Source organism: Microcoleus sp. S13_B4 (assembly GCF_036700885.1).
GTDB lineage: Bacteria > Cyanobacteriota > Cyanobacteriia > Cyanobacteriales > Microcoleaceae > Microcoleus.
The window spans coordinates 1-55,610 of record NZ_JAUBPU010000016.1; the positions used below are offsets into that span (position 1 = coordinate 1).

At 46.9% G+C, this 55,610-nt stretch carries 63 protein-coding genes, 1 tRNA gene and 1 pseudogene; 17 read left to right on the top strand and 48 right to left on the bottom strand.

The genetic code is table 11. The annotated features are described in order from the left end of the window. Positions 1-60 precede the first annotated feature (60 nt). On the bottom strand, positions 61-318 hold the full coding sequence (locus tag QT994_RS11715; protein WP_333045776.1) for a helix-turn-helix transcriptional regulator: 258 nt from the start codon (positions 316-318) through the stop codon (positions 61-63). A 51-nt stretch (positions 319-369) separates the two neighbouring features. Then, complete coding sequence (locus tag QT994_RS11720) at positions 370-735, bottom strand: helix-turn-helix domain-containing protein (RefSeq protein ID WP_006634971.1); 366 nt, start codon at positions 733-735, stop codon at positions 370-372. Between the two features lie 227 nt (positions 736-962). Between QT994_RS11720 and QT994_RS11725 the strand changes: the two genes are divergently transcribed. Beyond that, on the top strand, positions 963-1,400 hold the full coding sequence (locus tag QT994_RS11725; RefSeq protein WP_333174638.1) for a hypothetical protein: 438 nt from the start codon (positions 963-965) through the stop codon (positions 1,398-1,400). A gap of 15 nt (positions 1,401-1,415) precedes the next feature. Here the strand turns inward: QT994_RS11725 and prfA are convergent, their stop codons facing one another. The 31 genes from prfA to rplC all read right to left on the bottom strand — a co-directional run bounded on the left by prfA (position 1,416) and on the right by rplC (position 20,798). Continuing rightward, positions 1,416-2,510 carry a peptide chain release factor 1 gene (gene prfA / locus QT994_RS11730; protein ID WP_333174641.1) on the bottom strand — a complete coding sequence of 365 codons (1,095 nt, stop codon included), beginning with the start codon at positions 2,508-2,510 and terminating at the stop codon, positions 1,416-1,418. Between the two features lie 345 nt (positions 2,511-2,855). Further along, entirely contained in the window at positions 2,856-3,164 is a 309-nt protein-coding gene (gene rpmE, locus QT994_RS11735; protein ID WP_333045769.1) for a 50S ribosomal protein L31, read from the bottom strand. 229 nt (positions 3,165-3,393) lie between these two features. Further along, complete coding sequence (gene rpsI, locus QT994_RS11740; protein ID WP_194067224.1) at positions 3,394-3,807, bottom strand: 30S ribosomal protein S9; 414 nt, start codon at positions 3,805-3,807, stop codon at positions 3,394-3,396. Continuing rightward, entirely contained in the window at positions 3,807-4,262 is a 456-nt protein-coding gene (gene rplM / locus QT994_RS11745) for a 50S ribosomal protein L13 (protein WP_015178725.1), read from the bottom strand. Before rplM ends, rpsI begins: the two co-directional genes overlap by 1 nt. A gap of 153 nt (positions 4,263-4,415) precedes the next feature. Then, complete coding sequence (gene truA, locus QT994_RS11750; protein WP_333174643.1) at positions 4,416-5,258, bottom strand: tRNA pseudouridine(38-40) synthase TruA; 843 nt, start codon at positions 5,256-5,258, stop codon at positions 4,416-4,418. Positions 5,259-5,287: 29 nt separating this feature from the next. Beyond that, a complete protein-coding gene (rplQ, locus tag QT994_RS11755; protein WP_333174645.1) occupies positions 5,288-5,638 on the bottom strand; it encodes a 50S ribosomal protein L17 in 351 nt (116 codons plus the stop codon). A gap of 125 nt (positions 5,639-5,763) precedes the next feature. Then, positions 5,764-6,708 (bottom strand): DNA-directed RNA polymerase subunit alpha, encoded by a 945-nt coding sequence (locus QT994_RS11760; RefSeq protein ID WP_332958426.1) that lies wholly within the window; start codon positions 6,706-6,708, stop codon positions 5,764-5,766. Positions 6,709-6,882: 174 nt separating this feature from the next. Beyond that, positions 6,883-7,281, bottom strand: coding sequence for a 30S ribosomal protein S11 (rpsK, locus tag QT994_RS11765; protein ID WP_332978136.1), 399 nt, complete (start codon positions 7,279-7,281; stop codon positions 6,883-6,885). Positions 7,282-7,365: 84 nt separating this feature from the next. Beyond that, positions 7,366-7,749 (bottom strand): 30S ribosomal protein S13, encoded by a 384-nt coding sequence (rpsM, locus tag QT994_RS11770; RefSeq protein WP_006634981.1) that lies wholly within the window; start codon positions 7,747-7,749, stop codon positions 7,366-7,368. 83 nt (positions 7,750-7,832) lie between these two features. Next, the gene (rpmJ, locus tag QT994_RS11775; protein ID WP_015178722.1) at positions 7,833-7,946 is read right to left on the bottom strand and encodes a 50S ribosomal protein L36; all 114 of its coding nucleotides are present in this window, start codon (positions 7,944-7,946) and stop codon (positions 7,833-7,835) included. A gap of 368 nt (positions 7,947-8,314) precedes the next feature. Then, positions 8,315-8,539 (bottom strand): translation initiation factor IF-1, encoded by a 225-nt coding sequence (gene infA, locus QT994_RS11780; protein ID WP_006276978.1) that lies wholly within the window; start codon positions 8,537-8,539, stop codon positions 8,315-8,317. Positions 8,540-8,830: 291 nt separating this feature from the next. Further along, positions 8,831-9,412 (bottom strand): adenylate kinase, encoded by a 582-nt coding sequence (locus tag QT994_RS11785; protein ID WP_333174648.1) that lies wholly within the window; start codon positions 9,410-9,412, stop codon positions 8,831-8,833. 5 nt (positions 9,413-9,417) lie between these two features. Next, complete coding sequence (secY, locus tag QT994_RS11790; RefSeq protein ID WP_333174650.1) at positions 9,418-10,722, bottom strand: preprotein translocase subunit SecY; 1,305 nt, start codon at positions 10,720-10,722, stop codon at positions 9,418-9,420. 102 nt (positions 10,723-10,824) lie between these two features. Further along, positions 10,825-11,271 carry a 50S ribosomal protein L15 gene (gene rplO / locus QT994_RS11795; RefSeq protein ID WP_333174652.1) on the bottom strand — a complete coding sequence of 149 codons (447 nt, stop codon included), beginning with the start codon at positions 11,269-11,271 and terminating at the stop codon, positions 10,825-10,827. A gap of 138 nt (positions 11,272-11,409) precedes the next feature. Further along, positions 11,410-11,955: a 30S ribosomal protein S5 gene (gene rpsE, locus QT994_RS11800; RefSeq protein WP_006634985.1), complete on the bottom strand. Its 546-nt coding sequence runs from the start codon at positions 11,953-11,955 to the stop codon at positions 11,410-11,412. 162 nt (positions 11,956-12,117) lie between these two features. After that, positions 12,118-12,480, bottom strand: coding sequence for a 50S ribosomal protein L18 (gene rplR, locus QT994_RS11805; RefSeq protein ID WP_333039624.1), 363 nt, complete (start codon positions 12,478-12,480; stop codon positions 12,118-12,120). A 2-nt stretch (positions 12,481-12,482) separates the two neighbouring features. After that, complete coding sequence (rplF, locus tag QT994_RS11810) at positions 12,483-13,031, bottom strand: 50S ribosomal protein L6 (RefSeq protein WP_190737229.1); 549 nt, start codon at positions 13,029-13,031, stop codon at positions 12,483-12,485. Between the two features lie 122 nt (positions 13,032-13,153). After that, entirely contained in the window at positions 13,154-13,558 is a 405-nt protein-coding gene (rpsH, locus tag QT994_RS11815; protein WP_006634988.1) for a 30S ribosomal protein S8, read from the bottom strand. A 22-nt stretch (positions 13,559-13,580) separates the two neighbouring features. After that, positions 13,581-14,126, bottom strand: coding sequence for a 50S ribosomal protein L5 (gene rplE / locus QT994_RS11820; protein WP_006634989.1), 546 nt, complete (start codon positions 14,124-14,126; stop codon positions 13,581-13,583). A gap of 114 nt (positions 14,127-14,240) precedes the next feature. Further along, positions 14,241-14,603, bottom strand: a complete 363-nt coding sequence (gene rplX / locus QT994_RS11825) for a 50S ribosomal protein L24 (RefSeq protein WP_333045759.1) — start codon at positions 14,601-14,603, stop codon at positions 14,241-14,243. 1 nt (position 14,604) lies between these two features. After that, a complete protein-coding gene (rplN, locus tag QT994_RS11830) occupies positions 14,605-14,973 on the bottom strand; it encodes a 50S ribosomal protein L14 (protein ID WP_006634991.1) in 369 nt (122 codons plus the stop codon). Positions 14,974-15,081: 108 nt separating this feature from the next. Continuing rightward, positions 15,082-15,330 carry a 30S ribosomal protein S17 gene (gene rpsQ / locus QT994_RS11835; RefSeq protein WP_006634992.1) on the bottom strand — a complete coding sequence of 83 codons (249 nt, stop codon included), beginning with the start codon at positions 15,328-15,330 and terminating at the stop codon, positions 15,082-15,084. A gap of 38 nt (positions 15,331-15,368) precedes the next feature. After that, a complete protein-coding gene (rpmC, locus tag QT994_RS11840) occupies positions 15,369-15,659 on the bottom strand; it encodes a 50S ribosomal protein L29 (RefSeq protein ID WP_333045758.1) in 291 nt (96 codons plus the stop codon). Positions 15,660-15,818: 159 nt separating this feature from the next. Next, the gene (gene rplP / locus QT994_RS11845) at positions 15,819-16,238 is read right to left on the bottom strand and encodes a 50S ribosomal protein L16 (protein ID WP_333045757.1); all 420 of its coding nucleotides are present in this window, start codon (positions 16,236-16,238) and stop codon (positions 15,819-15,821) included. Between the two features lie 114 nt (positions 16,239-16,352). Then, positions 16,353-17,081, bottom strand: coding sequence for a 30S ribosomal protein S3 (gene rpsC / locus QT994_RS11850; RefSeq protein WP_006634995.1), 729 nt, complete (start codon positions 17,079-17,081; stop codon positions 16,353-16,355). A gap of 114 nt (positions 17,082-17,195) precedes the next feature. Beyond that, positions 17,196-17,555: a 50S ribosomal protein L22 gene (gene rplV, locus QT994_RS11855; protein ID WP_190657986.1), complete on the bottom strand. Its 360-nt coding sequence runs from the start codon at positions 17,553-17,555 to the stop codon at positions 17,196-17,198. A 97-nt stretch (positions 17,556-17,652) separates the two neighbouring features. Continuing rightward, on the bottom strand, positions 17,653-17,937 hold the full coding sequence (rpsS, locus tag QT994_RS11860; protein WP_333045755.1) for a 30S ribosomal protein S19: 285 nt from the start codon (positions 17,935-17,937) through the stop codon (positions 17,653-17,655). Positions 17,938-18,016: 79 nt separating this feature from the next. Continuing rightward, a complete protein-coding gene (gene rplB, locus QT994_RS11865) occupies positions 18,017-18,880 on the bottom strand; it encodes a 50S ribosomal protein L2 (RefSeq protein ID WP_333045754.1) in 864 nt (287 codons plus the stop codon). A gap of 158 nt (positions 18,881-19,038) precedes the next feature. Then, positions 19,039-19,347 carry a 50S ribosomal protein L23 gene (locus QT994_RS11870; RefSeq protein ID WP_006634999.1) on the bottom strand — a complete coding sequence of 103 codons (309 nt, stop codon included), beginning with the start codon at positions 19,345-19,347 and terminating at the stop codon, positions 19,039-19,041. After that, entirely contained in the window at positions 19,340-19,972 is a 633-nt protein-coding gene (gene rplD / locus QT994_RS11875) for a 50S ribosomal protein L4 (RefSeq protein WP_190657994.1), read from the bottom strand. Before rplD ends, QT994_RS11870 begins: the two co-directional genes overlap by 8 nt. A 190-nt stretch (positions 19,973-20,162) precedes the next feature. Continuing rightward, positions 20,163-20,798, bottom strand: a complete 636-nt coding sequence (rplC, locus tag QT994_RS11880) for a 50S ribosomal protein L3 (RefSeq protein WP_333174656.1) — start codon at positions 20,796-20,798, stop codon at positions 20,163-20,165. Between the two features lie 431 nt (positions 20,799-21,229). Between rplC and QT994_RS11885 the strand changes: the two genes are divergently transcribed. The 3 genes from QT994_RS11885 to QT994_RS11895 all read left to right on the top strand — a co-directional run bounded on the left by QT994_RS11885 (position 21,230) and on the right by QT994_RS11895 (position 22,991). Continuing rightward, a complete protein-coding gene (locus QT994_RS11885; protein WP_242719691.1) occupies positions 21,230-21,706 on the top strand; it encodes an NAD(P)H-quinone oxidoreductase subunit N in 477 nt (158 codons plus the stop codon). Positions 21,707-21,824: 118 nt separating this feature from the next. Further along, positions 21,825-22,430, top strand: coding sequence for a VWA domain-containing protein (locus QT994_RS11890; protein WP_333174659.1), 606 nt, complete (start codon positions 21,825-21,827; stop codon positions 22,428-22,430). Between the two features lie 75 nt (positions 22,431-22,505). After that, positions 22,506-22,991: a salt stress protein, Slr1339 family gene (locus QT994_RS11895; RefSeq protein ID WP_333174662.1), complete on the top strand. Its 486-nt coding sequence runs from the start codon at positions 22,506-22,508 to the stop codon at positions 22,989-22,991. Positions 22,992-23,231: 240 nt separating this feature from the next. Here the strand turns inward: QT994_RS11895 and QT994_RS11900 are convergent, their stop codons facing one another. The 5 genes from QT994_RS11900 to QT994_RS11920 form a co-directional block, all read right to left on the bottom strand. Continuing rightward, a complete protein-coding gene (locus tag QT994_RS11900) occupies positions 23,232-23,771 on the bottom strand; it encodes a dCMP deaminase family protein (protein WP_333174663.1) in 540 nt (179 codons plus the stop codon). Continuing rightward, complete coding sequence (locus tag QT994_RS11905) at positions 23,768-25,297, bottom strand: thymidylate synthase (RefSeq protein ID WP_333174665.1); 1,530 nt, start codon at positions 25,295-25,297, stop codon at positions 23,768-23,770. The genes QT994_RS11900 and QT994_RS11905 overlap by 4 nt, the downstream gene beginning before the upstream one ends. Before the next feature lie 93 nt (positions 25,298-25,390). Further along, on the bottom strand, positions 25,391-26,722 hold the full coding sequence (locus QT994_RS11910) for a response regulator (RefSeq protein ID WP_333174668.1): 1,332 nt from the start codon (positions 26,720-26,722) through the stop codon (positions 25,391-25,393). Then, a complete protein-coding gene (locus tag QT994_RS11915) occupies positions 26,715-29,483 on the bottom strand; it encodes an ATP-binding protein (RefSeq protein ID WP_333174670.1) in 2,769 nt (922 codons plus the stop codon). The genes QT994_RS11910 and QT994_RS11915 overlap by 8 nt, the downstream gene beginning before the upstream one ends. Before the next feature lie 628 nt (positions 29,484-30,111). Then, entirely contained in the window at positions 30,112-30,735 is a 624-nt protein-coding gene (locus QT994_RS11920) for a Uma2 family endonuclease (protein WP_333174672.1), read from the bottom strand. A gap of 145 nt (positions 30,736-30,880) precedes the next feature. On the opposite strand from QT994_RS11920, the gene QT994_RS11925 reads away from it, so the two are divergent. The 3 genes from QT994_RS11925 to QT994_RS11935 all read left to right on the top strand — a co-directional run bounded on the left by QT994_RS11925 (position 30,881) and on the right by QT994_RS11935 (position 33,387). After that, a complete protein-coding gene (locus QT994_RS11925) occupies positions 30,881-31,450 on the top strand; it encodes an HD domain-containing protein (RefSeq protein ID WP_333174786.1) in 570 nt (189 codons plus the stop codon). A gap of 50 nt (positions 31,451-31,500) precedes the next feature. Beyond that, complete coding sequence (locus tag QT994_RS11930) at positions 31,501-32,634, top strand: ABC transporter ATP-binding protein (RefSeq protein WP_333174674.1); 1,134 nt, start codon at positions 31,501-31,503, stop codon at positions 32,632-32,634. 348 nt (positions 32,635-32,982) lie between these two features. Then, positions 32,983-33,387: a hypothetical protein gene (locus QT994_RS11935; protein ID WP_333174677.1), complete on the top strand. Its 405-nt coding sequence runs from the start codon at positions 32,983-32,985 to the stop codon at positions 33,385-33,387. 74 nt (positions 33,388-33,461) lie between these two features. Here QT994_RS11935 and QT994_RS11940 read toward each other — a convergent pair whose 3' ends face one another. From QT994_RS11940 to rbfA, 3 genes are all read right to left on the bottom strand, one after another. Continuing rightward, positions 33,462-33,692 (bottom strand): DUF4327 family protein, encoded by a 231-nt coding sequence (locus QT994_RS11940; protein WP_242719673.1) that lies wholly within the window; start codon positions 33,690-33,692, stop codon positions 33,462-33,464. Between the two features lie 362 nt (positions 33,693-34,054). After that, on the bottom strand, positions 34,055-35,698 hold the full coding sequence (locus tag QT994_RS11945; protein WP_333174680.1) for a glycoside hydrolase family 3 N-terminal domain-containing protein: 1,644 nt from the start codon (positions 35,696-35,698) through the stop codon (positions 34,055-34,057). Between the two features lie 75 nt (positions 35,699-35,773). After that, a complete protein-coding gene (gene rbfA, locus QT994_RS11950; RefSeq protein WP_333174683.1) occupies positions 35,774-36,232 on the bottom strand; it encodes a 30S ribosome-binding factor RbfA in 459 nt (152 codons plus the stop codon). 542 nt (positions 36,233-36,774) lie between these two features. On the opposite strand from rbfA, the gene sipA reads away from it, so the two are divergent. Further along, positions 36,775-36,996 (top strand): regulatory protein SipA, encoded by a 222-nt coding sequence (gene sipA / locus QT994_RS11955; protein ID WP_333045729.1) that lies wholly within the window; start codon positions 36,775-36,777, stop codon positions 36,994-36,996. A gap of 134 nt (positions 36,997-37,130) precedes the next feature. On the opposite strand, the gene QT994_RS11960 is transcribed toward sipA, so the two are convergent. Beyond that, positions 37,131-40,496, bottom strand: coding sequence for an EAL domain-containing protein (locus QT994_RS11960; protein WP_333174685.1), 3,366 nt, complete (start codon positions 40,494-40,496; stop codon positions 37,131-37,133). 530 nt (positions 40,497-41,026) lie between these two features. Here QT994_RS11960 and QT994_RS11965 point away from each other — a divergent pair. After that, positions 41,027-41,467, top strand: a complete 441-nt coding sequence (locus tag QT994_RS11965; protein ID WP_333174688.1) for a pentapeptide repeat-containing protein — start codon at positions 41,027-41,029, stop codon at positions 41,465-41,467. A gap of 152 nt (positions 41,468-41,619) precedes the next feature. Here the strand turns inward: QT994_RS11965 and crtH are convergent, their stop codons facing one another. Next, on the bottom strand, positions 41,620-43,164 hold the full coding sequence (crtH, locus tag QT994_RS11970; protein WP_333174691.1) for a carotenoid isomerase: 1,545 nt from the start codon (positions 43,162-43,164) through the stop codon (positions 41,620-41,622). Between crtH and QT994_RS11975 the strand changes: the two genes are divergently transcribed. The 4 genes from QT994_RS11975 to QT994_RS11990 all read left to right on the top strand — a co-directional run bounded on the left by QT994_RS11975 (position 43,088) and on the right by QT994_RS11990 (position 45,378). Beyond that, complete coding sequence (locus QT994_RS11975; protein WP_333174789.1) at positions 43,088-43,435, top strand: hypothetical protein; 348 nt, start codon at positions 43,088-43,090, stop codon at positions 43,433-43,435. The two genes, crtH and QT994_RS11975, sit on opposite strands and share 77 nt — an antisense overlap. A gap of 244 nt (positions 43,436-43,679) precedes the next feature. After that, positions 43,680-44,330: a uracil phosphoribosyltransferase gene (gene upp / locus QT994_RS11980; RefSeq protein ID WP_006635025.1), complete on the top strand. Its 651-nt coding sequence runs from the start codon at positions 43,680-43,682 to the stop codon at positions 44,328-44,330. Between the two features lie 225 nt (positions 44,331-44,555). Beyond that, entirely contained in the window at positions 44,556-45,023 is a 468-nt protein-coding gene (locus tag QT994_RS11985) for a TMEM165/GDT1 family protein (protein WP_333174693.1), read from the top strand. 61 nt (positions 45,024-45,084) lie between these two features. Next, positions 45,085-45,378, top strand: a complete 294-nt coding sequence (locus QT994_RS11990; RefSeq protein ID WP_006635027.1) for a TMEM165/GDT1 family protein — start codon at positions 45,085-45,087, stop codon at positions 45,376-45,378. Between the two features lie 436 nt (positions 45,379-45,814). Here QT994_RS11990 and QT994_RS11995 read toward each other — a convergent pair whose 3' ends face one another. Beyond that, positions 45,815-46,321 (bottom strand): hypothetical protein, encoded by a 507-nt coding sequence (locus QT994_RS11995; protein WP_333174696.1) that lies wholly within the window; start codon positions 46,319-46,321, stop codon positions 45,815-45,817. A gap of 322 nt (positions 46,322-46,643) precedes the next feature. On the opposite strand from QT994_RS11995, the gene QT994_RS12000 reads away from it, so the two are divergent. Continuing rightward, complete coding sequence (locus QT994_RS12000; RefSeq protein WP_333174698.1) at positions 46,644-47,894, top strand: MFS transporter; 1,251 nt, start codon at positions 46,644-46,646, stop codon at positions 47,892-47,894. A 228-nt stretch (positions 47,895-48,122) separates the two neighbouring features. Next, complete coding sequence (locus tag QT994_RS12005; protein ID WP_333174700.1) at positions 48,123-50,243, top strand: iron uptake porin; 2,121 nt, start codon at positions 48,123-48,125, stop codon at positions 50,241-50,243. A gap of 221 nt (positions 50,244-50,464) precedes the next feature. Here QT994_RS12005 and hisIE read toward each other — a convergent pair whose 3' ends face one another. Beyond that, positions 50,465-51,115: a bifunctional phosphoribosyl-AMP cyclohydrolase/phosphoribosyl-ATP diphosphatase HisIE gene (gene hisIE / locus QT994_RS12010; protein ID WP_333174703.1), complete on the bottom strand. Its 651-nt coding sequence runs from the start codon at positions 51,113-51,115 to the stop codon at positions 50,465-50,467. A gap of 351 nt (positions 51,116-51,466) precedes the next feature. Here hisIE and hemL point away from each other — a divergent pair, with 351 nt between their 5' ends. Beyond that, positions 51,467-52,765 (top strand): glutamate-1-semialdehyde 2,1-aminomutase, encoded by a 1,299-nt coding sequence (hemL, locus tag QT994_RS12015; protein ID WP_333174706.1) that lies wholly within the window; start codon positions 51,467-51,469, stop codon positions 52,763-52,765. Positions 52,766-53,047: 282 nt separating this feature from the next. Here hemL and QT994_RS27810 read toward each other — a convergent pair. Beyond that, positions 53,048-53,739, bottom strand: a pseudogene (locus QT994_RS27810) (IS1 family transposase). Positions 53,740-53,813: 74 nt separating this feature from the next. Continuing rightward, positions 53,814-54,191, bottom strand: a complete 378-nt coding sequence (locus QT994_RS12020; protein WP_333174708.1) for a hypothetical protein — start codon at positions 54,189-54,191, stop codon at positions 53,814-53,816. Positions 54,192-54,306: 115 nt separating this feature from the next. On the opposite strand from QT994_RS12020, the gene QT994_RS12025 reads away from it, so the two are divergent. Next, positions 54,307-54,379: transfer RNA gene (locus tag QT994_RS12025), tRNA-Glu, on the top strand. Between the two features lie 597 nt (positions 54,380-54,976). Here the strand turns inward: QT994_RS12025 and QT994_RS12030 are convergent. Further along, positions 54,977-55,468, bottom strand: a complete 492-nt coding sequence (locus QT994_RS12030) for a helix-turn-helix domain-containing protein (RefSeq protein ID WP_333174710.1) — start codon at positions 55,466-55,468, stop codon at positions 54,977-54,979. Between the last annotated feature and the right edge of the window lie 142 nt (positions 55,469-55,610).

A 55,610-nucleotide genomic window follows, 5' to 3' on the forward strand; every position in this document is an offset into this window, starting at 1 on the left:
CTCATTCTCTCCCGGCGCGGTGGCTCTAGTTCTTCTGAAAGCCACCGTTCTCATCTTTAGTTAGTCTAAACTACAGTGAATATCTAACGGATCTGAAACTGGCTTCCCATCCAAAAATCTCAGAAGTTCTTCCACCGAATAACCAGCTCTCGCAGCGAGCTTAGCCAAGTTTTCAGTATCAGGAACCGTATCGCCCCTTTCCCAAAGCTGAACAGCGGTAGCGGAAACGCCCAAAAGCTTACCAAACGCTCGCTGACTCATTGTTCCGCAAGCAGTTTTGATGATTTCGCTAAGTTTTTGTCTATTTTGGATGTTCACGACTCGAAGGTTATTCAACCGTATCTACCAGTCTACTTACGAAGTGATACATCAACTATATTTCCCAGACGACTCAGCCGCCGCCGCGAGTCTATCCATCACGGCTCTACCAACCACGGCTAACTCACTAATTGGTATACATTGAATTTTTTTCAGCAGATCGTTAGTATCTACCGGTTCACGCATGGGTTTGCCTTCCAAATGAGCCAGCAGCTCTTCAAGTGTAAACCCGGCCCTCACAGCAATCTGAGCCAAATTTTCTGTATCTGGGATGCTCTGACCTTTTTCCCACAACTGAACCGCAGTCGCAGAGACGCCCAGAAGCTTGCCGAATGCCCGCTGACTCATCGAACCGCGAGCTAGTTTGACAATCTCGATCAATTTTTTCTTAGCTTCTGCGTTCACAACTGCCGTCACTACTTAATCCCACATAACTCAGTTTACTTCCCAACTCCTAAATTTTCCACTTGCAATTCATAATTACACTTGACACAGGAAATAATTGCAAGTAAACTAATAATTACAAGTTAAGTTTTGATAGGCCCAAGGAGTCGCTAAACAAATGGTTCTGAGCGAGGAACCCAACATAAGGGGACAGCCCGATCGAACTTTGAAACCGAAGACAGACATCAGGGAAAGTAAAAATGACCAAGAGACGCAATCTAAAAACTCACCAGCCCAGCCACACCCGTCAAAGCCTTACAGCCTCCGGTTGGCTAAAACCCCAGTGCTGGCAAATCTCCAAAACAGAAGCCGCCGAAGCCCTGAGAATGCCCGTCAACCGCATACTCAAAGTTTACCCCAAACAACATCAAGTAATAGTTGTTTACCTGAACAAGAAAGCACAAAAATGCAGTTCCTTTTTCAGCTACAGACTATTTGCCAGATGGCAACAAGAGGCGATCGCAGCAATTGCCAGTTGTCGAAACCAGCAAATCCTAGCACCCCTAGAAGTCATTGTACAATACGACCTCGAACATTTCAAATATCCCGTCCAAAGCGCCGATGCAATTTGGGAAGCCCTACTCAACCAGATCTCCCGCGTAACAAGGGAACTGAGGCTGAGCAAACAATGCGCCTAGCCCCCCATCACTCCATCAATTAGTAGAAGCAGCCAACTCAGCCAAACGTTCCTGCTGATCCTGAGAAATGCAAGTTTGAATAATCCCCTCAATATCCCCTTCCAAAACACTATTGAGCGAGAAATTTTCCCCCAAACGGTGGTCGGTAGCCCGATTGTCCTTATAGTTGTAAGTGCGAATCTTCTCCGATCGCGAACCAGTACCAACCTGAGCCAAACGCCGCGACTTCACCTCATCCTGCTGCTCCCGCAACTTCATCTCATAGAGCTTAGCCCGCAAAATCTGCATCGCCCGCTCCTTATTCTGCAACTGACTGCGCTCCTCAGTACAGAAAATCCGAATTCCCGTCGGCTTGTGAAACAAATCCGCCGCAGTTTCCACCTTGTTCACGTTTTGACCGCCAGCGCCGCCCGATCGAGCCGTGCTCATCTCAATATCCTTCGGATCGATGTGAATCTCCACATCATCAACCTCCGGCATCACAGCCACCGTCGCCGTCGAAGTATGCACCCGGCCGCCAGCCTCAGTCACCGGCACCCGCTGCACCCGGTGTACCCCAGCCTCAAACTTCAGCTTGCTGTAAACGCTATCGCCTGTAATTTCCAGAATTACTTCTTTAAAGCCGCCCATTTCCGCCAGCGACTCGCTCACCAACTTCACCTGCCAGCCTTGAGTTTGAGCGTAACGCGAATACAGCCGCAGCAAATCTCCCGCCCAAATACTAGCCTCATCTCCGCCAGTACCCGCCCGAATTTCCAGCATAATATTCTTGTCATCATTCGGGTCGCGCGGCAGCAGCAAAACCTTCAAACGACTTTCCAAACTCTCCAGTTTCGACTCAAGTTCCTCAACTTCCAGCGCAGCCATTTGCTGCATTTCTCGATCGCCCGCCGCTTCCTTGAGAACCTGTCGCGTGCCCACCAAATCTTCCTGAGTGGTTTTCCACAGAGCAAAAGTATCGACCACTTCTTCCAAGGACGATCGAGCTTTTGCTACCCGTTGAAACTCTTGATTGTCCCTAGCGACATCCGGGTCAGCCATGCGGCGAGTCAACTCATTAAAAGTTTGCTCTACCGACTTCAATTTATCCAGCAAATAAGATTCAGCCATTGTCAGTTGTCCTTTGTCAATCGATTTTAGATTTTAGATTTTAGATTTTAGATTTTAGATTTGAAGAACAGTTGGGATAGAATCTCGATCGAACTCTACTCGATCGAAATCTACTGCCTGCTTAGCAAGTCTTCAATCTAAACTCTCCAATCCGAGGGCGGATCGATTTTAGATTTTAGATTTTAGATTTTAGATTTTAGAACTCAAGAGCAGTTAGGATAGAATGTCGATCAAACTCTACTGCCTGCATAGCGAAGTCTTCAATCTAAAATCTAAAATCCGAGGGCGGTAAGTTGTCGCTAGCAAAAACTACTCTCAACAAACTGCGGACAAATGACAATCCGGCTACTTCTTCTTTTTGCCTTTACCAGCAGCCTTAGAAGCATCTGCTTTCGGGTCTTCCATTTTCAGCGGTCCAGAGGAAGCATCTGCCTTCGGCATTTCTACCTCGGTCATGCCGTATTTCCGCATAAAGCGCTCCACACGACCTTCAGTATCAATAATCTTCTGAGTGCCAGTATAAAAAGGATGATTCCCAGACCAAACATCAACTTGCAGTTTGGCTCTAGTAGAACCAACCGTCATCACGTGTTCCCCGTTGCAATAAACCTGAGCTTCGGGATACCACTCAGGGTGAATGCCATCTTTTGCCATTGTTTTTTACTCTCTAATTTTTGACTTTACAACCATTTTAGCTGCCGCAGGACTTGTACACCAACAACAGCACCAATTTTGCCTTATATCTGTTGGAACCAGCGATCGTCCATAGCAAATAGACTTGAAAAAAAAGGAAGATAGAATCTGGATAATTTTGCCTTCTTCCCTCTTCCTTCTATCCGTTACATCCGTTACATCCGTTACACAATCCGCTGCCGAACCTCGATTACCGCTTCGAGTATTGAGGAGCTTTGCGAGCTTTCCGCAAACCGTACTTTTTCCGTTCTTTGGCCCGCGGGTCGCGAGTCAAATAGCCCTCAGTCTTTAGAGGCTTGCGGTTGTCCGGGTCTAATTGACAAAGAGCTCTAGCGACACCCAAGCGAATCGAGTCAGCCTGACCTGTCAAGCCACCGCCTTCGACTTTTACCAAAATGTCGTACTCATTTTCCAGACCCAAAGTTTCCAGAGGGGCCTTAGCGAGAGCCAAATAAGTAGGATTGAATTGCAGGTACAAATCCCCCTCTTTACCATTGACAGTCAGTATGCCAGTGCCGGGAACCAAGCGCACCCGCGCTACGGAACATTTGCGGCGGCCGGTACCCCAGTACACAGCGCGACCCGATGTATCTGTTGCTTGCATTACTCATTTCCTCCCGGAATCGTGTGAACAATTAATTCTTCTGGTTTTTGAGCTTGGTGTGGGTGGTTGGGGCCAGCGTACACCTTCAGTTTAGTAAACAGTTGTCTGCCCAGAGATGTGTGAGGCAGCATTCCGCGTATAGCTTCTTCGACAATTCTTTCGGGCAAACGTGCTTGCAATTTGGCAAAAGTTTCTGTTTTCATGCCGCCCGGTCTTCCAGAATGGCGGCGGTAGATTTTCTGGGTGCGTTTTTTGCCAGTAACAGCGATTTTGTCAGCATTGATGACAATTACGAAGTCGCCGGTATCCATAGAAGGAGTGTAAGTCGGTTTGTGTTTCCCCCGGAGGTACATGGCAACTTCAGTTGCCAGACGGCCCAGCCGCTGGTCGGCGGCATCGACCACGTACCACTTGTGCTCTAGGGAGTCTTGAGTAGGGACGTAAGTTTTGTTCATTGTTTGTTGTTAGTTGTCTATTAACTGTTAACTGTTGTTAGTTGTTAGTTGTCAGTTGTCAGTTGTCAGTTGTCAGTTTTTAATTGTTAGTTGTCCTTAGTTTTTTATTAGTAGTTACCTAATGACTAATGACTAATGACTAATGACTAATGACTAATGACTAATGACTAATTTTGGCTGAGTGTCGTACCAGACATCTGGAGGAAAGGGAAATTCTGAATAGCCAACCCGCAGCAGGCACAAACCTTGAGCGGGAGCGGCATATTTTACCATTTCTCGGCGTTCGTTGACCCAGATATCTGTGAAATTGTCGATCGGCCTTTCCCCGCGACCCACCTGCACCAGCAACCCCACCAGCAGCCGCATCATCCCGTACAGAAACCCGCTCGCCTGAACCTCAATATAGATAAGAGGCCCAGAACGCTGACACTCTGCCGCTTGTACGTCCACCCAGGAATGGGGGCGGGCAGAACCCGCGCGGTGGAAAGCAGCCAGGTGATGCCGCCCGATGAGCGGTGTCAAAGCTGTCTGAATCAAAGATTCATCCACAGGGGCGTGATAGCAGTGCCAAGCAAAAGGACGCACAAACAAATTAGGAGTCGGATCTGTATAAAGGGTGTAGCGATAGCGCCGCCAACTGGCTGAGAACCGAGCGTGCCAGGTAGGTTCCACCTTTGCCGAAGCTCGAATTAAAATATCTTTTGCCAGTCGAGAGTTGAGAACGCTTGCCCAGCGGTGAGCCGGAATTGGACCGTGGGCGTCAAAATGGGCTACTTGAGCAGCGGCGTGAACTCCCGCATCGGTTCTCCCGGCAGCGTGCAGCGTTACCGGGCGTTCCAGAACAGTCGATATTGCTGTTTCAATTTCTTCTTGTACTGTACGCTGGTTCGGCTGTCGCTGCCAACCGTGAAAGTTAGTGCCGAGGTATTGGATCACCAGAGCAACGCGCTGTATCGATTGGGAATTTTCGATTGGGGATTTTGGATTGTCAGTCATAAATCACAAATCTCCAACCCAAAATTGAATTAAACCAGTTCAACGATCGCCATTTCGGAATTGTCTCCTTGACGGGGGACAGTTCGTACTACGCGGGTGTAGCCCCCGTTGCGCGAGCCGTACCGTTCTTGTGCCGCCTCAAACAAGGCGTGCACTAACTGTTTATCGTAGATATAGCCCATAGCTTGGCGGCGAGCGGCCAAGGAGCCTTCTTTGGCCAGGGTAATCATCCTGTCCGCCTCTGAGCGCAGCGCTTTGGCGCGGGCGAGAGTGGTGGTGATTTTACCGTGGCGGATTAATTCGGTGGTCAGCGAGCGCAGTAGGGCGCGGCGCTGGTCAGCCGGTTTGCTGAGTTGGGGAACGCGACAGCGGTGACGCATAGCAGTTGGTAATTGGTAATTGGTAATTGGGCGCCGGGATAGTCCCCGAGTTTTGAGCGGTGAATTCTTTAACTTAAAAACTCACCGACTTAAAATTCAGAACTTTTTTACCCGTTACCCGTTGATTAACTTTTAGCTGATTTTTCCTGGGGCAAGGTAATGCCCAAGCGTTTTTGTAAAGCTTCAATCACTTCTTCTGCGGACTTCTGCCCGAAATTCTTGATCTCGAGCAAGTCTTCTTGGGTATAATCCAATAAGTCTGCGACTGAGTTGATCTGAGCCCGCTTGAGACAGTTGTAAGCCCGGACGGATAACTGCAACTCTTCGATCGGAATTTGGCTTGTAGGATCGGCCTCACCTGGATACTCTGGTTTGAGAGAATCTTGGGTGATGTCTTTGAGAGGGGCAAATAAATCTACCAGGATGTGGGCAGATTGACTCAAAGCTTCTTGAGGAGTCACGCTGCCATCAGTCCAGATTTCCATAATCAGCCGGTCTTTCTCGACCGTGCCGCCTACCCTAGCATCTTCAACGCTGTAGTTGACTCTGCGAATCGGCATAAAGATGGCGTCAATTTGGAGAAAATCCAAAGCCGACCCATCATCGCGACTGCGGTCTACTGCTCGGTATCCGATGCCTTTTTCAATTCTGAATTCCATTTCCAGAACTGAGCCGGGCGAGAGAGTTGCAATGTACTGGGAGCGATCGATCAATTCCACCTCAGAGGGCAAATCGAATCGATCGGCCGTAACGGTGACGGGCCCCTCAATCCGCAACCTGCCGATTTGCGGTTGCTGAGAATGAGTTTTGAGGACGACCTCTTTCATGTTCAGGAGAATTTCTAGAACATCCTCACGTACCCCTTCGATCGTGGCAAACTCGTGATTGACGCCCGCGATTCGGACTGAAGTTACTGCCGTTCCTTCTAAGTTTGAAAGCAGAACTCGCCTCAGCGCATTCCCCACAGTTGTTCCCTGACCGCGATCGAGCGGTTCCAGGACGAATTTTCCGTACTGACTCCGGTCTTTGTCAGTGTTAGACTCTATACATTCAATTTGAAACTGCGCCACGGAGTGACCTCCCTTTTCCACTGTGGATTTTTGATTTTGGATTTTAGATTGCAGAGCATACCCCTGAATGGATTTCGGATTTTGGATGGACGGGGCAACAGTTAGAACCATTAGTTTTTGACTTTAAGCAGTTAGCCATTATCCAAAATCTAAAATCTAAAATCTCAAATCGTTTTAGACTCTACGCCGCTTGGGAGGGCGACAGCCGTTGTGAGGAATTGGGGTAACATCTCTAATCAGGGTAATTTCCAGTCCCGCCCCTTGCAGCGCCCGAATAGCAGTTTCTCGACCTGCTCCGGGTCCGCTCACCATTACTTCTATTTGGCGCATCCCTTGGTCATTGGCTCTGCGGGCAGCACTTTCTGCTGCTGTTTGAGCTGCAAAGGGAGTTCCCTTCTTAGCTCCTTTAAAACCGCTGGAACCTGCCGATGCCCAGGATATCACTTCGCCGTTGAGGTCGGTAATAGTTACAATCGTGTTGTTAAAGGTAGACTGGATGTAGCCTACCCCATTGGGTACATTCCGTTTCTGCTTTTTTGCACCAGATTTCTTGCCTGTTTGTGGTCGCGCCATATTAGTCTCTTTAACGTTTCTCTCAACTAATGTCCCGAAGCGCTAGGAGCCAGCAGCCCCCAGCGTATTTTTCCCAAAAAGATGTTACTTCTTGGAAGGTGCCTTTTTCTTGCCCGCAACTGTTCGGCGGACGCCACGACGGGTTCTGGCATTGGTACGGGTTCGTTGTCCCCGGACCGGCAGACCCAAACGGTGACGCCGACCGCGATAAGTTCCGATGTCCATCAGGCGCTTGATGTTCATTGACTCCCAGCGCCGGAGGTCTCCTTCGATTTGGTATGTGGTTTCTACATGAGCCCGCAGAGCTGTCACGTCGGCCTCTGTTAAATCCTTGACGCGAGTGTCAGGATTTACGCCTGTTGCAGCGATTATTTTTTGGGCCCGCGACAAGCCTATTCCGTAAATGTATGTCAGACCTATTTCGACGCGCTTATCGCGTGGAAGGTCTACCCCGGCAATCCGTGCCACACTTTTTGTCTCCCTAGTTTTCCTGTTTGGCTACAATGTTCAATTAGGATGCACCTGCGTGCATTGCCCAATCTTCTTTTTTTCTAACCTTGGCGCTGTTTGTGTTTCGGGTTAGTGCATATCACCATCACTCGACCGCGACGGCGGATGACGCGACATTTCTCACAAATTTTTTTGACAGATGCTCGAACTTTCATCTTTCTTCCTGCCTGGAGAACCCCGCTCTACCGGAGAGCAGGCACGCTGGGACTGCCCGTAGAGCGGTGGGAGGAGAGGCTGGGCAAGGTGTAGGCCTCTCCTCGATTAAATTGTATAAAGTGCGGGTTGTTTCATGAAGGAGCCCGCTTGCACCCACTCCCATTGCTGGGTAAAGTTCGCCTGCGCCAGAGTTTTGGCGAGCGATACTTTGACGGTGTAACAATGACTTAACCCGGTACACCGGTGGGTTGTTGACGCCCTTCTCGGCAACACTACAAACGTAGCATTATAGCATAAATTTGAAGCTTTTTACCAAATTCTCTCTAAATTAAACTTAGAATTAGTTTTTAGAAAGTTTTATCTAAGCCTATTTTTTCCGAAGGCGATAAGTAATCCTGCCTTTGGTCAAGTCGTAGGGAGTCAATTCGACTTTGACGCGATCGCCAGGCAGAATTTTGATGTAGTTGCGGCGGATCTTGCCGGAAATGTGAGCTAGCACGTTAAACCCATTATCTAGGTCAACGCGAAACATCGCATTGGGCAGGGATTCCGTCACTGTCCCTTCCATTTCAATTAAATCTTGCTTAGACAATTTGGTATTTACCTCAACTCTACATTTGATTAACTAGGAGTGTCCCGGCGTTGGCCTCAAAACCTTTCACTGGTAGGAGTCAAACGGGAAGGGGGGCAAGAATTCGGGCGACTCGATCAACTTTAATACTCAACCAACCGCTTGTTTTAGCTTTACTTGAGTAAAGTTGTGGCAATTAGTATCGAGTTCAATCCGGTCTCTAGCAACCCTCACAAAACCTGATAGCACAAAAAGCTCCTAGTTAACATATCTTAGCAAAAGCTTGTGAGTAACAAGCTGTATTGAGAGGGTTCAAGAGTCGATCGAGAGAGTTTGTTGCAGTTCTGCGGTGACTAATTCCATCGGTCGATCGCCATCAATCGCAACTAACTGTTCGCGGTTTCTGTAAAACTCAATTAAAGGTTCAGTTTGCTCGCGATAAACTTGCAATCGGCGACGGATCGTTTCCTCATTGTCATCCTGGCGACCTCGCGACAACAGGCGAGCCACCAAAATATTGTCAGGAACGTCCAAATTGACAGCTCTGAGATCGCAGTCCTTTCCCGACGAACTTCCCCCACCGCCAACATTGCAGAGCAGTTTGTCAAAAAACGCTGCCTGTGGGACTGTGCGGGGAAAGCCATCCAGAATCCAGCCAGCAGTAGCATCTGGTTGATTCATTCGTTCTTGCACGATATCCATCAATAACTCGTCAGGAACCAACTCTCCGCGATCCATGTAGGATTGTGCCTTTTGACCCAAGTCAGTTTTGGCAACTACGCAGGCGCGCAGGATGTCACCGGTAGAAATGTGGGGTATTTTCCAGAGAGCTGCTAAAAGCTGAGCCTGAGTTCCCTTTCCTGCCCCTGGAGGACCCATAAAAATCAAGTGCATTGCGATTACTTAACCATTCCTTCATATCGTTGGGAGATGACGTAAGTTTGAATTTGCTTAGCAGTTTCGATCGCGACACCTACTAAAATCAGTAGGGAAGTTGCACCAAAACCTCTAAAAGTTTGCACCCCGATCGCGCTTTCTACAGCAGTTGGTACAATGGCCACCAGACCGAGAAATATCGCTCCCAAGAAAGTCAAACGGTTCAAAACCTTCTCCACATAATCGCTGGTTTTCTGACCCGGACGAATTCCAGGAATGCTGGCGCCCATTTTCTTCAAGTTCTGAGACATATCTACGGGGTTGACAATCAACGAAGCGTAGAAATAGCTGAAGAACAGAATCAAAGTCAGATAAAACAGCGCATAAGCCCAAGGGGCCGGTCCGTTCGGACTTAAAACATTAGCAACTTGAACCAAAAACGGGTTATTGAGAGACTGAGCGAGGAAAGAAGGCACAACCAACACCGAAGATGCAAAAATAATCGGCATCACTCCGCCTTGATTCAAGCGCAGGGGCAGATAGCTGCGGCTCTCCCGATAAACTTTGCGGCCGACTTGGCGGCGGGCCGAAATAATCGGAATGCGGCGAGTACCTTCCTGAACAAAAACAATCCCGACAATCGTCACCAAAAAGACCAGCAGCAGAACGACTACACGGCCGACAACTTGCGTGTCGCCACTTTGAGCCAATTCAAAAGTTTGTCCCAAAGAGCGCGGCAATACCGACACAATGTTGATAAATATCAGCAGCGACGCTCCGTTTCCGATGCCGCGCTCCGTCACCACTTCCGATATCCACATTACAAACATTGAGCCTGCCGTCAGAGCCAAAGCAGTTTGTGCTATGAATAAAGGCGATGGAGATTGAGCAAAAGGGCTGACCCAAATCGCAATACCAACGCTTTGCAGAATTGCCCAGCCCAAAGAAACGTAGCGAGTAATTTGAGAAATCTTGCGCCGCCCTGCTTCTCCTTCATTTTTCTGCAAGTCTTCTAAGCTTGGCAGAGCCGCAGTTAGAAGTTGCACAATAATTGAAGCATTAATGTAGGGCAAAATCCCCAGCGCAAAAATCCCCAAAGCTGACAAGCCACCTCCTGAGAACAAATCCAAAAAGCCAATTAAAGGGCTATTTTGGACGTTTTGGGCAAAGGCGACTCGATCAATGCCGGGGACTGGCAAGTGGACACCCAGGCGTACTAAAATCAGTAAGCCAAGGGTTACGAGGATGCGGCCTCGTAAACCAGCAGCTTGAGCCATCTGCATGAACGTCTCTTGTGCAGTTGGCGCTTTCTCTCTACTAACGTCCATAGTTACGATTTTGGATTTTAGATTTGGGATTTTCGACTAAATCATTTTCTGATAGCAAGCTTGAGGATTTGAGATTTGGACAGACTCTCAAACCTCAAATCTTCACGCAACTAATTCGCAACTTCCACCTGCAGCTTCAATTTTGGTGCGAGCACCTGCGGTAAAAGCCGAGGCGCGCACTTGCAAAGGTACATTCAGTTCACCATCTCCTAAGATTTTCAGCGGCCCGTCGTCTGTGGTGACAATTTTTGCTTGGATCAAAGAGGTGAGAGTAACTTCTGTGTTTGCTGGCAGCGATGCTAATTTACTTACATTAATGGTAGTGTACTCTTTCCGGTTCACCATCGGGAAGCTTTTCAACTTGGGGAGACGGCGGTAGAGAGGATTTTGACCTCCTTCAAAACCCGGTCTAGTGCCGCTACCGGCTCTAGATTTTTGACCGCGCATCCCTTTACCGGAACTCGCGCCTTGACCGGCAGAAATACCTCTGCCCAAGCGACGAGGGCGTTTTGTGGAACCCGCTTTTGGTCGGGCATCTTGCAATCTCATAGTTTTGGTAGTTGGTAATTGGTAATTGGTAATTGGTAATTGGTAGTTTTGAGTTTTGAGTTTTGAGGAATGAAATTTTTTTATTCAAAACTCAATACTTAATACTCAAAACTTACACTTCGTCCCGTTCCCTAGTCCTTAACCGTAGAGGTTTTCTACTGGAATTCCGCGCTCTTGAGCAACTTCGGATAAGGTGCGGAGGGTGGAGAGGGCGTTGACTGCTGCTCGGGCGTTGTTCAAAGGATTTCCCGAACCTAGCTGTTTGGCTAGGATGTTGCGGACTCCTGCTAGTTCGAGAACAGTTCGCACTGCTCCCCCTGCAATTACCCCGGTTCCCGGAGCGGCCGGCCGCATCATCACTTTAGCTCCGCCACCGTCACCGTTGATGGGGTGAGGGATGGAGTTAGATTTGGTGAGGGGGACTTCAATTAGGTGCTTTTTGCCGTCAGCGACGCCTTTTTTAACGGCACCGATTACGTCGCTAGCTTTGCCGACTCCTACTCCAACTTGACCGCGTTCGTTGCCGATAATGACTATGGCGCGGAAGCTAAGTTTTTTACCGCCTTTGACTACTTTAGTAACGCGCCGGATCTGAACGACCCGTTCTTGCCATTCGGATTCTTTTTCGCGTGTTTTGTTGTTGCTGCTTTTTTTCTTGTTGCGCTGTTCTTTTTGTTCTGCCATAGTTTTGTCCTGTGGGAATTAGTAATTGGTGAAAGGCGATCGGCAATTGGTAATTGTTTGAGTAAAAAGTAAAAATAGAAGAAATCTGGATTTTGCCTTTTCACTTTCAACTTTTGACTTTTTACTTTTTAATTACTCATTACCCGCTACCCATTACCCCCTCTAGAAGTCTAACCCGGCTTCGCGAGCTGCTTCTGCGAGGGCTTTAACGCGACCGTGATAGAGGTTGCCCCCGCGATCGAATACGACTTTGACTATGCCAGCGCTGGAACAGCGTTTGGCAATCAACTGACCGACTTGCACGCTCGCAGAGCAGTTGCCGCCAGAACTGAGAGTTGACTTCAATTCGGGATCGAGGGTTGACGCGGCGGCCAAAGTGTGCTGGGCGGTGTCGTCGATTACTTGAGCGTAGATGTGCTGCTCCGAGCGAAATACCGCTAGTCTGGGACGTTCGGCGGTGCCGAACACCTTGCGCCGAACACGGCGGTGTCTGCGCTGGACTGATTCTTTGCGAGTAAGCTTCATTGTTACTTCTTACCTGTTTTGCCTGTTTTACCAGCTTTGCGCCGGACGACTTCGCCGCTGTAGCGAATGCCTTTGCCTTTATAGACTTCGGGCGGACGCACTGCGCGGATGCGGGCTGCTGTATTGCCTACGAGTTCTTTGTCAATGCCGGAGACAATGACGTTGGTGTTGCCTTCAACTGCCATTGTGATGCCTTCTGGAGGGGGCATTTCAACGGGTTTGCTGTAACCGACGTTTAAAATCAGGTTCCGTCCTTGAACCTGTGCCCGATAACCTGTGCCGATAATTTCGAGGCGCCGCTGAAAACCTTGGGATACACCTTCGACCATGTTGGCGACTAGGGTGCGGCACAAGCCGTGCAGTTGTCTGGCGACGCGAGATTCGTCTCGGCGGGTAACGAGTAAAGTCTCGCCTTCAATTCCCATGAGGATTTCGGCTGGGATAACTCGGGAAAGTTCACCTTTAGGGCCTTTGACGGCTACTTTTTGACCGTCTAGGGTGATGGTGACTTTATTGGGAATGCTAATCGGACGCTTGCCAATTCGCGACATAGTTTTTTGTCCTTTGTTTTTAGTTATTAGTCCTTGATTATTAGTCTTTAGTTATTAGTCCTTAGTGATTGATTTTGGAGTCTGTTGCCAACGACCAGCGACTAATGACTAATGACTAATGACTACCAAACATAACAAAGCACTTCACCGCCCAAACCTTGGCGTCGAGCTTCTCTATCCGTCATAATGCCACTGGAGGTGGAAATAATGGCTATGCCAATTCCGCCTAACACTCTGGGCAATTCTTTACGGTTCGAGTAAACGCGCAGTCCTGGTTTGCTGACTCGCTTAAGTGCCGTGATAATGGGCTTGCGAGTTTTACCTTTGTACTTTAGAGAAAGCACTAAATGTCGGTTGATCCCTTCTGCTTCTGCTTCTTCAAATTCGCCGATAAAGCCTTCACTTTTGAGGACTTGGGCGATGCTGCGGGTCATTTTTGTAGCTGGAATTTGCGTTGTTTGGTGGCGCGCCATGCAAGAATTGCGAATGCGCGTCAACATATCTGCTATGGTATCGTTAGCTGCCATCTTTTGCTTCTTACTCTAGTGCTTAGTTGTCCCGGAACGGCATTCCCATTTCTTTAAGCAAGGCGCGTCCTTCTTCGTCGGTGTTTGCTGTGGTGATAATTGAAATGTCCATGCCTCGAATTTGATCGATGCGGTCATATTCTATTTCTGGAAAAATTAGCTGTTCTCTCAGACCCAAGCTGTAGTTGCCGCGCCCGTCGAAGCTTTTGGGGCTGATGCCGCGGAAGTCGCGGATTCGGGGGAGTGCGAGGTTGATCAGCCGATCAAGAAAATCGTACATCCGATCGCCGCGCAGCGTCACCATAACGCCGACGGGTACTCCTTTGCGGATTTTGAAGCCTGCGATCGCTTTTTTCGCCCGCGTCACCACTGGTTTTTGCCCGGTGATGATTCCAATTTCGTTGATCGACGAATCCAGTGCCTTAGCGTTTTGAGATGCTTCTCCCAAACCGCGGTTCACTGTGACTTTGACGAGTTTGGGAACCTGATGGATATTAGTATATTTAAACTGATCCATCAGTGTGGGAACGATTTTTCCTTGATAAAGAACCTTGAGTTTGTCCGGCATAGTTTTTGTGTTTCGTTAACTGTCCCTGGGCTTGGTCAGGGAATTGTTCTTTGTCAGTTGACAGTTGTCTGTTGTCAGGAAAGCATTGGTCAGCTAATGACTAATGACTAATGACTAATTATCGAGGATTTCTCCGGTTTTTTTGAGTTGTCGCAGTTTCCGGCCGTCTTCGCTAAATGTATAGCAAACGCGGCTAGCTATTTTTTCTTTTTCGGAATAGTGCATGACATTTGAGCTGTGAATGGGAGCCTCAAACGTAAGTATTTTTCCCGACTCTCCCTCTTGCTGGGGCTTGACGTGCTTGGTTCTGATGTTTACACCTTTAACAACTACTTTGCTGACTTTAGGATATGTCTTTAAGATTTCTCCGACTTTTCCTTTCTCTTTGCCAGTAATTATTTGCACGGTGTCGCCTGCTTTGACGTGCATTCTGTAGCGCTGCGGTTCGCTAGTTGGTTTACCCTTTTTTCCGTACATTTTAAAGTACCTCCGGGGCTAAGGAAACGATTTTAGTAAAGTTTTTGTCGCGCAATTCGCGGGCTACGGGGCCGAAGACGCGAGTGCCTTTGGGGTTGCCGTCTACGTTGATAATAACGGCGGCGTTATCGTCAAAACGAATGCTCATGCCACTGTCGCGGCGCAGGCCTTTGCGGGTTCTGACAATGACAGCCCGAACGACATCTGATTTTTTGACTGCCATGTTGGGGATGGCGTCTTTGACGACGGCAATGATGACATCGCCGACTCCGCCGTAGCGGCGGTTGCCGCCTCCTAATACACGGATGCACATCAGTTTGCGGGCTCCGCTATTGTCGGCGACATTGAGGTATGTCTGGGGTTGAATCATGGTGATTGTTGAGTGTTAACTGTTGAGTGTTAACTGTTGACTGTTGACTTTTGACTGCTAGTGGATTGTTAATTTTCGATCAGGAGATCGGGATGTCGCAATTAACTGTTAGCCGTTTTTTGTCCCAAAAATCTCAGCAACCGTCCAGCGTTTGGTTTTGCTTAGTGGGCGAGTTTCAGTAATGCGGACGCGATCGCCAGATTTGCACTGATTTTCTTCGTCATGAGCTTTGTAGCGCTTGGTGCGGACTACGATTTTGCCGTATTTGGTGTGGGAGGAGCGGTTTTCGATTGCTACCACGACGGTTTTATCCATCTTGTCGCTGACTACTACGCCAACTCGTTCTTTAATTGCCATAGCTACCTATTTTTGTTGTGCAATTGACTTTTTTTTAGCTACTGTGCGATCGTCGGCTCGGCTGCTGCGGTAGGAGCAGGCTGTGCTACCTCTTTAGATGCAGCTAATTTTGCTGCAGCTTCTTTCTCAGCAACGATTTGGCGCTCGCGTTCAACTGTCATCAATTGAGCTAGCCGGTGTTTGGCGTGCTTGAACAGGTGAGGCTTTTCCATGCGACCTGTAGCTTGCTGAAGCCGCAATTCCATTAGTTGGCGCTTGACGGCTAAAATTTGCTCTGCTACTGCAGCATCGCTTAATTCTCTAGCTTCTTTAATCTTGGTCAAAGACATAATTGTGTGCTTTCTCGTTAGCGAGCGGTATGACAGAAGACAGAATTGTCTCTTAGGCTGAAGGTCGAAGGAAAGAAAAGTTATGAAAGCCAGATTTTAAATTGCTGTAGCCGTTTAAAATGCTGATTAATACAGACCTAATTCTACCTTCGCTCTTCGCTATGACTGGTCTTCTTCGCGAGTGATGAACTTGGTTTTAATTGGTAATTTGAAAGATGCCAAACGCATTGCTTCGCGGGCAGTTTCTTCACTTACGCCGCCAATTTCAAACATTACCCGGCCCGGTTTGACCACAGCAACCCAAAACTCAGGTGCGCCTTTACCAGAACCCATCCGGGTTTCGGCTGCGCGCTGAGTTACTGGTTTGTCGGGAAAAATGCGAATCCAGATTTTGCCACCCCGGCGGATGTAGCGGGTCATGGCGCGGCGTCCGGCTTCTATTTGGCGGGAAGTGATCCAGGCGGGTTCGATAGCTTGTAGCGCGAAGTCGCCAAAGCTAACTGTGTTGCCGCGGGTGGCAATACCGCTCATTCGCCCGCGCTGTTGTTTGCGGAATTTCGTTCTTTTAGGGCTTAACATGGCTTTGGGAGTTGGGTAATTGGTAATTGATAATTGATAATTGGTGATTGCTAATTGCTAATTGGTTTGGAACAACTCACACTTAACAAGTGACAACTAACAGTTAACAATTAGCTAGCCTTCGTTCGATCGATCTTCAAAGTTCTGGCGACGGCGCTTTTGTTTAGTCCGGGGCACTGCTGCATTTGGTGCAGCCTCCTGTTCCTGTCCGGGAATAATTTCGCCTTTGAAAACCCAAACTTTAATGCCGAGAATGCCGTAGATTGTTTGAGCGGTGCAGTAGGAGTAGTCGATGTCGGCCCGCAGCGTGTGCAACGGGACTCTTCCTTCGCGCGTCCATTCGGTACGGGCGATTTCTGCGCCGTTGAGGCGTCCGCTGACTTGAATTTTGATGCCTTGGATGCCGACTTTTTGAGCGCGGGTGATGGCTTGGCGGACGACTCGGCGGAAGGATACGCGCCGTTCTAGTTGCTGAGCAATGTATTCCGCGATCAGTGTGGCATCGGCGTCTACTCGCTGGACTTCGACGACGTTGATGCGGATTTGGCGGTTGCTACCGAGTTGCTGCTGCAAACCGACGCGCAAGGTTTCGATGCCTGCTCCGCCGCGACCTACGACAACGCCTGGTCTGGCGGTGAACACTTCTAGATCGATTTGATCGGCTTTCCGCTCAATTTTGACCGAGGAAATGCCAGCATTGCTGAGGGTTTTACGAACGTACTTGCGAATTTTATAGTCTTCTTGCAAGAGTTCTGGATAGTTTTTGGGATCAGCAAACCAGCGAGAGCGGTGCTCTTGGGTAATGCCGAGACGAAAACCAATTGGATGTATTTTTTGGCCCATAATAGTTGATGAGTTAATTGGTATTTGGTAATTGGTAACTGGTAATTGGTAATTGGTGATTACCAATTTTTTTCAACTTTAAGCTGTTTATTACCTATTACGTTTTTCCCTGGTTTAGTTTTCTACGAGCGGAGCTACTACTACGGTAATGTGACAGGTTGGCTTGCGGATTTGGTAGGCGCGACCTTGAGCGCGGGGTCTAAAGCGTTTGAGGACTGGGCCTTGGTCGGCGTAAGCTTGAGAAACTACCAGCTTGGATTTATCCAATCCTGCGTTGTGTTCGGCGTTGGCTACTGCCGATCGCAAAACTTTGACAATTGGTTCGCAGGCGCGGTAGGGCATGAATTCGAGTAAAATCAGCGCTTCTTGATAGCTTTTGCCGCGAATTTGGTCGAGCACTCGACGCACTTTGAAGGGGGATGTCCGTATGTAACGGGCGATCGCCTTAATTTCGGATGTGGTATCTATAGCCATTTCGATTTGGGTAATTGGTAGTTGGTAATTGGGGAAAAGGTAATTGGTAATTGGTAAAAAGTTTTTCCGATCACCTATTACCTGTCACCTAATTAGGCTATTTTTTACTTGTCTTTCTATCACCACTTTTAGCGTGACCTCTAAAGGTACGAGTGGGGGAAAATTCTCCGAGTTTGTGGCCTACCATTTGGTCTGTGAGGTAGACGGGTACGTGCTGTCTGCCGTTGTGAACGGCAATGGTGTGGCCTACCATTTGGGGCAGGATTGTTGAAGAGCGCGACCAAGTTTTAATTACTTGTTTTTGGCCGGCGGCGTTGAGTTTTTCGATTTTTGTCATCAGATTATCTGCGACAAACGGGCCTTTTTTTAGAGATCGAGACATGATTTTGGTAATAGGGAATTGGGCATTGGGCATCGGGCATTGGTAATTTGTTATTTCCAATAACCCATTACCCCTTAAACTAACTTTGTCTGCCGCCCTTGCCGCGCTTGGAAGCTTTGCGGCGGCGTCGGACGATTAAAGCGTCGCTGCGCTTGTTTTTGCGTCGAGTTTTTGCACCCAATGCTGGTTTACCCCAAGGAGTGACAGGCCCCGGACGTCCAATAGGAGCTCTGCCTTCGCCACCGCCGTGCGGGTGGTCTACCGGGTTCATGACGCTACCGCGAACGGTGGGTCTGCGACCTTTCCATCGGGTGCGGCCTGCTTTGCCGAGGCTGATGTTTCTGGCGTCGGTGTTGCCGACTTGACCGATGGTCGCGTAGCAGTCGGCGCGGACTTTGCGCTGTTCACCGGATGGCAGTTTGAGGGTGACGTAGCTACCTTCTTTTGCCATTAGCTGAGCGCTGGAGCCTGCGGAACGAACGATTTGCCCGCCTTTACCTGGTACTAGCTCGACGTTGTGGATGCTCGTACCGAGGGGAATGTTCTTCAGGGGAAGGGCGTTACCGATTTCGATCGGCGCGTCTGGGCCTGAGACAATTACTGTACCGACGTTTAAGTTGAGCGGGTGCAGGATGTACCGTTTTTCGCCGTCTTTGTAGAACACGAGGGCGATGCGGGCGTTGCGGTTGGGGTCATATTCGATCGCCTTGACGGTAGCGGGAATGCTGTGTTTGTCGCGGCGGAAGTCGATGTCTCTATACAGCCGTTTGTGACCGCCTCCCCGGTGGCGACAGGTGATGACGCCTCGGTTGTTGCGGCCTTGTTTGGTGTGCTTGTTGCTGGTTAGAGACTTTTCTGGTTCTGATCTGGTAATTTCAGCGAAGTCCGAGACGGTCTGTTCCCGGGTGCTGGAGGTATAAGGTCGGTAAGAACGGATGCCCATAATCGATTTTAGATTTTAGATTTTAGATTTGGGATGCAAGGACTTGGCGGTTTTGGATTTTAGATTTGCGATTATCAGTTAACTTGCTAGCTTTCTGGGTTTGGTATTTTCACCAGTTAACCGCAATCTAAAATCTAAAATCTAAAATCCAAACTTGGCTAAACTTCTGGGAATAGGAGTTTGCGAATCGAGTCTCCGTCGGTCAGAGTTACGGTTGCTCGCTTGTAACAAGGTTTAAAGCCGACGAATTTGCCAACTCGACGCTTTTTGCGCGGCGGGTTTTGGGTGTTGACGCCGATGACTTTAACCTTAAATAGTTCTTCGATTGCAGCTTTGATTTGAGGCTTCGTCGCTTTGGGGGCTACGTCGAATGTGAATTGATTTAATTCCATCATTCGGGTAGCTTTCTCGGTGAGAATCGGACGCTGGATCAAATCTGCGTAGTCGCGGGGGTCGATTTTACTCACCGTAAATCTCCTGAATTTTAGCTATGGCTGTAGATGTGACGATAATTTTGTCAGCCGCCAGAACGTCGTAAACATTCAGGGACGTTGCCAAGATGACGTTTACTAATTCGATGTTGCGTCCTGATAAGTAGACGTTTGGTTGAGGTTCTGGCAAGATTAACAGAACTTTGGTATCGGGTTCGATACCCCAGCGGGCGATCGCACTCAGCAATTCTTTGCTTTTCGGTCTCGGAAATTGCTCTGCAAATTCTTCAACCACAATGATGTCTTCGGTGCGACTTTGGAATGCTGTCCGCAAAGCGAGACGGCGTTCCTTTTTGTTCATTTTGACTTCAAAGTCTCTCGGTTTTGGCCCGAAGATGACACCGCCGCCCCGCCACAGCGGAGAACGGATAGAACCTGCTCTGGCTCGGCCGGTGCCTTTTTGACGCCAGGGTTTGCGGCCACCGCCTCTAACTTCCGATCGAGTTTTGGTGCAAGCATTTCCTTGACGGGCGTTATTCAGTTGCCGCGTCAATGCTCTGTGAACGATGTGAGACGCATTTTCTTCTTTGGCTACGCGCAGTTCTAAAGTTGTTTCCCCAACTTCTTCGCCTTGCCAATTTCGCACTACACAATTAACCATATCTTTTGTCCTTTGTCTGTTGTTAGTTGTCTGTTGTTAGTTGTCTGTCGTCTGTTGTCTGTCGTCTGTTGTCTGTTCTCAGGTCTTAGTTTTCAGCTCTTAGTTTTCAGCTTTTAGTTCTTAGTTATTGCTTGCTACTAACGGCCAACCACTATCTACTGACTGCTGACTACTGACTAATGACTACTGACTAACGTCCTACTTTTTTCTCAGGCACAACATTGACTAAGGCGCCAGCTTTGCCGGGAACTGCTCCCTTAATTAGCAGCAAATTCTGCTCTGTATCCACCCGGACAATTGTTAGTTTGCGGACGGTGACTTGAACGTTGCCCATACGTCCCGCCATTCTTTTCCCGGGATAAACGCGACCGGGAGTAGTTCCAGGTCCGATCGATCCAGGCTCGCGGTGGTTCTTGGAACCGTGAGACATCGGGCCTCGTTTAAAGTTGTGGCGCTTTTGAAAACCTGCAAAACCTTTACCGATGCTTGTACCGATGACATCTACTATTTGTCCCGGTGTAAAAGTATCGGCTTTTAGTTGTTGACCTAATTCAAATGAACTGGTATCTTCCAATCGGTATTCCTGCAAGTGGCGCAGTGGATTCGCCCCCGACTTGGCAAGGTGTCCTAGTTCTGGCTTGTTGAGAGCCTTTGGTTTTACTTCGTTGTATCCAACTTGAACGGCACCGTAGCCGTCAGTTTGTTTTGTTTTGATTTGAGTTACTGTACAAGGCCCTGCTTGTATGACGGTGACAGGGATTGCTCTCCCTTCGTCGTCAAACACTTGAGTCATGCCTAGTTTAGTGCCAAGAATGCCTACAGACACGGATTTTCTTCCTTTTATTTACGCAAGAGGTTTCGGATTGCGAAGTTTACGTCAATCCGCTTGCTCTTGTGCAGAAACATTTATTTCAGTGTTCCTGCAATTAACTGTTATCAACCAACAGCCTTCCTCGGTGTTTAAAATTGGAGTTTTAAATTTGGGAGCGAGCTTGTGGAAGTCTTGCAAGGGTTGAGATTTCCGGCTTTTTACCGACTCTATCTCCGAGTTTTGTCTCGGTCTTGCTTGTTTGTGCCAGGACTTGAGCAGCAAACTACTCAGTATCCTTTACGGCGACAATTCACAATAGTACATGAAGTGTTTGCCCTTTGTCAAGGCCGCGATGAGAATTTTTCGCCTCAACTTTAGGATTTATAATATTTCCAGCTCGCAAGCAGCGATCGACCAAATTTTGATACAGCAGGAAACACAAATTTATGGGACTGATTACCACGGGATCTGATCTGATTCGGGATTTGGAAAAGTCGGGGTCGCTGGCCCTGTACGTTCCTTTAGAGGGAGGATTTGAGGGGCGCTACCTCCGCAGGCTGAGGGCTGCAGGTTACGGTGCTCACACGATTTCGGCGCGGGGTTTGGGCGATTTGGCGATGTATTTGACGGGGGTTCACGGGGTGCGGCCGCCGCATTTGGGCAAGAAAACTACTGGCAATGAAGGGGCGGTTGGTTATACATACTACGTGCCGCCGATTTTGCAAACTCAATTAGACAATTTGCCACCTAAAGCAAAAGGACTCGTGCTGTGGATTATTGAAGGGCAGATTTTGTCGAGTCAGGAGATTGAGTATTTGACTGTTTTGCCGACGTTAGAACCGCGAGTTAAAATAGCAGTGGAGATGGGGGGCGATCGAGCTTTTAGCTGGAAGCCACTTAAAGATGCTTTAGTTGCAGCTTAAATTCCGGTATTTGCGATCGCAAATCAACTAAAAAACGCAGCGAGCAACTAAAGCTCAACAGCTTCTGCTCGCTGGTTTTGATATTTTTGGGAAAAACTTAATTAACAGGAAAAATCTTATGCTTCAGAATCGCGATTATACCATCATCATTGACAAAAGCGGCAGTATGTACACAAAAGACCAGATGGGCGGTAAAAGTCGGTGGGCGCTCATGCAAGAATCGACGATCGCATTGGCGAATAAATGCGAAGAACTCGATCCTGATGGCATAACAGTTTATTTGTTTTCCGGTCGCTTCAAGCGCTACGACAACGTAACATCAGCTAAAGTCGTGCAAATTTTTCAAGAAAACGAACCTTCGGGAACTACGAATTTAGGTGCAGTGCTGCAAGACGCTCTGAACAGTTTTTTTCAGCGCAAAGCATCCGGTAAGACCAAGCAAAATGGGGAAACAATATTAGTGGTGACGGACGGGGAACCGGACGATCGCAAAGAAGTGATGAAAACGATTATAGAGGCTTCGCGGAAACTCGATCGAGATGAAGAGTTGGCGATTTCTTTCATTCAAGTAGGGAATGCGCCGGAAGCTACTAAGTTTCTCAAGATATTGGATGACGAACTGCAAAGCGCCGGGGCTAAATTCGATATCGTTGATACTGTCACGATGGATGATATTGAAGGAATGACCCTGACGGAGGTATTGCTGAATGCAATAACTGATTGAGGAGGCGGGCGAAGTTTGCGTGATTATTATATTAGGGCCAATTAGCCCAGCAGCATTTTTTAGGGGGTTTAAGTTATGGAATCTATCGAACGCCTGTTAGGTGAACTTAAGGCAGAGTATCAAGCATCTCAAAAAAATGCTGAGTTGAAAAGTCAGGCGCCCGCGCAAGCACAAGCGCCGTCAAATGCAACATTTAAAACATCAGATATAAATTTGTATGCTAGTCCTTTGGATAAGGATTTAGCTCAAATTAAGGCTGAGTACGAATCGCAAAATAAAGCTCAGGAAGTTGCTTCACTGGAACCGCTTAAGGCTGAGCACGAAGCGCCAAATAAAGCTCAGGAAGTCGCTTCACTACAAGCGCAACCAGCAGAAAAAGTCGCGGGGCCGCAGTTGGACGTACAAACGCACAGACAGAAAGTTAGGCAAGCTCAGGTTTGGCTGAAAAAGTTGGATAAGAATTCCGATGAGAGATATTGGTTCGATCAGTTTGCTTTTAAGTATTCTTCGAGGATAGATGCGGCGATCGACTATTTGCAAGCTGTCAATGAGTTTGATTGATTGAACTACACGGGATTCACAATTTGTAATGTCGTTTTTTGGTTAATTGCCATCTATATTTGTTGTAAGGACATGGCAGTGCTGTGTCTTTACAAAGCGTAAAATAAATATCATCTTTATCACGCGGGATTTAGGATACGGCAGTGCCGTATCCTACAAATTGCCAGCAAATAAATATCATTTATAGGAACACAGCACCGTTATTTCCTATGGCTGCCAAAACCACGGGGAGGATTTATCCTATACTAAATTTTTGGACACAGATGTAGGATTCAACAAAAACAAAGCCGCCTTTTTTGCTGTATCTTCAGATAGCTGAATTTGTTTTAACTCAACAATACCTTCACTGATAAAAGTATCTCTCAAAGCAGCTTTTTCTCCGCTGTTAAAAGTCGTTTCGTAAAACACTTCTCGAATTCCAGCCGCAATGACTAATTTCAAACAATAAATGCAGGGTTCTAAGGTGACGTAAATACTAGCCCCAGCAGTAGATATACCGTGTTTGGCAGCTTTGGCGATCGCATTTGCTTCCGCGTGCACCGCCCTAGATGGCAAAGTTTTGCTGGCGTCGCAACTACTCAAACCAGGATAGCAGAAGCCTTGAGTAGTACAGTGTGCCGACCCTGACGGCGAACCGTTGTAACCCGTTGCTAAAACTTGCCTGTTTTTAGTTATCACCGCGCCTACAGGAAAAGCCAGACAAGTCGATCGAGTAGCGGCCAATTTTGCTAACATTAAGAAGTATTCGTCCCAACTCGGTCTTTCTTCTTCTAAATTCATCGTCTATCCTGGATGTATTGCTTGCTCGTTTTCAGACACTCGGCCGCCTTCTGCAATTCTATTCCCAAATAACCAATATGCTCGCCTTTGATAGCCGGGGAAGCAGCACAAATTTCTCGCACTAACTTGAGAGGGTTTTTTCCAGAATAAGAGGTGACAACTTCGCCGCTGCCTGGGGTGGTTTGCGTGACAACTATCTGATTGTCGGCTACTTCAACTAAAAAATTGCCCGCTGCATCGAAAAAGTCTCGATCTTCGCAGATTTTAGCATATTGGGTTTGAATTAGTCGATCGGCATTTTCAAAGGTATCGTCATACAAGTGAGCCGATTGACTCAGCGTTACCAACGGGCCCATTGTCAAATTATAATCGGAACGCCTCGCAATTTCATCTCGAATGTGCTGCTGCAAAGCCCGCAAACCCATTGCATTGGCCGGCCACGCTGCAAACATATCGTTACTGCGGAGAGTTGCAGTTAGCGATATTTCACCGTCTACAACTCGCACCCAAATATGATTTAAACAAGGACTGCCGCTGTGCTGGTGGTCTGAGGAACCGTCAGGTCTTCTGTTAATATTTCCGCCCGCATCCCACAAACTAATTACAGCACTTGCTGCGTCAATTTCCTTAATTAGTTTGGTTATAACTTCCTCAATTTGATCGCGTCCAAACCACGACCGCATCCGCTGTGCGTAGGTATATTTAATGCCTTCGTTATACGGAGCATCTTCGAGCATTTGCGGTTTGTACTGTTCGAGGAAATCGCGGTCGATTGGTAAGTAATTCGGTTCGGGAAAATAGAACTCCGCCGGTTCATCGGTAATCACTGCCATTAAGTCAATTAATTCTTGCCACTGTCCGTCGTAACCAGTCGGCCGTAAGGTGCCAGTGGTCTTAATTCGGTGGATGATTTTTACCCAAGTTTCGGCAATAGTTTTGCCTTCGATTCTGTGTCCGTATTTCTGACCGGGGAGTACAGTAGGGACAATTTCGACTAACGGAAAAGTTACGGTTTCTCCCCAAGGTTCAACAGATTCTTTTTGGGCAAAAGATTTGACAATAGTCACTGTTTCTGCTATACTTGTAGCTTCTTTGCATTCTATTGAATGACGCAATAGTTCTAAGGCTTCGGGTGCTATTTCAATATCAATGTAGCCAAATATTGCAGATTTAATTAGCCAACAATCTCTGCCAGTATCGCTTTTACCGGCTTCAAAGCCGTTGCGAAAAAAATCTATCAAGCACGCGGCAGCACCCGAGTTGCGGTCTTCTTTGGTAGCGTTGAGAATTACTAAAAAGCGGACGTGGGGATTGCAGAGCAAGTTTCTAATTAAGAAGTTGATGCCGCGAGTAGGAGAGTAGAGTTGTCCGATGACAGCAAATTCGTTGGGTTGTAAATGTTTGCCGATCGCACTTTTTACTGTCCAGCCACTGACAATGGCTGTTTGCCCCGTTCCGCAAATTAATTGATTTGGTTTGTATAGGGGTTTGTACTCAAATTTATTGACTAGATTTGTGGCTGTCATGGTTTACCGTTTTTTGCACCGCGTACTACTATATCAATAGTTTGGAAGGTTTGAAGAGGCGATTAATCATGTTTCTGCTGCTGCAACGATTTGTTATGCTGCGTCAACGCAGATCGTTGCCTGAATGTCTTTTACAGCGAGCTCCTTCACGGGAATTGAAATCACAAATTCTGTACCTTGACCTAAAGTTGAGTTGACTTCTAGAGTTCCAGAGTGTTTCTGGACTACGATTTGACGGGCGATCGCCAATCCTAGCCCTGTTCCTTGCCCCACGCCTTTGGTGGTAAACAGATGCTCAAAGATTTTTGGCTTCACCGCATCCGTAATGCCAATCCCATTATCCTGAATTCGGATCACTGCCTGAGATTCCGACAATTGCGTCTTGACAGTAATCTGGTTGGGGTTGGCTTTGATCTGAGCAAAACTGCGTCCTTGATTTGATTCCTCAAGGGCATCGATCGCATTTGCCAGCAGATTCATAAATACCTGATTCAACTGTCCGGCAAAGCATTCTACCTGTGGCAGATCGCCATAGTCTGTGATGACTTGAATTTCCGGGCGAGATTCGTTGGCTTTGAGGCGATGCTTGAGAATCAAGATCGTGCTGTCAATGCCGTCGTGGATATTGTAATGAATGGGGCGATCGCAATCCGAACGCGAGAAAGTTCTTAAACTGGTGCTAATGGTGCGAATGCGATCGACTCCTTCTTGCATCGAATCGATCAACTTGGGTAAATCTTCTTGTAAATATTCCAAATCTATTTCCTCCACGACTGCCTGTAGTGAGGCACTTGGATAAGGGAGTTCTTTTTGGTATAGCTCAATTAGTTGAAAGAGGTCTTTAATGTAGTCCTGAGCAGGTTTCAGATTGCCAGCAAGAAAGCAAAGCGGGTTATTAATTTCGTGCGCGACACCCGCGACTAAATTGCCCAAAGCAGACATCTTTTCGGTGTGGATCAGATAAAGCTGAGACTGTTGCAGTTGTGTAAGTGTGGCTTCTAAATCAGCCGTTTGCTCAGCTACACGCTGTTCGAGATTTTTAGTTAACTGCCGTAGCTGCAAATGAGTTTTCACCCGTGCTAGCATCTCCTTTTCTTGAAAGGGTTTGGTGATGTAGTCCACCGCACCCAGGACAAATCCTTTCTCCTTACTGTCGGCATCGGAGAGAGCAGTCATAAAAATGATGGGAATACTGGCTGTTTTCGGATCGGCCTTCAGACGTTTGCAGGTTTCAAAGCCGTCAATTCCTGGCATTTGAACATCGAGCAAGATCAGATCGGGAGGATAAACTTGGACTCGCTTAAGAGCGCGATCGCCGTTGATTGCGGTTGCTACTTCGTACCCCGCATCACTTAAAGTTTCACAAACCACTTCTAAATTCGCAGGGGTATCATCCACCACCAGAATTAATTCAGGACTAGACATCGGCTTTCTTCTCTGTGAGGTGTTGTTGTAGCAACTCTTCAATTTCTTCGGCTTTAAATTGCTTGGCCAGTCGAATAATTTGTGAGGTAAAATCTGCGTAGCCAGGGTTAGAGCCAGCAATCTGCTCTGTGTGCGATCGTAGCCGTTTTAAGTTGCCTTTTTGTGCCATTTCTAGTAAGGTCTTTAACTCAACGGGGGAAGGAATAATACTCCCTTCTGGATTTTCTAATGCAGTCGTTGGAATGGATGAACCAGACTCGTTGGAGGCTGTAATTTCATATTTCCATTTTAATTCTAAATGAGTGGCTAAGAGGTTAAATAATTCACTGATTTCCACTGGCTTTGCTAAGAAATCATTTGCCCCTGCATCTAAACTCATCTGTCGATAGGCTTGTGATACTGATGCGGAAGAGACAATGATCTTCTGCGGTTGCAAATCCTTTGCACTGCGAATTTGTTTGAGCAGTTCAAAGCCATCCATAACTGGCATCGCCAAGTCTGTAATCAATAAGTCAGGTTGAGACTGTCGTATTTTTTCCAATCCTGCTTGTCCATTTTCTGCCTCAGTCAGTTGGAATCCGAGTGGCTCTAACAAGTTGACGAGAACGGCTCGGTTTTCCCAACGATCGTCTACCACCAGAATGCTGCGTCGTTGTCCTTCGTAACCAATAATTTGTTTTCCAGTTGTGATGGAGTTTTGCTCGGCCCAATCTGCGGCGATCGCCAGTTCCACCTCAAAAAAGAATTCACTGCCGACTCCCGGTTGGCTTTTAACTTGGATTTGTCCGTTCATAAGTTGGACAATCCTTTGGCTGATCGCCAATCCTAAACCCGTGCCCTCGGCTTGGCGCTGGCGATCGCCCACTTGTTCAAAAGCCTGGAAAATTTTATCCAAGTGCTCGGGCGCAATTCCTACGCCTGTATCTTCAATTTGAAATTTGACCCAGCGAGTGGAGGGATTGGGATTATTCTCAACTACCGCAACCTTGAGCGTGACCGAACCTTTGTCGGTGAATTTAATCGCATTTCCCACCAAGTTGAGTAACACCTGACGCAGCCGTTTTTCATCCGCAAAAATCCCTTCAGGCAACTGCGGATCGGGATTGTAAACAAAATCAATGCCTTTTTGGTCGGCACGAATGCGACAGATTTCAGCGACACCTTGGACGAATGAGGGAAAGTGAATTGCTTTAGGTGCGAGTTCTAGTTTGCCGGCTTCAATTTTGGACAAGTCCAACACATCGTTAATCAGCGTCAGCAAATGAGAACCGCACTGGTAAATGACTTCTACCCCATGACGTTCTTTTGCTGGCAACGCTTTGGATCGGTTGAGGATTTGAGCATAGCCCAGAATGCCGTTGAGGGGAGTGCGGAGTTCGTGGCTCATGTTGGCGAGAAATTCGCTTTTTGCTTGGTTCGCACTATCGGCTACCTGTTTTGCTTCTTTCAGTTCTGCGGTGCGTTCCTCAACCCGGCTTTCCAGTTGGACAAAGGAGGTTTTCAGTTGACCTGCCATCTGGTTAAAGGAATCTGCCAGGGATTCTAATTCACTAATGCCTTGCACCTGAAGTGTTTGATCCAACTGTCCGAAGCTAATCGCCTGACTGGCTTTTTGTAGCTGCAAAATCGGTGTGGTAATCCAACGCGAAGTAAAAAGGCCCAGTATAGTCGTCACCACCAAAGCCCCTAGACACAGCAAAATTGTGGTGCGAGTATTGGCATTGATTTGTGCCATAAAATCTGATTCAGGTACTACCACAACGCTCAACCAGTCAATACCGCGTTCGTCTCGAATGGCTGAAACTTGAACGAACTGACGCTGATTTGCCAGCATGAAATCAAGCTGTTGACTCTGTTGAATAGCCTTGAAGTTGCTCAACCGATCGAGGATGGCTTGCGCGGTGGTACGAATTACAACATTTTCAGACTTGACGGCAGGAATTTGTTGCAACTCCTCATTTTTAAGATCCAGAATGTAAGGCTGTTTGATCGTTGAACTGGCAATCAGATTGCCCGATCGATCTACGATAAACGTTTGTCCCGTTTGACCCACCTTCAACTCGCTCAGAAAACGATGAATTTTGTCCAGCCGAAAGGTACTTTTTTCCACCCCTAGTAACGTTCCATCGCTCTTGTAAATCGGCTGGGATAGAGCCATGGTAGCCGATTGATACGAACTGCTAACGTAGGGCACAGATGTCCAGGCTGGTTTTCCGGCTTTCTGTACAACTTGATACCAGGGTCGAGTCCGAGGGTCAAACTCTGCCTGAGTTTTGAGCAGTGCGACCCGTTGACCTTGATCGTCAAGTTTGTAGAATTGGCGTTGAGGTAGACGCGCTTTGTCACTGAGGCGAGAAACGATGCCGTCATTGATTGTTGTATCTAGGGCAATATTCGTGCCATCCTCTAAACCAATTTGCACGTCTTCGAGGGTATTTTGGCTGACTAAGCGCCACAACGTTCGTTCCAGTTTGGTGAAATTTGTTAAATCAAGCTGACCCTCTTGAGCCGCAGCTACGATCACTTGTCCGGCAACATAAGGTTTTTCCAAATAGTTTAGAACTTGCAGGTTGAGGCGATCGCTCATCTCTTTTCGTAACTGACTGGCAACATCATTGACTGCCTTCTGTCCATTCCGCAGGGAAATATATCCCGTTAGCCCAACTGCTACGAAGATTTGTAGTACAAACGGGACTATCAAGAGCGATCGCAGGGAAAGTTTGCGCTTAAGTTTAAATAGATTCAGGGATGAGTTTGGCATAGAAATGCTAGTGGCTTCTCTGGAAAATAGACTTGAGGAATTGCTAGCTTGATGTTCAATCCACCTTGATAGAGCTTTCAAGGCGCTTAAAGTCCTGGCTAGGCAGTGACGCTAATAATTAATCTCGTACCTCCAACCACCAGTCGCATTAGTAAGTTGCGAGTGGTTTTCTTTTGTTCACGGAAGTGCCACAATCGCTCAGTTGCTTGATCTGCCGTTGGTTGGTGGAGTGGCTGGGAGACTGCGATCGGCTTGGATCTGTTAGCAGACTGTTATTTTGAGTAGATCGGGCGATCGTTCTGGCTCAAATTTAAAGGCGATCGCACTCCACCAAAAATCTCTCAACCCCATTCCAATCGAAGACTACCGCTTACAGAAAATCGCAGATAAAGCCCATCGCTTCTAGTCGTGGGATGAATCTGCTGACCCTTTAGGGTCAGTCCTTTTCAGTCTACGCCGCAGTCCCCTAATCAGATGTTAACTGTATCAATACTTAAAAGTTACCTGTAGGTCGATCTTAAACTCGATTTGATCGTTCCCACATTCTCATTCAACCCAGTCTTAAGCTAAAGTTTCTCACCTGGAGTTTCTCTTTTTATGGTTTTAATAAATTATTTTAACAAATTCCTCAAGCCAACAATTCACTTACGGCTACGCTAAAACCTGCAAGCACACTTTGACTGTTAACAACTTCATGGGCATTAAACAACCGCCAGCTTTGCCCCCCATTGACAAATATTAATCTAGCTTCAGGAAACAGCAACCAAACTTCTAAACATCCAGATTCCAAATATTCCTGAGCTTTGGCAAATAACTCTTCGCCACTATCTTCGGGGGAAGCAACTTCCGCTATCAAAGGAAAACTTTGGGAAAATGCTGTAAAATTGCCTGATTGTGGCAGCAGTTCAGGAGTAATGTAAGCAACATCGGGACGGCGACCCTGTTTGCTAGTGCGGCAAAGGACTTCTGTAAGAACTTCTCCTCCCTGTCCGCTGGAATTTTTGTAATTTCTCCAGGAGGTAGATAATTTAGATTGAGCGAGACCGTGCTTGAATGTCATTCCTGTTTTCTCAACTAAGTTGCCGTCAACCCATTCCATTCTATCAGCAGGTCTGACTAAAAAATCTTCAAGAGATATGACTTTTTTAGTCTCAAATTCTGGCGGATTTTGTGCTGTGTTTTCTGATTTTTGCGGTAATTCTAGCTCTGAGTTCTGGTCGGCATTTTTGGGTATAATTATAGTAGCGGTCATGCTAGCAACCTCTCTTTAACGATTATAATTGTAGAAGCGATCGCTCTCGATCGCATCTTTATGATGTTATTGAACTTGGTAGATTTTGTCTTGTCAACTTAGCCCGACAATTTATATATCATAGCAATTAAGAAAGATGACTTTCATGATTCTCTCAAACCGTTTTTCTGAAGCCCTCACCTATGCCGCCGAATTGCACGCTACCCAACTTCGCAAAGGTTCGGGCGTTCCCTACATTGCCCATTTGTTGGGTACTGCTAGTATAGCTTTAGAATATGGGGCTTCGGAAGATGAGGCGATCGCAGCTTTGCTTCACGATGCGATCGAAGATCAAGGCGGCGCCACCACCCGCGAAGCCATCCGCCGCCGCTTTGGCGATACCGTCACAGCGATTGTAGACGGCTGTACCGACAGTGACGAGACGCCGAAACCCCCTTGGCGACAGCGAAAACAAGCTTATATCGATCGCATTTCTACAGCTTCTGGCTCAGTGAGATTAGTCTCGGCTGCTGATAAACTTTATAATGTTCGATCGATCCTGAAAGATCTCCGTCAATTAGGAGATACTGTTTGGGAACGCTTCAAAGGTGGCAAAGACGGTTCTCTCTGGTATTATCGTTCTTTAGTAGAAGCATTCCGCCAAGCTGAGTTAACGCCTATAGTTGAAGAATTAGACCGCACAGTTTTAGAATTGGAACAGTTTTCTGAAGGTTGAAGACTGAAGGTAAAAATCACTAATTATCACTTACCAATTACAGTCGCAAAATGGCAAATGTTCGCTTAGAAAATATTACCCGACGCTACCAAAACGTCACCGCGATCGAAAACATCAGCTTCAAAATCCCGGACGGGGAATTTTGGGTATTAGTCGGGCCATCCGGCTGCGGGAAATCCACAATTATGCGGACAATTGCAGGTTTAGAAACCGCAACTTCCGGCAATCTTTACATCGGAGATAATTTAGTTAACAACATTCCGGCGAGACAGCGCGATGTAGCAATGGTGTTTCAAAATTACGCGCTTTATCCGCACATGACTGTCGGGGAAAACCTGGCTTTTGGATTGCGGATGCGGAATGTTGATCCGACTAAAATTCAAGAACGAGTCGAAACAGTGGCCCGATCGCTCTCGATCGACCACCTCCTCAAGCGTAAGCCCAAACAGCTATCAGGCGGACAGCAGCAGCGGGTCGCACTCGGAAGGGCGATCGCCCGCGAACCGAAAGTATTCCTTTTAGATGAACCGCTTTCTAACCTCGATGCTCAACTGCGAGATGACACTAGAGCCGAACTCAAACAACTGCATCAACGGCTGGGAATTACCACAATTTACGTCACCCACGACCAAGTGGAAGCGATGACTTTAGCTGATAAGATTGTAGTCTTAAATGGGGGAAAAATTCAACAAATTGGAGAGCCGCAAAGCATTTATGCCAAACCCGCTAACCGCATGGTTGCCACATTTTTAGGCAATCCCGCCATGAACATTTTACCTGCAATTTATACTAACGAATCCTTTCAATTAGGAAATCAATCTTTAGTCTGTCCGCCGTCGATTCAGAAAAAATTGCAGCCTAGAGAAGGACAAGGATTTGATTTGGGCATCCGTCCAGAAAATATAGAAATGTTTACGCCACAAAACGCAGAAGAAGATGATTTGAAAACCGATGTTTGGGCATTAGAAAAAGTACCTCTTGATGTAGAGGTAAAAGTAGTGGAACCTCTGGGGCGAGAAACTTTAATCCGAGCGAGTTTGCCTTCGTTGAACGCTGAAACTACTTTACAGGTGCAAGTACCTGCGAGTGTTCGCTTGCGATCGGGCGATCGACTGACGGTACAGCTTGACTTCGATCGATTATTTATCTTTGACCCCTCCACCGGTGAGGCGCTATATCCTTAACTGGATGGAACAGGACTTACGCACGGTTGGGCAGCAACCAGGTTTTTTTTAGTCGCAGTGCGTAAGTCCTGTTTAATCTCAAATATCAAATATACTGAGCCTTCCAGTGGGAATGTCTCGATTCGTAGTTACAAAAATTTACACTTGACATTTATTAATTTACGAAGTAATGATACGATTAGTATGAACACAACGGAAAAACGTCCCCCCAAAAGCTGATCTTTCCTGACTCGGGGCGATAACGACCCACAACGCAAGCATCTTCCCGTTAAGAAGCGGCTTTACGCCCCGACTTGGGAGCAACTAGCGAACCCAAAACTGAGAAAAACGTTTTAGCGGCATTTTTAGATGAATCCCGACAACCTGCCTCAAATGCTGCAAACAGGATTTCACCTGACTTTAGGTGCAACTTCCTTTTTAATTGAGACATTGCAAGATCCTCTGAAGCGAGAAGAAAATCTTGACAAACTGAAGTCAGATTTGGGTCAGCTAGCCGATGAGCTGGTGGAAAAAGGAGAAATGACCGATCGAGAAGCCCGGAATTTTGTAGATACTATTTTCTCTCAACCGGGCGATCGGGAGAATGCCGAGAGCGAATCTGTCTCGCCCAAGCAGTCAGATGCAACGACTGATGCTCCTCCCGAGTCGGTTGTACAGCCTAACGTAAAGCTAGAGATTCAAGAATTAACTGCAGACATGGCAGCGCTGAGGATAGAGTTGGAAAATTTGCGTGTCAAAAATTCCCAGCATTAAAGAATCAAGAGTCTTTAATATAGCCGGAGTTTACTTGCAAAGTGATTTGCAAACTTATTTAAAAGAACCAAACTTTAGTCATTGTCCCAGTTTTCAGAACCGATCAGGTCGGCGATGCGATCGCGCAGCAAGAAGTCGCATTTTTCTAATTCGCACTCTACACAGGCCCATTCACGGGGCGGAATAAATTGGCAGAGCGTATATATGGGCTGCTGGCGGCTGAGTACGCCCTCGTGCACGAGGTGACGGGCTTCATCCTGGATGACATCTAAAGAGTATTGGATTTTGATAGTGGACTGAATCATAATGCGCCCTCAAGGTTTTAGTAAAAAAAAAATTATGGCCCTGGTAATAATATAGTCCAAAATTCCGGATATGTAAGTTAAATTTTGTCAGTATACAGGTATACAATTTCTGGCGGTCAATTGAAAATTCTTATAGGAATGATTAGTAAGTGATTGGATTTGTCTTGGGATTTTGGCCGCCACTTTTCCTGGCTAGCAGACCCATCTGCTGCAAAGCTCAATTCAGAATTGAGGAAGCCGCGCCCGATTCCCGGTTTCTGGATGCTTCGTTGCCAAAGGCAAAATTATTTCTTGCCAGAAACCGGGTTGATGAATTTAAGTCCTGACGCAGCAGCAAAAAAAAGATTTAGGAGTCCGGCTGTTCAAGAATTGCCCGTGGCGTCAATTCCAAACAGCACTTCTAGAGCAAGAGATTGGGCTACCGGCATCTGCCCGAAACAAAATACATAAGGAATACTCGGAGGCAAGTGGGGCAAAAATTGCTCTAAAACGTAGGGACTTCCGTAAATTAGGACAGCTTGCAGTTCTCCCGTCTTTAATAATTTCTTAAACAAATCTTGAGCTGCTTGGGTCAAACCCGCACTGCCTCGGAAGCAATTGCCGCGAATAAAAATTTGCAGCAGTGTCGGAGAAAAACGCTCTGCACCTGCATTATCCGCGATCGCGCCTGTGCGATCGTCAATCAGTTGCAATTCGTAACCAAACTGTTCGGGAAGCGCGATCGCCGGAGTGTGGTTTCCCAAAAACTCGCACCCCAAAACATCATCTACAACAATCAAATTCCGCAAAAGCTGGTTTTCTGGGGGCTTTGGAACCTGCAAAGGTAGATTTCCCCCAAATTTCAAAGAATCTCGCAAAATATCAGCCGCAGTTGCCCTTGCCTGGGGATTTGCCAGCAAACTTAAGTCGATCGAGTCGAGCGATTCTAGATTCTTGCTCCCCCCTTTAGCAAGGGGGGGTTGGGGGGGGTCAGAAATCGACAAACCCACCTTTATTTTCGCTTTCCAAATTCGCTTGACAGATTCCTGAATTTGTGAGATGGGAATACGCCCTTGAGTGACAGCTTCGCAGACCGCCTGAATCGCCCCTTCCGGGTCAAGCGGCATCAGCAAAACATCAGCACCAGCCTCAGCCGCCAAAACTGCTGCTTCATTAGCGCCGTACTTATTGGCGATCGCACCCATCACCAAAGCATCCGTCACGATCAAACCTTCAAATCCCAACTCTTCTCGCAGCTTCCCGATCAAAATTTTGCGAGAAAGAGTAGCAGGAAACTCGGCATCCCAAGCCGGAATCAGCAAGTGAGCACTCATCACAGCATCCGCCCCAGCGGCGATCGCCTCAACAAAAGGAGGCAACTCAACCTGGGCCAATCTCGCTGGCGAATGTGGCAAAACCGGCAATTCCAAGTGAGAATCAACCGCCGTGTCTCCGTGGCCGGGAAAATGCTTAGCTGTAGTCAAAACCGGGTGATCACCTGCACCTCGAATAAAAGCAGCGGCCAATTTGCCGACAATTTCCGGTGTCTCGCCAAAAGCGCGGACGTTAATTACGGGATTGTCGGGATTGTTGTTCACATCAACGACTGGTGCGAGAATCCAATTTAGACCGATCGCCCTAGCTTCAATCGCAGTGACAGCGCCCATTTCTTCAGCATATCGATCGGCTTTACCTGCATCGTGCCGCGCAATTTCAGCAATTGCCATCGGCGGCCCGAACCAAGTCGCCCCCGCGAACCGCTGGCCGACACCTTCCTCAATATCAGCCGCCAGCAGCAGCGGAAACTTAGCCCAAGACTGCAATTGGTGCGATCGAACTGCCAACTCCGCAGCACTTCCCCCGACCAATATCACCCCACCGACGCCCAAATTTTCCAGATAATAGCGGAGTTTGCTGGCAGTTGGTTCCCATTCGGGATAGCAAATTTGGTGGTCGAACAAGCAGCCGGAAGCGCGCACCACGAACATCTGGGCCACCAGTTCTGGTAAGGAAAGATTGTCAATCATGGGAAATTAGGAATTGTTGACTGTTGACTGTTGACTGTTGACTGTTGACTTTGGGCTGTTGACTACCTTCAGACACTAATCCTCGTCTGCTTCTAAATCATCATCATCATCATCATCATCATCATCATCATCATTTTCATTGCCATCGGCCATTTCTTCGTCATCAAACATACCTGGTTTGCGATCGGCAGAAAGCTGATTCAGCAGTATCAACATTTTATCGCCCCGTTCCAAAGAACGGTCTTCGAGAAATATCACTTCCGGTGTCCGGCGCAGTTGCACCCGTTGACCCAACTGGTTGCGGACGTAGCTAGTAGCAGATTTCAAGCCCTCCATAGTCTCGGCTTTTGCCTCATCAGTACCGTAGATGCTGACAAAAATTTTTGTATGCTGAAGGTCTCCCGAAACAATTACGTCGGTAACGCTAACCATACCAGCACCTACACGGTCGTCCTTGATTCCATTCAGCAACATCAGGCTGACTTCCCGTTTAATCATTGAAGCTACACGCTCAATGCGACGATTTGTAGCCATAACACCTACTCCTCTATTTTCCTAATCAGCCATTTTCATCCCGATTGACAATTGTAGCGCGATCGGTCAGGGGTGTTACGGGCGATCGTCCGAGTTAGGGGTGAGATACAGCTTAGAGGCAAAAAAAGGTTCGATTGCCTATAGGTGAATATATAGCTAATCTAGAGAGGTAGAGTGAGATACAGCTTAGAGGAAAAAAAATGTTTGATTGGATTGTCAAAACCGTAGGCGATGCTTCAGGGGTAACTAACCAGCTAAAGATAGCTGAATGGGCCCGATTGAACAGGACTAACCCTTTCGATATGGGAGCCAAAAACTACCAACGATGTCTTCATGACTTAGGGTTAGGGGGAAAATATCATGAACTTGAATATAACAACGAAGATGGCAGCCTAAAATATCAATAATTTTGCCGCTAATTTCCTTAATTACGCTTCATAATTACCCTTTTTTTTATCCATCCCTAATCTATTAATCAATCAAACAGAAACATTCCTTGTTAAAATTCCTTTATCGCCGTGTTTTTTGAGGGAATAAAGCTCATGGAAAAAGATTTCACTGTCGGTCAAAAAGTCCGAGTTGTGGCGATGCCGCCTTACGTCAAAACTGCCGAACCGATGCCGATGCTGCGGCCTGCGAATGTAATTGCGATCGGCGCTGAAGGTGTTGTGATCGATCGGCGTCCCGGCAATTATTGGGGAATTCGCTTTGAAAAAGGTGCCTTTTTGTTAGACAGTCAGTACATTGAAGCTGCTATCAGTTGACAGTTGACAGTTTTCATTGGGCAGTGAGCAGTGGACAGTGGGCAGTTGTCATTGGGAATTGGGAATTGGGCAATTCTCCCTCTTCCCTCTTCCTTCTTCCCTCTTCCTTCTTCCTTCTTCCTTGTGTCAACTCTTCAACAAGCCAGCTTAGCTTCAAAAGCCAAAGAATCAACAGGAAACTCCCCCAAAAATCCCTCTAAAATAGGAGATGTGAAGTTACAAGGTTGAGGCTTTCCCAAATGATAACCTTGAGCGTAATCTACCCCAAGTTCATTTAGTTTATCCATAATTGTTTGATTTTCCACATACTCGGCAATAGTTTTAATTCCCATGACATGAGCAATTTTGGTAATAGCTTCTACCATTGCAATATCAATAGGATTGTCGGCAATATTCTTAATAAAATTGCCATCAATTTTGAGATAATCAACTGGTAAGCTTTTCAGATAAGCAAAGGAAGACATCCCGCTGCCGAAGTCGTCCAAGGCAAACTGGCAGCCTAGTTCCTTGAGTTGCCAAATCAAGCTGGCTGCCTTGCTGAGATTACCGATCGCCACGGTTTCGGTAATTTCAAAACAAATTATTTGCGGCGGTATTTGATGAATGGAAAACTGTTCCTGAATAAACTCGATAAACTTTTCTTCGTTGAGGCTGTCCCCAGAAAGGTTGATTGAATAAAGGTTGGGATATTTGCCAAACGACGATTGCAGATCAGACAAAAGAGAGCAAGCAGGGAAGGTAACTATTTTATCGCTGTCTACCTCGGGGTTTTGGACTAATAAATTGGCCGTGAAAAGTTTAGATAAATTGCTAAATAAAGTACGAATCACCCAGCGGTCGATCGCGTGCATCAAGTTGTAGCGTTCTGCCGCCGGAATAAACGCCATCGGCGACACCACCTGACCAGTTTCAAGCTGGAGGCGCAGCAGGATTTCGCAGTGGGTTCCGGTGGTTGGAGAGTTGAGCAAAGGTACGATCGGCTGAGAGTACAAGCAAAAGCGATTCTCTTCTAAAGCTTGATTAATTTGCACCACCCACTGCGTTTCGCCGTGCTGTTTAATTAATTCTTGATCGCCGGCTTGATAAACCTGCACCCGGTTGCGACCTTTATTTTTAGCAGCGTAGCAGGCCATATCGACCGCGCTCAAAATCGCAGATGTCGATGCTGTTTTGGGATTGATTGCTACCAAACCGATACTAACGCCGATCGAAAAAGTTTTGTCCTGCCACGCAAAGCGGAATCCCTGAATGCTTCGCAGCAGCGTTTCGGCAACATTCAATCCTCGTTCGACGGGACGGTTATACAGGAGTACGGCAAATTCATCGCCACCCAGACGTGCCAAAATATCGGTTTTGGGAATATGGCTTTTAAATAGCTGGCTGACTTGGCGCAGCAGTTCGTCCCCTGCAGCATGACCGCAGGTGTCGTTAACTATTTTGAAGCGATCAAGATCCAGGTAAAGCATCACGTGTTCTTGCCCGTAACCTTGAGCGCCGTGTAGGGCGTGCTCTAACTGGTACTCAAATTCCCGGCGGTTGACTAATTGCGTTAGGGGGTCATGAGTTGCCTGCCAGGTGAGTTGTCGCGCTTGAGTTCGCACTTGCGTGACATCTCGGAACACGACGACGGCCCCGACAATTTCGCCGCTGCTAGCGTGGATGGGGGCGACGCAGTGGTCGATCGCAAATTCGCTGTTGTTGTGGGCAATCAGCAAATTGTTGCGCCCTTGGTCAACAATCCGACCTTCGGACAAAGCGATTTCGGCGATATGTTCGATCGGCAGCCGGCTAGTTTCGTCAACTATTCTCAGCACGCTGGCGAGGGGCAAACCCTTAGCTTCCAATGTAGACCAACCCGTGAGTGTTTCGGCAACTGGATTCAGGGTCGAAATGCAGCCGTCGGCGTCAGTAGTGATGACGCCATCGCCGATCGATTGTAGAGTAACCTGAGCGAGTTCTTTTTCTTCAAAAAATGCTTGTTCCATGCGCTTGCGATCAGTAATATCTCGCTGCACCGACACCCAGTGGGTAACGTTCCCGGAGGTGTCGGCAATGGGTACGCTGTTGAGTTCCACCCAATATGTTGAACCGTCTTTGCGGTAGTTAATCAATTCTAGGCGTAGGGGTTCTCGGCGAGAGAAAGTACGGCGAATTTTAGCGACTTGGGTGGGGTCGCTTTCTGGGCCCCGCAAGCAACTGGGGGTTTGTCCGATGATTTCTTCGGGTAGGTAGCCCGTCATTTGGGTAAAAGCTTCGTTGGCATAGATGATGCTGGGGTCGGAGATATCGCTGTCTCCCGCATCCATAATCACAATTGCGTCGTTAGCGTTCACTACAGCAGATTCTAAAAGGTGGAGCCTGGCCTCGGCCCGCACGCGGGTAGCAATTTCCCTTTCTAGTCTGGCGTTAGTCAAGCTGAGGGATGCGATCGCTTGTTGCAATTCCCTAGTCCTTTCTGCCACTGAATCGTGCAGAACATCGATCGCCCCGGACATTTCCATCGGGTCAAGTACGCGAAGTATGTTGGTTTGAGTAACTATTCCCAGGAGTTCTCCCTGTTCCCCCGTTACTACTAACCTGCGGACTAAACGCTGGTGCATTTCCTGATGAGCTACCCACAGCGAGTCTTCTTGCTTGAGGCTAAATAAGGGGGTACTCATCACAGTTTGGGCGATCGTTTTCGACAAATCTATATCTAAAGCTTGAAATTCGACAATATCCCGTTCTGTGACTATACCTACTGGAATGGGGAACGGTAAATTTCTCGATAATTCTGTTGATTCGGTAATTACTACGCAGCTAACGCGGTGCTGCGCCATCAACTCGGCTAAACTCCTAACTGACGCAAAGCGAGGTGCTTGAATGACTTGTGCGGTCATTACTTCTTTCACGCGGCGCATTTTTAAGATATTTGCCGGTTTCAGCATGGCTTGGCGAATGCTTTCCGGGGTAATTACTCCTAAGAGTTGACCTTCACTATCCAATATTGGTAAATGCTTAGTTCTTCGTTGCCCCAGCAGAATTAGGGCGCTGAAAATGTCTTGAGTCTCGGATTTTGTGAGAGTTGCAGCAGGCTGCCTCATTACTTCTGCAATGGTGATACCTTTTAAGTTTTTGCCCGAGGCAATCAAATCGACAAGATCCCTTTCTGTGAAGATTCCTTGCAATTGAGAATGTGGAGCAGAGTGGGAGGATAATTTTTCTAGGGATTCTTCCACTACAAAGACACAGATACCTGTCGCGTCTCTAAATGCGCTTGAGGTGGGGGGATTTGCCATTTCTGTTAGTGGCTGATAGATATCGGTTGGTGGAATGTCTGGGTTTAGAGAGCAAGTTCCGCGCCGTTGACCCATCAGGGTAATTACTTCTGCTAGTGGGGTATCGGGTGCAACTGTCAAGGGGTAGCGGTCAATTACTTGAGCTAAGGTTGGGAGATACTTGGATGAATCGTTTTTGAGCATATTTAATTGAGTTTTGCGATCGCGTGGACTCTGCGACATTCTAAAAAAGTGCTGCTTTCCAAGCACTAGGTGGATTTTTACGGCGCTGCTGAAACCTAATTAAAATTTATTGTTAAAAATGCAGCCGAGATTGGACTGGGGATCAAGCCAGTGACTGCTTTTCCTCTACCTATAAAGGTATAAGCTTATCTTTATTTTAAATTAATTTTTCAGTCTCGTGACACTTTTATTAAAAACAAAGTATTTTATGGAAACTTTTTGCGATAGGATCATCCCTAAAATCATCCCTCGTATTGCGAATCATCTCCATCTTCAGAAAGACGCATCGGTTGGCTATATTAGCTAACCTAGAAAAGGTTACTACAAAAAGGCACTGTATTAAATTCGGCAGTGTTAAGTTTTGCGAAATTATGTTTTGCGAGCTTGTCGAGACCATCTATGCGTTGTTGAGGGCAATCGATATCACAGCCCATCTGTGAATTAGATCGCAGCTTCCGAAAACAACCGTGGTAAGATTGTAGATATCAAGACAAGAAGTTAAATACAGAGTCAGGTGAGGAAAAGGGATTATGAAACGCAATCTATTAGCCGCTACTTTTTTAATTACTCCCCTACTGTTGGCCGGCCCGGCTCGCGCTGAAAATCCCGCTCACGTCAAACAGTTATTGTCAACGGGGCAATGTTTTAAGTGCGACTTGTCAGGAGCTGATTTAACGGGAGCTCATTTAATTGGTGCTGATTTGAGAGAAGCAAATTTACGAGGAGCAAACCTATCTAGTGCCAACCTCGAAGGTGCTGACTTGACAGGTGCTAACTTGACGAGTGCTAACTTGACCCAAGTTTTCCTGACTAATGCCAGTTTAAATGACGCAGACCTCGATCGGGCAAATCTGACCGCGGCCATCATTAACACCGCTGACGTATCCGGCGCATCAATGGAAGATATGACCATCACTAATGCGAAAATCTACAATACCCAAATCGGCGTCGGCGGCAGCTACGACCAGTAAACTCATTAAAAGAATGGAAAACACCAATTTTGAGGTTAAAAACCCGGTTTCTGGAGAGAAACCGGGTTTTTAGTCTTTTTGTAGGCTGCCCCGAAGACTCACATTTTATGTCGTATTTCAAGCGAACAATCTGACGCACCCTACTACGACCGCTAAAAACCCAAATCAACCGCAATTCGGTGCGCGCAAGCAAACCCAGAAAATGCCACCGCATTTAAACCCTGTCCGGGAAACGTACTGTCGCCCACACAATACAAACCAGGCAGAGAAGTTCGATTAAACGGCATTCCCAGCAAACCCATTAGCTTCTGTCGCGGAATCGGCCCGTAAGTTCCGTCTTCGCGCCCCAAAAAGCGGCGGTGAGAGCGCGCTGTCCCAACTTCCATATAATCCAAACCGGCATCTAAACCGGGAAAAATCTTTTCTAATCTTTCAATAATTCTCCCTGCCGCCTCTTCCTTTTTCTCCTCGTATTCCTGCTGCGAAAGTCCTTCCCACTGTTCCATCCAACTCGAAGTAAAAGCGTGAACGATGTGATATCCTGCGGGAGCTAAATCCGGGTCGAGCACGGTCGGAATTGACACCAACACAGTCCCCTCCGGCGCTTCCATTTTGTCCCAATCTTCTAACAAAATGTGGTGGCAGGCACTACCTGCAGGGATTACGCTTGCTTCCACCCCCAAATGCAAACTCAAGAAACTGGGGGCTTTTTGATAGCGCTGCTGCCACTTCTTCTCGCTAGCGGGCATCTCTTCTGCGGGCAGCAATTTCTCAAAAGTATCCCAGCGCGTGGCGTTAGAAACGATGCGCTTTGCGCGGTAAACTTCGCCGGTTGCTAGCTCGACTCCGACAGCGCGGCCGTTTTCTGTAATAATTTTTTTCGCCTTAGCTTTGTATTGAATTTTCCCGCCGCATTTTTCTAATCCTTCTACTAATTTTTGGGCGATTTGACCGACTCCGCCTTTGGGATAATTTATGCCACCGTAATGTCTGTCAGAAAATACCATTCCGGCGTTAATCATCGGCGTCAAGTCGGCAGGTACTACAGACCAGTAGTAGCATTCCATGTCGATAAATTTCAGCAAAGTAGGGTCTTTGATGTAGCGCCGTGCAATGTCCCCAGTATTTTGAGGCAAATATTTTACCAATCCCAAACAGGCTAAGGGATTCTGAAAAAAGACTCGGACTAGATATCCGGGTTCTTCTAGGGATAGCAATTCCATCCCGTTGAGGCAGTTAAAGACGTTCCAGCATTCGCCGTAAAATTTGTGGATTCCTTGGCGTTCGTGAGGGAATCTGTCAGTTAATTCTTGCAAGTATTTGTCATAAGCCTGGGGAACTTCAAGTTCCAAGCCGCTTGGTAAGTGATAGTGAAGCTGTACGGGGTCGGGAATCGTTTCTAAGGTGACGTTGACTGCTTTCAGGGCGCGGGTGAGGAGGTTGGTGGTGCCACGCTGTCCGAAACCAAAAATCATGGAGGCCCCGACATCAAATCTGTAGCCTTCTCTATCGAAATATCCAGCGCTACCCCCCGGAATTGTATAGCTTTCGAGCACTAAAACTTTGGCTTTCTTAGCGGCTAGCTGGGTGGCTGTCACGAGTCCGCCAATGCCGGAACCGATGACAATCACATCAAACTCTTGCTGTGTATGGCGGGAGTTGGGAGAAAATAATTGGGATTGGGTAGGAGCTGACATTCGGTTAAAAATCTTAATAATTTCTATAATATTACAGTCGATCGCTCTAGAAGGAAGAAGGAAGAAGGAAGAAGGAGGAAGAAGGAAGAAGGAAGAAGGAAGAAGGAAGAAGGAAGAAGGAACAAAAATAAACTATTTCCAATGCCCGATGCCCGATGCCCGATGCCCGATGCCCTCTCTGCTCCATGCCCGATGCCTAATGCCCCAGCTAAAAAAAAAAATGCGGGAACAGTCTACCATTGCCGACTGCCCCCGTCTGCCGATCCTTTGAGAGGAGAACACTAAAAATCACTATAGTCTTATTGCTAATTAATGTCAATACTATTGGTAAAATATTTCAATAAGCTGATGGAGGTTGATCGGCGAATGGGGTCTAACTCAATCTCTGGCTTGTATGCGCCCTCAAGGATGTGATAAGTTGCACAGAGCGATCGATCGCCCGTTGGCGAAGCCCTCGAAGAGGAGCGACCGCACCGCATAAAATCCTCAAACCTAGCAATCTCCCCAATTTCCTAATGTCCCTGCAACTGCGCGTTTACGTTCCCCCGCATCCATTAATTAAACACTGGCTGGCTGTTGCCCGCGACGCCGCCACGCCCTCGGTACTTTTTCGTTCTGCGATGACAGAATTGGGAAGGTGGCTGGCTTACGAGGCAATTCGAGAATGGCTGCCGACAGTGGAAACAACGGTGCAGACCCCTGTGGGCGAATGTCCGGCGACTTTTATCAACCCGGAAGCTCCGTTAGTTGTAGTACCGATTTTGCGGGCGGGTTTGGCACTGCTCGAAGGAATTCAGACGGTTGTACCGCTGGCTTCGGTTTACCACCTCGGCATGGCAAGAAATGAGGAGACGCTGCAACCGACTTGTTATTTGAACAAATTGCCGGCGCAGTTTAACCCGGAAACGCGGGTGATAATTAGCGAGCCGATGCTGGCTACGGGCGGCACGATTATAGCGACAATGCAGGAATTGACGAAGCGGGGAATTGACCCGAGCTTGATTCGGATTATCTCTGTGGTGGCTGCTCCTCCGGCTTTGAAGAGGCTGAGTGCAGAGTACCCGAGTTTGATGATTTACACGGCAACGATCGACGAAATAGTCAACGAACAGGGCTTTATTGTACCTGGTTTGGGAGATGCGGGCGATCGAACTTACGGCACATGAACAAGTCAGTCAGTCAATTTTAGATTTTAGATTTTAGATTTTAGATTGACTCGACAGATAAATCTGGGGGCTTCTATCGATATTGGGGTGCGGTAAGTTGTTCCAGGAATCAGTTGCTGAAAGCTCGGGGGAAAAAGATGACCCTGGTTTGGTAAAAGCAGGCACAGAGAAAGTTAGAATCAAAAGTACAAGTCAAAAATAAATAGCTTTTAGCACTCATTGCCCGTGAAACTTGATTCTGTTCCGCCAAGCTTGTCTGCTTCTGACTCAGTAAACCCCAATTACGATTTGCCACAACAGGTACAACTACAAATAAAAGAGGCTTCTGAAAGTTATGCTCCTTTAACCCCGGAGCCCTCTGAACTATCAGGGAGTGGAAATCCCGATATTTGTCAGGAAAAAAACAAACTGAAGCCCAAGCACTGGGCAATTTTTGCCTCGACTTTTGCAACTATTTTTTTGGCTGAAATTGGAGACAAAACTCAGCTCGCAATCTTGCTGATGACGGCTGAATCTCGAAATCCTTGGATCGTTTTTGCGGGTGCGGGTTCGGCTTTGATAGCAACCAGTTTGCTGGGGGTGTTGCTGGGAAGGTGGCTGGCTAGTCGGATTGCTCCGAGAACTTTGGAGAGAGCAGCCGGAGTGATTTTACTGGCGATTTCGGCGGTTCTGCTGTGGGAAGTGCTGGGTTAATTGTCTGCCTTGTCGGTAAGTCCTAGATTTCTACAATAGCTAACTAAGAACTAAAAAAAACATGGACTGGCAACTTTTGGGAATTAGTTTTATTACAGTGTTTTTGTCAGAATTGGGAGACAAAAGTCAATTAGCTGTGATCGCCTTGGGCAGTAGTTGTAACTCGCCGCGGGCTGTATTTTTCGGCACCGCGTCGGCGCTGCTGCTGGCGAGTTTAATCGGTGTGGCGATCGGCTTCAGCACGGCTGAGGTGTTGCCGGAACGACTGGTAAAGGGACTCGCGGCGATCGGATTTGCGGTGATGGGCTTGCGCTTGCTGTGGCCGAAAGCAGATTTGCCAGAAGCATCCGAGTAGGGCTTGCTGTCGGTAGATTTTAGATTTTAGATTTTAGATTTACTCCACAGATGAATGTAGGAAGTTGATCAAGAGTCTAAATTTTTTATCTTTCCACAACAGGAGTCGTTCACAAGTATCTGTTTTTGGGCGGGTCAGGAAACTGGACAGTATAGTTATATCAAATCTGTTAGCATCGGAATTATTCCTATCTCTCTTCTCGACCTCTGCGTGAATTAGCGTCAATCCCTTGTCATCTGCGGTTAACATATTCTCTTTTTTTTACCGCAGATGAGGGCAGATAAACACAGATTAACGCCGATGAATACAGAATGGCTGCAATTCAAGCATCGTTTTCGATAGCTAAAATTTAAAAAATTAGCGGGGGGCGTGAATTCACGCCCCCCGCTGCTGGTTGAGTTTTTTTTCTCAACTCCACCTCTGAGTATTGTGTCGATTAAACTTGGTTTTGGTAGCACCAGCCGAGCAGCGTACCGGCGACAGCCAACTTCAGGGCTTCCAATCCCAAATAGCCTTGGTGCAGTAGATTCATCCCGGCGGGCACTTCTGCTGCGGAATCGAACAGATTTAGGTGCATTCCCAAGGCGCTCATTTGGGGTGTCAGGGCGTAGGTGTCAATCAGGGCGATCGCCAGAAGTACCAATGATAATAAGATTGCTGTGCGGCTGCGCTTGCCGAAGTCACCGACTAAATTGCTCAAAACCATCACACCCGTTGCCACCAGGCCCGAACAGATTAACTCAACGCGGTTGAATCCCCAGAACATTAAATTCCCCGCCGTTGCAAACTCGGGAGATGTCGTCATGCCAGATATGTAGAGACTGGGCATAATTACTAGATCCAAAATCAGGCTACCGCTGAGCCAGAAAATTAGAGACACCATGACAATTGCTTGCCAGCGCGGTTTGATTGATTCCACTCTTGATGTTGTAATAGCTGTCATATAATTAGACCCTCTAAAATTTTCTTCTGCCTTTTCTAGAGTTTAACTAACTTTTTTCTAAAATTCTGTTAAGTATTTTTAAATTAATGGTAACTTTTGTGTAACATACCCTGAAGAATTGTTAAGCTCACTTATGTTTGTCATCACTGCCGTTAACTAATACTAATTCGGAAAAAGTACGGAATAAATTAATAATTACTCACAGGACTTATGCACTGCGACCAAAGATATCTGTTTTTGACCGGGATTAAAAGCCTTAACGTATTTCTTTCATAAAAAACCAGGTTTTTGCGTCCAGAAATAACTCCTAATTTAACTGTATATGCCTAAATTTCAATTATCATCTTGGTTGCCCCGTCTCCCCCCTCAAGTCTGGATTCTAGCCGCCGGCAGATTCCTCTCCCAAAGCGGCACCGGTTTTACTTTATTTTACGCGCCGATATTTTTTGTCGATCGCGTGGGTTTATCTGCTACTGCTGTTGGGATTGGTTTGGGTAGTGGTTCAGTTTCGGGCATATTTGGTCGAATTTTGGGCGGTTCTTTTTGCGATTCTAAATTTTGGGGAAGGCGGCGAACTTTATTGCTGGCGGCAGTTATTTGTGCTGTGGCTTCTTTTGTACTGGCGGCGACTAATGATTTCGTTGGCTTAATTGCGGGCAATTTACTGATGGGTTTTGGTGTGGGTTTGTATTGGCCTCCAACCGAGACGATGGTGGCGGATTTAACGGAGGGTGAACAACGACAGGAGGCTTTTGCTTTGACGCGACTTGCTGATAATTTGGGTTTGCAAATTGGGATTATTTTAGGTGGTTTGTTGATTGAGTTAACGGGAAATTATCGCTCGCTCTTTATTATTGATGGTATCTCGTTTTTAGTGCTGTTTGCGGTGGTGGCGATCGCGATCGCCGAAACCTACAAACCAGCTAATTCAGCCGATATAGGCAAAAAAAGTCTAAAAAATGGCTGGATGGTGGCGCTCAGCGATCGCAGTCTTCTAGTTTATGCTTTAGTAAATACTCTGTTCACATTATATATTTCCCAAATCCAAACCACAATGCCGCTGTACTTTAGCAAGTTTGTCGCGGTGGGGACGGGAACAGGTTTTTCTACTGGTACAATTACCGTTTTGTTTGCTTTTAGCACGTTTTTAACTGTGGCTTTGCAACTGCCGGTTGTTAAAGCTTTGAGGCGGTTTTCCCACTCGAAAGCTTTGATGATTTCGGCGCTGCTGTGGGGAATGGGATTTATCGCGATCGGCTTGACGGGAATGGCTGCAACTGGCCATCTATTTTTAGCTGTTTTAGGCTTGAGCTTTTTGTCGGTTGCGACTGTTGCTTATACGCCTTTTGCTTCGGCTTTGGTGGTGGATTTAGCCCCAGAGTCTTTGCGGGGCGTGTATTTGGCGGTTAATTCTCAGTGTTGGGCGATCGGCTATTTAATCGGGCCGCCGCTGGGCGGTTTGGCTTTGGATAGAGGTAAATGGGCGGCCGATAATTTTTGGTTGGGCTTGGCTGTTAGTGTGATTGCGGCTGTGGTTATTTTGCAAAAGCTCGATCGAATGTTAAAAAAATAATTGCTAAAATACAACTTTTGTGATACTTTAACCCACCCGATAGATAAATAACTAACTCGCAAAAAATGCCTAGCGGCCTTAAGCTCTGATAGCAGGCGGTTGTTTTACTTATTTTATTAGACCTATAAAAAATATTAACTCAAGACTTTGTGGTTGGCGATACCACAGAGCTTTACAATTCCTAGAAAGCTAATAGCAATTTTACTATCAAATTTGTGAGGAGTTCTAGTGAAAGCACATCTACTATTTAGTGCTGGCGCAGTAGGTTTACTGTATATACTTGCCGGTTCTTTACCATTGGCAGCGATGCCTCCCGCCGAAAAAAAAATATTAGGTAGTGAAGAGTTAAAAGAGTCCGAGGCTAAAATTAGCCTGAATACAACTGTTGAAAATCACGTCAAGGCCCCTGAAATATCCGAGTTAAAATTAGTTGAGGGGCTGCAAGTTGACAACACCGTCTCAACAACCAATCAACTCGCCAATCACCCCCAAGAAACTGCCAACCTGAATCTGCCCGAAACAGCAGCATTAACCGCAGAAAATTCCGGGGAAAACTCATTAAACTTAGCCGAAAAACCAGCAAACCCAGCCCCAGCCGTCACAGAACAAGTATCTGTTGCCCCTTCCCAAAACTCGCAGACACCAGCAGAAGTCACAGAAAAAACATCTGTCATTCCCGCCCCTAACCCTGCACCAATAATTGCCCAAACAGAAACTTCTACTTCCGAAAAGTTAGCTGAAATCGAAAACAGCGCTTCCTTAGAACCCGCAGCAACCAACAGCAAAACTTCTGAATCCAGCGAACTCCAGCAAGTAACATCTGTATCTCAACTATCCGACGTGCGCCCGACAGACTGGGCATTTCAAGCCCTGCAATCTTTAGTCGAAAGATACGGCTGCATAGCGGGATATCCTGACGGCACATTCCGAGGCAATCGGGCAATGACTCGCTACGAGTTTGCCGCCGGTTTAAACGCTTGCTTGGATAAGGTTAACGAGCTAATTAAAGCAGGTACAACCAATTTAGCCACGAAAGAAGACTTAACCGCACTGCAAAGACTGCAAGAAGAATTTGCAGCAGAATTAGCTACTTTGCGCGGTAGAGTCGATGCTTTGGAAGCCCGTACCTCCGAATTAGAAGCCAATCAATTTTCGACAACAACTAAACTCAGTGGCGAAGCAATTTTTAGCGTTGCCGATACTACGAAAAACAATCATAGCGATACTCAAACAGTCTTCAATTACCGACTGCGGCTGAATCTGCTGACCAGTTTTACGGGCAAAGATACCCTAATAACAGGCTTACAAGCTTACAACATTCGCAGCTTCGGGCCTGATTTGGGTTTGTCAACGGGGGCATTTAGCGGTTTGTCTGACAGTCAGGCAAGGCTGAGTTTTGAGCCGCAATTCCCCGGAATCAATCCTCAGAATTTATCTAGCATTGGCGCCAATACTGTTGAACTTTACAAACTGCTTTACGTTTTTCCAGTTTCTAACAGCATCACTCTATTCGCGGGCCCGAAAGCTGAAACTTCTGATGCTTTTCAAGCCATCACTCCTTTCGCTGGAGAAGGGCAAGAATCTATTTCTAGGTTTGGAGGTTACAACCCTGTTGTGCGCGTATCCGGCGGCACTTCAGGCAGTGGCTTGGCATCGGCAGGTGGGTTTATTTGGAACCTTTCCAAAAAAGTCAATCTTACAGCTTTGTACGGCAGTGTAAATGCTGCTTTGCCCAACGATTTAGGCTTTCCAGCTACTCCGTTGGGTGCGGGTTTATTTAATGGCAGTACCGTTGCTGCGGCACAGTTAACGATTAAACCCACTAGCAGCATTGACATTGGTTTGAATTACGCTTACAGTCGCCACCAATTGAATATTCTTGCCACAGGATTATCTGATGCGGATTTGGGTTCAATTTTGGGAAGAGATAGACAACCTGTTAGTGGCGGGGTGAGGATGAATTCGTTTGGCGGTACTGCAACTTGGCGGCTTTCTCCGAAATTAGCTGTTTCTACCTATGGAGGTTGGATCATTGCTGATGCTGAAAGAAGCAATGCTTCTACAACTTTTAACAGTTGGATGGTAGGTTTCCATTTCCGAGATTTGTTCAAACAGGGCAATAATGCAGGTATTCTGTTTGGACAGCCTTTGGATCGGGATTCGGTAAGTGGCGGTGCTCGTTTTCAGGCAAATAAGGCAACTCCTTATCATTTGGAAGCTTATTATCGTTTCAAAGTTAACGACAATATCAGCGTTACACCGGGTGCTTTTGTGTTGTTCAATCCTGAAGGTACTAAGGATAATGATACTGTAGGGGTGGGGGTTCTCCGCACTACTTTTAGTTTCTAGAGTCGGAAAAATATAGCCTCTGCATGGGGCGGGGCGGGTTTATTTCTCTTGTCTGTGAGTGGCCAATATTGTTGGTGAACCCGCCCTTACCTAGAGAAGTTTGAGAAAATATGAGGTACAAGTTGAGATTGGGGATTGAGGAATTGTTAATTAATTCGTGAATACCTCATCTTTGTGAAAAAGGCTATACCAATTCCCAATTCCCAATTCCCAATTACCGATTATTTTCGTCGATCGCCCAATTTGCGGTAAACTGCTCTTAAATCCACTTGATGGTGAGCCAAAGCAACCAAAGCGTGATAAAATAAATCCGCAACTTCCCCAGCAATCCCCTCTTTGTCGTCATCTTTGCAAGCCATTACAACTTCCGCCGACTCTTCGCCAATTTTCTTGAGAATCTTGTTGTCGCCGCCCTCGAACAACTTGCAAGTATAAGAACTTTCGTTAGGATTGTCGCGGCGATCGCAAATTACCGCAAATAATTGAGATAACATATCCCCTGGCGGCGGTGAAATTTCCCCATCAACTTGGTGAAAACAACTTCTTTCTCCGGTGTGACAAGCAATATCTCCGACTTGTTCCACTGTCACCAGCAAAGCATCGCTATCGCAGTCGTAACGCAGCCCTTTGACATTTTGAATGTGTCCCGAAGTCGCGCCTTTGGGCCACAATTGGGCGCGCGATCGACTCCAGAACCAAGTTTGCCCGGTAGAGAGCGTTTTTTGCAGCGACTCCCGATTCATCCAGGCCATCATTAACACCGTACCGTCCAAATAATCTTGGACGATCGCAGGCACTAAACCGCGATCGTCGTAACGAATCTTTTCAATTGGGATCGATCGGCTCAAAGTAGACAAATCAGTAGTAGACATAATTTTATTTCAACTTTGTAATATAGATTAACGCTTTCCTGTCGGAGATTGTTTTTTTATTAACCGCAGAGAACGCAGAGGAGGCAGAGGAAGAGAGAAGTTTGAGCAAGTGATGGCTAAATTGTCAAGAAGTATTTTACAAAAAATTACATTTTAGGGCGATTCCCTACGGGATAGCTTCGCTTCACGGTGCTAGGGCGACAAAGCTTAAAAAACCCAAGCTAGTATTGCTACTCATTGGTTTGTACCCTAAAATCTACTAGAATAGTTTCCTTGAATCGACCTAACCTTTATGTTGAACTGGCTATAAAATTATTCTACCAACAACAGACGTTCACTAAGGAGAAAACATTGGTTTCCACAACCTTGAAAACCACCAAATCAGAAGAAATTTTCGCAGCCGCCCAGAAGTTGATGCCAGGTGGCGTCAGTTCCCCCGTCCGCGCCTTCAAATCCGTAGGCGGACAGCCCATCGTCTTTGACAGGGTAAAAGGAGCCTACATTTGGGATGTTGACGAAAACCAATACATTGACTATGTAGGTACTTGGGGCCCAGCCATCTGTGGCCACGCCCACCCGGAAGTCATCAAAGCCCTTCACGAATCCTTAGAAAAAGGTACGAGTTTCGGAGCACCTTCGCTTTTGGAAAACGTACTCGCCGAAATGGTCATCGATGCCGTTCCCAGCATTGAAATGGTGCGATTTGTCAACTCCGGCACCGAAGCCTGTATGGCCGTTTTGCGGCTGATGCGAGCTTTCACCGGACGCGATAAACTGATTAAATTTGAAGGCTGCTATCACGGACACGCCGATATGTTCTTGGTAAAAGCCGGTTCCGGCGTCGCAACTCTGGGCCTTCCCGACTCCCCAGGCGTCCCGAAATCCACTACTGCCAATACCCTCAACGCTCCCTACAATGACTTAGAAGCAGTCAAAGCTTTATTTGCCGAAAATCCCGGCGAGATAGCAGGCGTAATTCTCGAACCAGTGGTGGGGAATGCTGGTTTTATTACCCCGGATGCAGGTTTTCTCGAAGGTTTGCGGGAAATTACTAAAGATAACGGTGCTTTGTTAGTTTTTGATGAAGTAATGACCGGTTTCCGCATCGCCTACGGCGGAGCTCAGGAAAGATTCGGTGTCACCCCGGATTTGACTACTTTGGGTAAAGTTATCGGTGGCGGTTTGCCGGTGGGAGCTTACGGGGGAAGGCGGGATATTATGGGGATGGTAGCTCCTGCTGGCCCGATGTATCAAGCTGGTACGCTTTCGGGAAATCCTTTGGCGATGACTGCTGGGATTAAGACTTTGGAATTGCTGCAAAAACCCGGCACTTACGAACAGTTGGATAAGATTACCAAAAAACTGTCTGATGGATTGCTAAAAATTGCTAAGGAAGCGGGACACGCGGCTTGTGGCGGGCAAATTAGCGGGATGTTCGGCTTGTTTTTTGCGGCTGGCCCGGTTCACAATTACGATGATGCGAAGAAGTCGGATTTGACGAAGTTCAGCCGCTTTCACCGGGGAATGTTGGAGCACGGAATTTATCTTGCTCCTTCGCAGTTTGAGGCGGGATTTACTTCTCTGGCTCATACTGAGGAAGATGTCGATCGAACTTTGGCGGCAGCTCGTGAAGTAATGGGCAGTATTTAGTTTAGTTTGTAGTGAGCACTGTAGTCCTTAAAACTTAGGGATGAACGGTTAAAGTCCTTGCTGTTTTTGGCAGTAAGGACTTTAATTTTTCCTTCGGATATGATGTCCGGTCAATCTACCATCTTACTTTGCTTGAGTTTTATCCGATTATTCTGTAGTAATATTACCTCGCGGACTGAGTGTAGACGGTGGAGTTCATGTGAAAACGACGCCTAAGAATAGATAGGTAGTCCTGCCTAGCAAGGAAAATCAAGGGTTTTAATGAATAGATAAACTGGCGTTCTACTCATGAATAAAATACCAAATAGCCCCAATTGGATGGGAGAGTTTTTTGGAGAATGAAAGAGTTTTTCTCACCAATCTAGATATTCTTTGTCTCATCGTATTATTAAATCTTTCTATATAGTTTGTCAGACCAGTCTCCTTTCTTACTGCCTTGGATCTTTTTTGAGGAAAAACTGTGACCTAGGCACTCCAAAAGTCTGTATAACTTACGGCACAGTGAGTCTGGAACAGGTCGCACAAGAATCCCATAATCCTTGAGCGCCAGCTTGCTCTCTTTTGCCCATATACACTCCTACAGTTTATGAAAGTTGATGCTTCCATTGCCAGCTATTTCCACTGCTTGTTATCGTTATTACCTACAAATGACCACATTTCATCACATTGAATTGTGAGCTTCCCTTTCTTTTTTGACTTCACTTCTACTTCTCTGTTTACAACTCCTAATTTTTTATTAACATAGTATTGCAACCACCGTGACGAAACCCCAGTCGCCCTCACAATCCCAGCCCGAGATAATCTTTTCTCATAAAAGTCGATATATCAACTTTTTTGTTGCTAAGGAAATCGGTTGATCTCTGGGATTCATGACGAATTGTCTGACACAATCTCGACCTTTAAAAATTTGCTAATCGCTAGCGAGTGCGACCATTTTTCCCGATGTATTTAGAGTTACACTTGGGACAGTTCATAAGCTAAAATTCAAGGTAGCTTAAAAGGATAAAACTATAACACATTTTCCTTGCTATGCAGGGCTACCCTGCGGTTAATGTTTATTTGGTGTCGTCGGCGAAGGAGCGGAGGCTGGCGCTTTGTATTTTACGCAGTGCCAGCCGTTGGATGCGCTGATTGCTTGGGAAATTTGCAAGCTTGGTGGCTCAATAGCCGATTCTTGACGGCGACAGCCCGGTTGTGCTGGTTTAGGACCACTACGGGCTGTACGATGAAGGATTGGGGAACTGCACCCAGCAGCCGGCTTAGAGGTGCTGTTGGGGGTAATTAGCGGTTTTGGGAGAGATGCTTCGATCGCCATGAAGTTCGGCCAGATGGCCCCCGTTGCTTGTTTGGGCATCCCCACCCAGAACACCCCCGGTTCGAGATTGCTCACCTCCGGGGCGATCAACAATTGCGATCGTATCCTCAAAGCCTACTGTGACTAGCTTTGGGACGAATAGAAAAAAAAGTTTCGCAAAGTAGTTGACAGATTGGGAAAGATTAGTTAAGGTAATAAAGGTGCGGAACACAAGCAAACGCAACGCGCCCCCATCGTCTAGAGGCCTAGGACACATCCCTTTCACGGATGCGACGGGGATTCGAATTCCCCTGGGGGTATTGAAAATTTAAGTCTGATATCCAAGTGATATCTAGTATATGGGGTGGGCATTTTGCCCCCCCTTATTGCTATTAGGACTTACGCACGGGTAGCCAGAAACCTGGTTTTTGCCCAGAAGACCCGTCACAGCCTGCAGCAACCGCAAAAACCGGCTTTATTTAGTTTGGTTTCTTTGGTGTTGATGCGTAACTCCCCTGATTAAATCAATTATCAGAATTAGCAATTAATTACCAATTAAAGAGAATTTAAACCTGCCAGGGTTACGTTTATTTCTTGTTGAACAGGAGAGTTGGTGGTTTTTTGAGCCATCAAGTTTTTAATCTCGTGACGATCGCTCTTTATGAGAGAAAAAGTGAGATCCTTTTTTTGGCATACTATATATAGTGTGCCTGCGTAAGTCCTGTGTGATGTAGAGGTTTCAACCCCTGTCTTAAGTCTTTGGTTAATACCTTAAGTGCTCGGTCGAGCACTAATGAGTTCTTCAGTCGTATGCAAGAGGACTTTTGCTTTGAGGCAGGGGTTTCAACCGCTGGCGGACTGACGGATGGCCCGACGGTCGGTTTAACATTAAGCTGATGCGTGTGATCGCCTTTTCGTTAGTTTGCACCATTGGCATTGATATCAAACTTTTCTATAATGGGAATTTCTGAAGGTGAGGAGGCTACGATTCGCAGGTTGATATCAACTAGGATTTGATTTTTATCAACAACTACATTTGCTTTTTTTATTAAGAATTTTATTGGTAAACAATCGCCTGATTCAGGTTCGGGAGACGGCTGAGTTTTATATCCTGCGTCCTCCAGCCATTCACAAATCTTCCTCCAGTTTTCTACCTTTTCATCACCTTTCCCTACAAGATTTTTTACATATTGGTATAAAGTATTACAGAAATCTACCGCGATTCCCTTGGGGTTTTTACTGAGCGTTTCCGCAATTTCGGCGGGACTGTAGCCGCAGAGTAGACCCCGTAGATGTTGTTTTTCTGTGGGCGTGAGCCGCTTTCCCTTGGCGGATGCTAGGTCTGTGTAAAGAGTTTCTAAGTCCCAGTCGCGGGCAGCTTCGGAGAAGCGATCGTTAGAGGATGCCATTGCAGGGGATAGGTTTCTGGATTCTTTATAATCAAAGTCTAACACGATTCCTAATGCTTATTAGTTTCTTTGTTAAGGGTAGTTAGATTAGTATCAGGGAAAGCAGGATCGTGACTAATTTTACACAGGAAATTCGGGCAAG

Excerpts from the sequence above, each read along its gene's own strand:
- rpmE (WP_333045769.1), bottom strand. The coding sequence starts at position 3,164 with ATGGCAAAAGATGGCATTCACCCTGAGTGGTATCCCGAAGCTCAGGTT.
- rpsC (WP_006634995.1), bottom strand. The coding sequence starts at position 17,081 with ATGGGCCAAAAAATACATCCAATTGGTTTTCGTCTCGGCATTACCCAA.
- QT994_RS11940 (WP_242719673.1), bottom strand. The coding sequence starts at position 33,692 with ATGATTCAGTCCACTATCAAAATCCAATACTCTTTAGATGTCATCCAG.
- QT994_RS11920 (WP_333174672.1), bottom strand. The coding sequence starts at position 30,735 with ATGACCGCTACTATAATTATACCCAAAAATGCCGACCAGAACTCAGAG.
- QT994_RS11725 (WP_333174638.1), top strand. The coding sequence starts at position 963 with ATGACCAAGAGACGCAATCTAAAAACTCACCAGCCCAGCCACACCCGT.
- rpsS (WP_333045755.1), bottom strand. The coding sequence starts at position 17,937 with ATGTCTCGATCTCTAAAAAAAGGCCCGTTTGTCGCAGATAATCTGATG.
- QT994_RS11925 (WP_333174786.1), top strand. The coding sequence starts at position 30,881 with ATGATTCTCTCAAACCGTTTTTCTGAAGCCCTCACCTATGCCGCCGAA.
- QT994_RS11910 (WP_333174668.1), bottom strand. The coding sequence starts at position 26,722 with ATGTCTAGTCCTGAATTAATTCTGGTGGTGGATGATACCCCTGCGAAT.
- crtH (WP_333174691.1), bottom strand. The coding sequence starts at position 43,164 with ATGTCAGCTCCTACCCAATCCCAATTATTTTCTCCCAACTCCCGCCAT.
- QT994_RS11885 (WP_242719691.1), top strand. The coding sequence starts at position 21,230 with ATGGGACTGATTACCACGGGATCTGATCTGATTCGGGATTTGGAAAAG.
- rplR (WP_333039624.1), bottom strand. The coding sequence starts at position 12,480 with ATGAAGCTTACTCGCAAAGAATCAGTCCAGCGCAGACACCGCCGTGTT.
- rplD (WP_190657994.1), bottom strand. The coding sequence starts at position 19,972 with ATGGTTAATTGTGTAGTGCGAAATTGGCAAGGCGAAGAAGTTGGGGAA.
- QT994_RS11895 (WP_333174662.1), top strand. The coding sequence starts at position 22,506 with ATGGAATCTATCGAACGCCTGTTAGGTGAACTTAAGGCAGAGTATCAA.
- rplO (WP_333174652.1), bottom strand. The coding sequence starts at position 11,271 with ATGAGATTGCAAGATGCCCGACCAAAAGCGGGTTCCACAAAACGCCCT.
- QT994_RS11990 (WP_006635027.1), top strand. The coding sequence starts at position 45,085 with ATGGACTGGCAACTTTTGGGAATTAGTTTTATTACAGTGTTTTTGTCA.
- rpsI (WP_194067224.1), bottom strand. The coding sequence starts at position 3,807 with ATGCAAGCAACAGATACATCGGGTCGCGCTGTGTACTGGGGTACCGGC.
- rplX (WP_333045759.1), bottom strand. The coding sequence starts at position 14,603 with ATGTACGGAAAAAAGGGTAAACCAACTAGCGAACCGCAGCGCTACAGA.
- QT994_RS11975 (WP_333174789.1), top strand. The coding sequence starts at position 43,088 with ATGACAATCACATCAAACTCTTGCTGTGTATGGCGGGAGTTGGGAGAA.
- rpsK (WP_332978136.1), bottom strand. The coding sequence starts at position 7,281 with ATGGCGCGACCACAAACAGGCAAGAAATCTGGTGCAAAAAAGCAGAAA.
- rbfA (WP_333174683.1), bottom strand. The coding sequence starts at position 36,232 with ATGGCTACAAATCGTCGCATTGAGCGTGTAGCTTCAATGATTAAACGG.
- rpsE (WP_006634985.1), bottom strand. The coding sequence starts at position 11,955 with ATGGCAGAACAAAAAGAACAGCGCAACAAGAAAAAAAGCAGCAACAAC.
- QT994_RS12030 (WP_333174710.1), bottom strand. The coding sequence starts at position 55,468 with ATGGCATCCTCTAACGATCGCTTCTCCGAAGCTGCCCGCGACTGGGAC.
- QT994_RS12000 (WP_333174698.1), top strand. The coding sequence starts at position 46,644 with ATGCCTAAATTTCAATTATCATCTTGGTTGCCCCGTCTCCCCCCTCAA.
- rpmJ (WP_015178722.1), bottom strand. The coding sequence starts at position 7,946 with ATGAAAGTTCGAGCATCTGTCAAAAAAATTTGTGAGAAATGTCGCGTC.
- QT994_RS11965 (WP_333174688.1), top strand. The coding sequence starts at position 41,027 with ATGAAACGCAATCTATTAGCCGCTACTTTTTTAATTACTCCCCTACTG.
- QT994_RS11995 (WP_333174696.1), bottom strand. The coding sequence starts at position 46,321 with ATGACAGCTATTACAACATCAAGAGTGGAATCAATCAAACCGCGCTGG.
- rpsQ (WP_006634992.1), bottom strand. The coding sequence starts at position 15,330 with ATGGCAATTAAAGAACGAGTTGGCGTAGTAGTCAGCGACAAGATGGAT.
- rplM (WP_015178725.1), bottom strand. The coding sequence starts at position 4,262 with ATGAACAAAACTTACGTCCCTACTCAAGACTCCCTAGAGCACAAGTGG.
- truA (WP_333174643.1), bottom strand. The coding sequence starts at position 5,258 with ATGACTGACAATCCAAAATCCCCAATCGAAAATTCCCAATCGATACAG.
- rplN (WP_006634991.1), bottom strand. The coding sequence starts at position 14,973 with ATGATTCAACCCCAGACATACCTCAATGTCGCCGACAATAGCGGAGCC.
- QT994_RS11785 (WP_333174648.1), bottom strand. The coding sequence starts at position 9,412 with ATGCACTTGATTTTTATGGGTCCTCCAGGGGCAGGAAAGGGAACTCAG.
- hisIE (WP_333174703.1), bottom strand. The coding sequence starts at position 51,115 with ATGTCTACTACTGATTTGTCTACTTTGAGCCGATCGATCCCAATTGAA.
- rplP (WP_333045757.1), bottom strand. The coding sequence starts at position 16,238 with ATGTTAAGCCCTAAAAGAACGAAATTCCGCAAACAACAGCGCGGGCGA.
- QT994_RS11935 (WP_333174677.1), top strand. The coding sequence starts at position 32,983 with ATGAATCCCGACAACCTGCCTCAAATGCTGCAAACAGGATTTCACCTG.
- sipA (WP_333045729.1), top strand. The coding sequence starts at position 36,775 with ATGGAAAAAGATTTCACTGTCGGTCAAAAAGTCCGAGTTGTGGCGATG.
- QT994_RS11930 (WP_333174674.1), top strand. The coding sequence starts at position 31,501 with ATGGCAAATGTTCGCTTAGAAAATATTACCCGACGCTACCAAAACGTC.
- QT994_RS11915 (WP_333174670.1), bottom strand. The coding sequence starts at position 29,483 with ATGCCAAACTCATCCCTGAATCTATTTAAACTTAAGCGCAAACTTTCC.
- QT994_RS11945 (WP_333174680.1), bottom strand. The coding sequence starts at position 35,698 with ATGATTGACAATCTTTCCTTACCAGAACTGGTGGCCCAGATGTTCGTG.
- rplB (WP_333045754.1), bottom strand. The coding sequence starts at position 18,880 with ATGGGCATCCGTTCTTACCGACCTTATACCTCCAGCACCCGGGAACAG.
- rplV (WP_190657986.1), bottom strand. The coding sequence starts at position 17,555 with ATGGCTATAGATACCACATCCGAAATTAAGGCGATCGCCCGTTACATA.
- rpmC (WP_333045758.1), bottom strand. The coding sequence starts at position 15,659 with ATGTCTTTGACCAAGATTAAAGAAGCTAGAGAATTAAGCGATGCTGCA.
- secY (WP_333174650.1), bottom strand. The coding sequence starts at position 10,722 with ATGGACGTTAGTAGAGAGAAAGCGCCAACTGCACAAGAGACGTTCATG.
- rpsH (WP_006634988.1), bottom strand. The coding sequence starts at position 13,558 with ATGGCAGCTAACGATACCATAGCAGATATGTTGACGCGCATTCGCAAT.
- rplQ (WP_333174645.1), bottom strand. The coding sequence starts at position 5,638 with ATGCGTCACCGCTGTCGCGTTCCCCAACTCAGCAAACCGGCTGACCAG.
- QT994_RS11890 (WP_333174659.1), top strand. The coding sequence starts at position 21,825 with ATGCTTCAGAATCGCGATTATACCATCATCATTGACAAAAGCGGCAGT.
- QT994_RS11905 (WP_333174665.1), bottom strand. The coding sequence starts at position 25,297 with ATGACAGCCACAAATCTAGTCAATAAATTTGAGTACAAACCCCTATAC.
- rplF (WP_190737229.1), bottom strand. The coding sequence starts at position 13,031 with ATGTCGCGAATTGGCAAGCGTCCGATTAGCATTCCCAATAAAGTCACC.
- prfA (WP_333174641.1), bottom strand. The coding sequence starts at position 2,510 with ATGGCTGAATCTTATTTGCTGGATAAATTGAAGTCGGTAGAGCAAACT.
- QT994_RS11960 (WP_333174685.1), bottom strand. The coding sequence starts at position 40,496 with ATGTCGCAGAGTCCACGCGATCGCAAAACTCAATTAAATATGCTCAAA.
- QT994_RS11900 (WP_333174663.1), bottom strand. The coding sequence starts at position 23,771 with ATGAATTTAGAAGAAGAAAGACCGAGTTGGGACGAATACTTCTTAATG.
- rplE (WP_006634989.1), bottom strand. The coding sequence starts at position 14,126 with ATGCCGGACAAACTCAAGGTTCTTTATCAAGGAAAAATCGTTCCCACA.
- upp (WP_006635025.1), top strand. The coding sequence starts at position 43,680 with ATGTCCCTGCAACTGCGCGTTTACGTTCCCCCGCATCCATTAATTAAA.